The 55,124-nt window shown below is 73.2% G+C and carries 55 protein-coding genes and 3 pseudogenes (2 of these 58 only partly in view); 28 read left to right on the top strand and 30 right to left on the bottom strand.

Annotated features, from left to right (window positions below; all coding sequences use genetic code 11):
* Positions 1–315, top strand: partial view of a tellurite resistance TerB family protein gene (locus tag AMK11_RS24475; protein ID WP_073730164.1) — the 3' portion only. 282 nt of this gene lie to the left of the window's left edge; 315 of the gene's 597 nt are visible here — the last part of the coding sequence; the start codon falls outside the window, past its left edge; its stop codon occupies positions 313–315.
* Between the two features lie 18 nt (positions 316–333).
* A pseudogene (locus AMK11_RS24480) lies at positions 334–926 on the top strand (hypothetical protein).
* A gap of 21 nt (positions 927–947) precedes the next feature.
* Here AMK11_RS24480 and AMK11_RS24485 read toward each other — a convergent pair.
* The 6 genes from AMK11_RS24485 to paaA form a co-directional block, all read right to left on the bottom strand.
* Entirely contained in the window at positions 948–2,420 is a 1,473-nt protein-coding gene (locus tag AMK11_RS24485; protein WP_073730165.1) for a DUF6351 family protein, read from the bottom strand.
* Between the two features lie 134 nt (positions 2,421–2,554).
* Positions 2,555–3,673 (bottom strand): 1,2-phenylacetyl-CoA epoxidase subunit PaaE, encoded by a 1,119-nt coding sequence (gene paaE / locus AMK11_RS24490; protein WP_073730166.1) that lies wholly within the window; start codon positions 3,671–3,673, stop codon positions 2,555–2,557.
* Positions 3,673–4,179: a 1,2-phenylacetyl-CoA epoxidase subunit PaaD gene (paaD, locus tag AMK11_RS24495; protein ID WP_073730167.1), complete on the bottom strand. Its 507-nt coding sequence runs from the start codon at positions 4,177–4,179 to the stop codon at positions 3,673–3,675. The genes paaE and paaD overlap by 1 nt, the downstream gene beginning before the upstream one ends.
* Positions 4,173–5,000 carry a 1,2-phenylacetyl-CoA epoxidase subunit PaaC gene (gene paaC / locus AMK11_RS24500; RefSeq protein ID WP_073730168.1) on the bottom strand — a complete coding sequence of 276 codons (828 nt, stop codon included), beginning with the start codon at positions 4,998–5,000 and terminating at the stop codon, positions 4,173–4,175. Before paaC ends, paaD begins: the two co-directional genes overlap by 7 nt.
* A 9-nt stretch (positions 5,001–5,009) precedes the next feature.
* Entirely contained in the window at positions 5,010–5,312 is a 303-nt protein-coding gene (gene paaB, locus AMK11_RS24505; RefSeq protein ID WP_073730169.1) for a 1,2-phenylacetyl-CoA epoxidase subunit PaaB, read from the bottom strand.
* The gene (paaA, locus tag AMK11_RS24510; protein ID WP_073730170.1) at positions 5,309–6,286 is read right to left on the bottom strand and encodes a 1,2-phenylacetyl-CoA epoxidase subunit PaaA; all 978 of its coding nucleotides are present in this window, start codon (positions 6,284–6,286) and stop codon (positions 5,309–5,311) included. The genes paaB and paaA overlap by 4 nt, the downstream gene beginning before the upstream one ends.
* A 187-nt stretch (positions 6,287–6,473) precedes the next feature.
* On the opposite strand from paaA, the gene paaI reads away from it, so the two are divergent.
* The 3 genes from paaI (at position 6,474) to AMK11_RS24525 (ending at position 9,695) form a co-directional block, all read left to right on the top strand.
* Positions 6,474–6,923 carry a hydroxyphenylacetyl-CoA thioesterase PaaI gene (gene paaI / locus AMK11_RS24515; protein WP_073730171.1) on the top strand — a complete coding sequence of 150 codons (450 nt, stop codon included), beginning with the start codon at positions 6,474–6,476 and terminating at the stop codon, positions 6,921–6,923.
* Positions 6,920–8,269, top strand: a complete 1,350-nt coding sequence (gene paaK, locus AMK11_RS24520; RefSeq protein WP_073730172.1) for a phenylacetate--CoA ligase PaaK — start codon at positions 6,920–6,922, stop codon at positions 8,267–8,269. The genes paaI and paaK overlap by 4 nt, the downstream gene beginning before the upstream one ends.
* A gap of 127 nt (positions 8,270–8,396) precedes the next feature.
* Positions 8,397–9,695, top strand: a complete 1,299-nt coding sequence (locus tag AMK11_RS24525; RefSeq protein ID WP_073730173.1) for a flavin-containing monooxygenase — start codon at positions 8,397–8,399, stop codon at positions 9,693–9,695.
* Between the two features lie 100 nt (positions 9,696–9,795).
* Here the strand turns inward: AMK11_RS24525 and AMK11_RS24530 are convergent, their stop codons facing one another.
* From AMK11_RS24530 to AMK11_RS24555, 6 genes are all read right to left on the bottom strand, one after another.
* Complete coding sequence (locus tag AMK11_RS24530; RefSeq protein WP_073730174.1) at positions 9,796–10,923, bottom strand: tryptophan dimethylallyltransferase family protein; 1,128 nt, start codon at positions 10,921–10,923, stop codon at positions 9,796–9,798.
* A gap of 207 nt (positions 10,924–11,130) precedes the next feature.
* Positions 11,131–12,480: a cytochrome P450 gene (locus tag AMK11_RS24535; RefSeq protein ID WP_073730175.1), complete on the bottom strand. Its 1,350-nt coding sequence runs from the start codon at positions 12,478–12,480 to the stop codon at positions 11,131–11,133.
* Positions 12,481–12,495: 15 nt separating this feature from the next.
* The gene (locus tag AMK11_RS24540; RefSeq protein WP_073730176.1) at positions 12,496–13,089 is read right to left on the bottom strand and encodes a GTP-binding protein; all 594 of its coding nucleotides are present in this window, start codon (positions 13,087–13,089) and stop codon (positions 12,496–12,498) included.
* Positions 13,064–13,441: a DUF742 domain-containing protein gene (locus AMK11_RS24545; RefSeq protein ID WP_073730177.1), complete on the bottom strand. Its 378-nt coding sequence runs from the start codon at positions 13,439–13,441 to the stop codon at positions 13,064–13,066. The genes AMK11_RS24540 and AMK11_RS24545 overlap by 26 nt, the downstream gene beginning before the upstream one ends.
* Positions 13,438–13,839, bottom strand: coding sequence for a roadblock/LC7 domain-containing protein (locus AMK11_RS24550; protein ID WP_073730178.1), 402 nt, complete (start codon positions 13,837–13,839; stop codon positions 13,438–13,440). The genes AMK11_RS24545 and AMK11_RS24550 overlap by 4 nt, the downstream gene beginning before the upstream one ends.
* A complete protein-coding gene (locus tag AMK11_RS24555; RefSeq protein WP_073730179.1) occupies positions 13,836–15,011 on the bottom strand; it encodes an ATP-binding protein in 1,176 nt (391 codons plus the stop codon). The genes AMK11_RS24550 and AMK11_RS24555 overlap by 4 nt, the downstream gene beginning before the upstream one ends.
* A gap of 332 nt (positions 15,012–15,343) precedes the next feature.
* On the opposite strand from AMK11_RS24555, the gene AMK11_RS24560 reads away from it, so the two are divergent.
* The 5 genes from AMK11_RS24560 to AMK11_RS24580 all read left to right on the top strand — a co-directional run bounded on the left by AMK11_RS24560 (position 15,344) and on the right by AMK11_RS24580 (position 20,727).
* Positions 15,344–16,096 (top strand): sulfite exporter TauE/SafE family protein, encoded by a 753-nt coding sequence (locus AMK11_RS24560; RefSeq protein ID WP_198941458.1) that lies wholly within the window; start codon positions 15,344–15,346, stop codon positions 16,094–16,096.
* A 137-nt stretch (positions 16,097–16,233) separates the two neighbouring features.
* The gene (locus AMK11_RS24565) at positions 16,234–17,640 is read left to right on the top strand and encodes a cytochrome P450 (protein ID WP_274535684.1); all 1,407 of its coding nucleotides are present in this window, start codon (positions 16,234–16,236) and stop codon (positions 17,638–17,640) included.
* A gap of 158 nt (positions 17,641–17,798) precedes the next feature.
* Positions 17,799–18,527 (top strand): S1 family peptidase, encoded by a 729-nt coding sequence (locus AMK11_RS24570; RefSeq protein ID WP_073730182.1) that lies wholly within the window; start codon positions 17,799–17,801, stop codon positions 18,525–18,527.
* Positions 18,528–18,643: 116 nt separating this feature from the next.
* Entirely contained in the window at positions 18,644–19,474 is an 831-nt protein-coding gene (locus AMK11_RS24575) for an ABC transporter ATP-binding protein (RefSeq protein ID WP_073730183.1), read from the top strand.
* Positions 19,475–19,761: 287 nt separating this feature from the next.
* Complete coding sequence (locus AMK11_RS24580) at positions 19,762–20,727, top strand: YihY/virulence factor BrkB family protein (protein WP_073730184.1); 966 nt, start codon at positions 19,762–19,764, stop codon at positions 20,725–20,727.
* 24 nt (positions 20,728–20,751) lie between these two features.
* On the opposite strand, the gene AMK11_RS24585 is transcribed toward AMK11_RS24580, so the two are convergent.
* Positions 20,752–21,108, bottom strand: a complete 357-nt coding sequence (locus AMK11_RS24585) for a transglycosylase family protein (protein WP_073730185.1) — start codon at positions 21,106–21,108, stop codon at positions 20,752–20,754.
* A 230-nt stretch (positions 21,109–21,338) separates the two neighbouring features.
* Between AMK11_RS24585 and AMK11_RS24590 the strand changes: the two genes are divergently transcribed.
* On the top strand, positions 21,339–21,827 hold the full coding sequence (locus tag AMK11_RS24590) for a DUF5949 family protein (RefSeq protein ID WP_073730186.1): 489 nt from the start codon (positions 21,339–21,341) through the stop codon (positions 21,825–21,827).
* Between the two features lie 16 nt (positions 21,828–21,843).
* Here the strand turns inward: AMK11_RS24590 and AMK11_RS24595 are convergent, their stop codons facing one another.
* A complete protein-coding gene (locus AMK11_RS24595; RefSeq protein WP_073730187.1) occupies positions 21,844–22,380 on the bottom strand; it encodes an isochorismatase family cysteine hydrolase in 537 nt (178 codons plus the stop codon).
* Positions 22,334–23,179, bottom strand: a complete 846-nt coding sequence (locus tag AMK11_RS24600) for a restriction endonuclease (RefSeq protein ID WP_079187666.1) — start codon at positions 23,177–23,179, stop codon at positions 22,334–22,336. The genes AMK11_RS24595 and AMK11_RS24600 overlap by 47 nt, the downstream gene beginning before the upstream one ends.
* A 144-nt stretch (positions 23,180–23,323) precedes the next feature.
* Between AMK11_RS24600 and AMK11_RS24605 the strand changes: the two genes are divergently transcribed.
* Both AMK11_RS24605 and AMK11_RS24610 read left to right on the top strand, forming a co-directional pair.
* Positions 23,324–24,397 (top strand): right-handed parallel beta-helix repeat-containing protein, encoded by a 1,074-nt coding sequence (locus AMK11_RS24605; RefSeq protein ID WP_073730188.1) that lies wholly within the window; start codon positions 23,324–23,326, stop codon positions 24,395–24,397.
* 59 nt (positions 24,398–24,456) lie between these two features.
* Positions 24,457–25,482, top strand: coding sequence for a methyltransferase (locus AMK11_RS24610; protein ID WP_079187667.1), 1,026 nt, complete (start codon positions 24,457–24,459; stop codon positions 25,480–25,482).
* A gap of 76 nt (positions 25,483–25,558) precedes the next feature.
* Here the strand turns inward: AMK11_RS24610 and AMK11_RS24615 are convergent, their stop codons facing one another.
* The 4 genes from AMK11_RS24615 to AMK11_RS24630 all read right to left on the bottom strand — a co-directional run bounded on the left by AMK11_RS24615 (position 25,559) and on the right by AMK11_RS24630 (position 30,194).
* A complete protein-coding gene (locus tag AMK11_RS24615; protein WP_073730189.1) occupies positions 25,559–26,701 on the bottom strand; it encodes a SchA/CurD-like domain-containing protein in 1,143 nt (380 codons plus the stop codon).
* Positions 26,702–26,869: 168 nt separating this feature from the next.
* Positions 26,870–27,556 carry a class F sortase gene (locus AMK11_RS24620; RefSeq protein ID WP_073730190.1) on the bottom strand — a complete coding sequence of 229 codons (687 nt, stop codon included), beginning with the start codon at positions 27,554–27,556 and terminating at the stop codon, positions 26,870–26,872.
* 136 nt (positions 27,557–27,692) lie between these two features.
* Positions 27,693–28,127: a hypothetical protein gene (locus AMK11_RS24625; protein ID WP_073730191.1), complete on the bottom strand. Its 435-nt coding sequence runs from the start codon at positions 28,125–28,127 to the stop codon at positions 27,693–27,695.
* A 171-nt stretch (positions 28,128–28,298) separates the two neighbouring features.
* Positions 28,299–30,194 (bottom strand): SpoIIE family protein phosphatase, encoded by a 1,896-nt coding sequence (locus tag AMK11_RS24630; protein ID WP_198941448.1) that lies wholly within the window; start codon positions 30,192–30,194, stop codon positions 28,299–28,301.
* Positions 30,195–30,324: 130 nt separating this feature from the next.
* Between AMK11_RS24630 and AMK11_RS24635 the strand changes: the two genes are divergently transcribed.
* The gene (locus tag AMK11_RS24635) at positions 30,325–31,032 is read left to right on the top strand and encodes a hypothetical protein (protein ID WP_073730192.1); all 708 of its coding nucleotides are present in this window, start codon (positions 30,325–30,327) and stop codon (positions 31,030–31,032) included.
* Between the two features lie 36 nt (positions 31,033–31,068).
* Here the strand turns inward: AMK11_RS24635 and AMK11_RS24640 are convergent, their stop codons facing one another.
* The gene (locus AMK11_RS24640) at positions 31,069–31,539 is read right to left on the bottom strand and encodes an ATP-binding protein (RefSeq protein ID WP_073730193.1); all 471 of its coding nucleotides are present in this window, start codon (positions 31,537–31,539) and stop codon (positions 31,069–31,071) included.
* 102 nt (positions 31,540–31,641) lie between these two features.
* Here AMK11_RS24640 and AMK11_RS24645 point away from each other — a divergent pair.
* Together AMK11_RS24645 and AMK11_RS24650 are read left to right on the top strand one after the other, a co-directional pair.
* Positions 31,642–32,592 (top strand): annotated as a pseudogene (locus tag AMK11_RS24645) (LysR family transcriptional regulator); the annotation flags it as partial.
* Between the two features lie 132 nt (positions 32,593–32,724).
* A complete protein-coding gene (locus AMK11_RS24650) occupies positions 32,725–33,930 on the top strand; it encodes a cytochrome P450 (RefSeq protein WP_073730345.1) in 1,206 nt (401 codons plus the stop codon).
* A 23-nt stretch (positions 33,931–33,953) separates the two neighbouring features.
* Here AMK11_RS24650 and pgm read toward each other — a convergent pair whose 3' ends face one another.
* Complete coding sequence (gene pgm / locus AMK11_RS24655; protein ID WP_073730194.1) at positions 33,954–35,594, bottom strand: phosphoglucomutase (alpha-D-glucose-1,6-bisphosphate-dependent); 1,641 nt, start codon at positions 35,592–35,594, stop codon at positions 33,954–33,956.
* 420 nt (positions 35,595–36,014) lie between these two features.
* Positions 36,015–36,398, bottom strand: coding sequence for a hypothetical protein (locus tag AMK11_RS24660; protein WP_198941449.1), 384 nt, complete (start codon positions 36,396–36,398; stop codon positions 36,015–36,017).
* Positions 36,399–36,520: 122 nt separating this feature from the next.
* On the opposite strand from AMK11_RS24660, the gene AMK11_RS24665 reads away from it, so the two are divergent.
* Positions 36,521–37,345 carry an SAM-dependent methyltransferase gene (locus tag AMK11_RS24665; RefSeq protein ID WP_073730196.1) on the top strand — a complete coding sequence of 275 codons (825 nt, stop codon included), beginning with the start codon at positions 36,521–36,523 and terminating at the stop codon, positions 37,343–37,345.
* A 17-nt stretch (positions 37,346–37,362) separates the two neighbouring features.
* On the opposite strand, the gene AMK11_RS24670 is transcribed toward AMK11_RS24665, so the two are convergent.
* Complete coding sequence (locus tag AMK11_RS24670) at positions 37,363–38,301, bottom strand: LysR family transcriptional regulator (RefSeq protein ID WP_073730197.1); 939 nt, start codon at positions 38,299–38,301, stop codon at positions 37,363–37,365.
* A gap of 94 nt (positions 38,302–38,395) precedes the next feature.
* Between AMK11_RS24670 and mdlC the strand changes: the two genes are divergently transcribed.
* The 3 genes from mdlC to AMK11_RS24685 all read left to right on the top strand — a co-directional run bounded on the left by mdlC (position 38,396) and on the right by AMK11_RS24685 (position 42,820).
* Positions 38,396–39,976 (top strand): benzoylformate decarboxylase, encoded by a 1,581-nt coding sequence (gene mdlC / locus AMK11_RS24675; protein WP_073730198.1) that lies wholly within the window; start codon positions 38,396–38,398, stop codon positions 39,974–39,976.
* 43 nt (positions 39,977–40,019) lie between these two features.
* Positions 40,020–41,474, top strand: coding sequence for a benzaldehyde dehydrogenase (locus AMK11_RS24680; RefSeq protein ID WP_073730199.1), 1,455 nt, complete (start codon positions 40,020–40,022; stop codon positions 41,472–41,474).
* 95 nt (positions 41,475–41,569) lie between these two features.
* Positions 41,570–42,820 (top strand): MFS transporter, encoded by a 1,251-nt coding sequence (locus AMK11_RS24685; protein WP_073730200.1) that lies wholly within the window; start codon positions 41,570–41,572, stop codon positions 42,818–42,820.
* A gap of 92 nt (positions 42,821–42,912) precedes the next feature.
* On the opposite strand, the gene AMK11_RS24690 is transcribed toward AMK11_RS24685, so the two are convergent.
* Both AMK11_RS24690 and AMK11_RS24695 read right to left on the bottom strand, forming a co-directional pair.
* Positions 42,913–43,674, bottom strand: coding sequence for a PepSY domain-containing protein (locus tag AMK11_RS24690; RefSeq protein ID WP_073730201.1), 762 nt, complete (start codon positions 43,672–43,674; stop codon positions 42,913–42,915).
* Between the two features lie 74 nt (positions 43,675–43,748).
* On the bottom strand, positions 43,749–44,738 hold the full coding sequence (locus AMK11_RS24695) for a LysR family transcriptional regulator (RefSeq protein WP_073730202.1): 990 nt from the start codon (positions 44,736–44,738) through the stop codon (positions 43,749–43,751).
* 230 nt (positions 44,739–44,968) lie between these two features.
* Here AMK11_RS24695 and snpA point away from each other — a divergent pair, with 230 nt between their 5' ends.
* Together snpA and AMK11_RS24705 are read left to right on the top strand one after the other, a co-directional pair.
* On the top strand, positions 44,969–45,649 hold the full coding sequence (gene snpA / locus AMK11_RS24700; protein WP_073730203.1) for a snapalysin: 681 nt from the start codon (positions 44,969–44,971) through the stop codon (positions 45,647–45,649).
* Between the two features lie 53 nt (positions 45,650–45,702).
* Positions 45,703–45,966 (top strand): hypothetical protein, encoded by a 264-nt coding sequence (locus AMK11_RS24705; protein ID WP_241847070.1) that lies wholly within the window; start codon positions 45,703–45,705, stop codon positions 45,964–45,966.
* Between the two features lie 9 nt (positions 45,967–45,975).
* On the opposite strand, the gene AMK11_RS24710 is transcribed toward AMK11_RS24705, so the two are convergent.
* A complete protein-coding gene (locus AMK11_RS24710; protein ID WP_073730204.1) occupies positions 45,976–46,659 on the bottom strand; it encodes an adenosylcobinamide amidohydrolase in 684 nt (227 codons plus the stop codon).
* Between the two features lie 157 nt (positions 46,660–46,816).
* Between AMK11_RS24710 and AMK11_RS24715 the strand changes: the two genes are divergently transcribed.
* Entirely contained in the window at positions 46,817–47,167 is a 351-nt protein-coding gene (locus AMK11_RS24715; protein ID WP_073730205.1) for a hypothetical protein, read from the top strand.
* Between the two features lie 25 nt (positions 47,168–47,192).
* Here the strand turns inward: AMK11_RS24715 and AMK11_RS24720 are convergent, their stop codons facing one another.
* Together AMK11_RS24720 and nsrR are read right to left on the bottom strand one after the other, a co-directional pair.
* A complete protein-coding gene (locus AMK11_RS24720) occupies positions 47,193–48,389 on the bottom strand; it encodes a globin domain-containing protein (protein ID WP_073730206.1) in 1,197 nt (398 codons plus the stop codon).
* A gap of 89 nt (positions 48,390–48,478) precedes the next feature.
* Positions 48,479–48,925 carry a nitric oxide-sensing transcriptional repressor NsrR gene (gene nsrR / locus AMK11_RS24725; RefSeq protein ID WP_073730207.1) on the bottom strand — a complete coding sequence of 149 codons (447 nt, stop codon included), beginning with the start codon at positions 48,923–48,925 and terminating at the stop codon, positions 48,479–48,481.
* A 98-nt stretch (positions 48,926–49,023) separates the two neighbouring features.
* On the opposite strand from nsrR, the gene AMK11_RS24730 reads away from it, so the two are divergent.
* Positions 49,024–49,449, top strand: coding sequence for a hypothetical protein (locus AMK11_RS24730; protein ID WP_073730208.1), 426 nt, complete (start codon positions 49,024–49,026; stop codon positions 49,447–49,449).
* Positions 49,450–49,459: 10 nt separating this feature from the next.
* On the opposite strand, the gene AMK11_RS24735 is transcribed toward AMK11_RS24730, so the two are convergent.
* Both AMK11_RS24735 and AMK11_RS24740 read right to left on the bottom strand, forming a co-directional pair.
* Positions 49,460–50,140, bottom strand: a complete 681-nt coding sequence (locus tag AMK11_RS24735; RefSeq protein WP_073730209.1) for an ABC transporter ATP-binding protein — start codon at positions 50,138–50,140, stop codon at positions 49,460–49,462.
* Complete coding sequence (locus AMK11_RS24740; protein ID WP_073730210.1) at positions 50,137–51,225, bottom strand: ABC transporter permease; 1,089 nt, start codon at positions 51,223–51,225, stop codon at positions 50,137–50,139. The genes AMK11_RS24735 and AMK11_RS24740 overlap by 4 nt, the downstream gene beginning before the upstream one ends.
* 195 nt (positions 51,226–51,420) lie before the next feature.
* On the opposite strand from AMK11_RS24740, the pseudogene AMK11_RS24745 reads away from it, so the two are divergent.
* From AMK11_RS24745 to AMK11_RS24760, 4 genes and pseudogenes are all read left to right on the top strand, one after another.
* Positions 51,421–52,632 (top strand): annotated as a pseudogene (locus AMK11_RS24745) (sensor histidine kinase); the annotation flags it as partial.
* A 398-nt stretch (positions 52,633–53,030) separates the two neighbouring features.
* On the top strand, positions 53,031–53,675 hold the full coding sequence (locus tag AMK11_RS24750) for a response regulator (RefSeq protein WP_073730211.1): 645 nt from the start codon (positions 53,031–53,033) through the stop codon (positions 53,673–53,675).
* 82 nt (positions 53,676–53,757) lie between these two features.
* Entirely contained in the window at positions 53,758–54,450 is a 693-nt protein-coding gene (locus tag AMK11_RS24755) for a GAF and ANTAR domain-containing protein (RefSeq protein ID WP_073730212.1), read from the top strand.
* 49 nt (positions 54,451–54,499) lie between these two features.
* Positions 54,500–55,124 carry the beginning of a cation:proton antiporter gene (locus AMK11_RS24760; RefSeq protein WP_073730213.1) on the top strand. It continues 689 nt past the right edge of the window, so 625 of the gene's 1,314 nt are visible here — the first part of the coding sequence; its start codon is at positions 54,500–54,502; its stop codon lies beyond the right edge, outside the window.

Here is a 55,124-nt window from a genome sequence, read left to right on the forward strand (position 1 = left end):
GTGGAGCCGGCGGAGCGCCAGCGCGTGGAGGAGCTGATCGTCTCCAACGAGGTGCTGCAGAACTTCCCGGCCGACCAGCTCCGCCAGCGTTTCAACCAGCACGTGGACAAGCTCCTCGCCAACTTCGAGCTCGGCAGGAGCGAGGCCCTTCAGGTGATCGCCAAGGCCGCCAAGAAGCCCGCGGAGGCCCGGGCCGTCATCCAGACCGGCATGGTCATCGCCGGTGCCGACGGGGTCTTCGAGCCGTCCGAGCAGTACGCGATCCGCGAGGCCTGCACCGCCCTCGGCGTGCCGCCGTCGGAGTTCGGGGTCTGATCCCTCGACGCCGGCCTCGTGCGGCAGTCGGTCGCCGGGCAGTTCCCTCGGTGGAGGGGACTGCCCGGCGAGCGCTTCCCCTCCGGCGGCACGGTCAACGCGATGGACCGGCTGGGCGACGACATGGCCGTACGGCTGCCGCTGGTGGCGGGCGGGGCCGGGGACGTGACGGCGGAGCGCGAGTGGCTGCCCCGCCTCGCGCCCCTGCTGCCCACCACGATCCCCGAGGCCGGGGCACTGACCGCACCCGAGCCGCTGGCCGGGGACCTGGCCCGCTTCGTCGCCGCCATGCGCGACGTCACCCTGCCGGGCGCACCGGTCGCTCGTCGCGGCGGCCCGCTCGACGCGGGGACCCGGGCCGCCCTCGACGCGTTGCGCGCCCTTCCCGAGGAGGGCGTCGGCTGCGAGGCCCTGGCCGCCGTCTGCTTCCGGCCACCGCCCGTAAGGTCTTCCGCGAGACGCTGGGCGTGGACGACGCGACCTGGCGCCGCGGCCGGGCGCGGACACTCACCCAGGCACTGATCGCGCTCCCGTACGACCGCGGGACCAACCCCGCGATGGCGGGCAACGCCCGCCATGTCATCCGGGCGGTACTGGCGGAGACCTGCTGAACCTCCGCCCCGACCGCTCCGCTACGGCGCGATCCCGACCCCGTCGATCCTGCTCCACGCCCGCTCCTGTGCGGCCGTCATGGCGGGCCAGTCCAGCCCGCCGGGCCGGGGCCGCACCCGGGAGGCGTAGGACGCCGGGTGGTACCCGGGTTCGTAGTGGCAGCCGCCGCCGTGCTCCGCGTCGAAGGCGGCGCAGGAGGCCGCGATCGAGCGCGGCGTCGGTTTGCGGCCGGAGCGCGCCCAGTCGTCCAGCGCCGCGAGGGAGTTGGCGTACTCGGCGTCGCTCAGGGAGCTGTGCTCGCGCTCGTCGGTGAACGTCTGGACCAGGTTCCCGCCCCGGCCCGCGCCCCGGAGGGTGGCGCGGAAGGCGGCCTCGTGCTCCACGAAGGCCGTGGGGTCGTCGATCGCGTGCAGGGTGAGGACCGGCAGGGAGACCTCGCCGGTGAGGTCGCTGTCGTAGGAGAGGTCCCGGCGGGCGGTGGGGTCGGCCGAGAAGCGTTCGACGCCCGCGTTGAGCGCCTTGTCGTCGTGCGAACCCGAGTAGCGCACGCCCCGGTTGGAGAACGGGTTGCGGCCGCCGAGCCGGTTCGCGACGATGTCCCGGAACGTGAAGGTCGCGAAGCGCAGGTGGGACTCCAGGGTGCGCTCCGGGACGCCGGTCACCGCGAGGATGTCGTCGAGGTTGCGCTGCTGGCGGGTGGTGCGCTCCGCCGGGTCGGAGGCGTAGCCGGTGCACTCCTGGAGACGGGCGCGCAGCCCCGCGGTGGTCATGGTGGAGTCCGGGCGCAGCCCCTGCCACAGCGGGTACCGCGGCTCGCTCGGGCGCGGGTGGTTGCGGCAGTAGTACTGGTAGACGACCCGCAGGTCGACCCGGTAGTCGTAGCCGCGCGAACCGCCGCCGAGGACGCCGTTGGTCAGCAGCACCCCGTCGTAGGCGCCCGGCCGGCCGCCGTAGGTCTCGGCGGCCTTGGCGGCGACGTTGCCGCCCCAGGACTGTCCGTGCAGGTACGTCCGCTCCGGCCGGCCGAAGTGCTCGGTGAACAGCCGGCGTACGTTCTCGGTGTCGGCGGCCGCCATCCTGGCTCCGTAGCCGCCCCGCCGGTAGGCGGAGCCGGCCCACGCGTACCCCTCCTCGACCATCACCGCCCACCGCTGGAGGTCTTCGGTGCCGCGGGCCGGGTCGGAGGCCTCGCCGAGGTCGGGGCCGCCGTGGGCGTGCACGACGAGGGAGCCGTTCCAGCGGCTCGGCACGGCCATCGCGTAGTGGGCGCCGTTCGCGTCCCGGCCGGTGTAGCAGCGTGCCTTGCCCGCCAGTTCCGCCGGACAGTCGGCGGCGGCCGGGCTCGTGCCCGGCCGGGCGGCCCGCTCGGGGGCGGCGGACACGTTGCCGAGGGTGCCGAGGAGGACGGCGGCCAGGACGGCGGCCAGGATTGCCGGACGGCGTCGGCGGGGCGCGGCCCAGGGGACACGGGTGGGCGCATGCGGTGTGGTCACGGGCGGCTCCTGTACGTGCTGCGCGCGCGAAGTTGCGCCGCGAGCCGCGATGTTGGGAACGCGCGGGAACCGGAGCCACCCCTTCGATCATTGCGTTCATAGTGTTCCCGCGTCCGTCGGACCCCACGGATGACTCAGCTGTCGTAGTCCACGGTCAGCTTCTCGGAGACCGGGTACGACTGGCAGGTCAGGACGTACCCGGCGGCCACCTCCGCGTCCTCCAGGGCGAAGTTGCGGCGCATGTCGGCCCGGCCGTCGGTGACCAGGGCGCGGCAGGTGCCGCAGACGCCGCCCTTGCAGGCGAAGGGCAGGTCGGGGCGGGTCTGCTGGGCGCCGTCGAGGATGGTCCGCTCCCGGGACAGGGAGGAGGTGGTGGAGCGGCCGTCGAGGGTGATGACGACCTCGCTGACGGGTCCCTGGGGGCCGGCCTCCTCGTGCCGGACCTCCCGGACGGGCTCGTCCTCGGCGAAGAACAGCTCCCGGTGGACGCGGTCCGGCGGGACGCCGAGGCCGGCCAGGACCCGCTGGGCGTCGGCGACCATGCCCTGCGGGCCGCACAGCCACCAGTGGTCCGCCCGCTCCACGTCGACCAGGTTGTCGACGAGCGCCGCCAGCCGCTCGGCGTCCAGGCGGCCGGAGAGCACCTCGGCCTCGCGGGGTTCGCGGGACAGCACGTGGGCGAGGTGGAAGCGGGTGGGGTACAGGTCCTTCAGGTCCGCCAGTTCGTCGGCGAACATCACCGTGCCGGTGCGGCGGTTGCCGTAGAAGAGGGTGACCGTCGAGCGGTCGTCGGCGGCCAGCACCGACTCGGCGATGGACATCATGGGCGTGACGCCCGAGCCGGCCGCGACCAGCACGTGGTGGCCGGGGGTGGACAGGTCGGGCGTGAAGATGCCGGTGGGGGCCATCACCTCCACGGTGTCGCCTGGCCGCACCTCGTTCACCAGCCACGACGAGAACAGGCCGCCGGGGACCACCCGGACCCCGATGCGCGGGACGGAACCGGCCGGCGAGCAGATCGAGTACGAGCGGCGCTCGTCCCGGCCGTCGACCTCGCGCCGCAGGGTGAGCGACTGGCCGGGCGTGAAGGCGAACTCCCCGGCCAGCGCGTCGGGGACCTCGAAGCTCACGGCCGCCGCGTCCGCGCACAGCCGCTCGACGGCGGCGACGCGCAGACGGTGGAAGGCCGGGCGGCGGCGCGTGCGTACCGCCGGTGCGGCGGCGGACGCCGAGGCGGGGGCGGTCGGGGCCATCAGATCTCCTTGACGTGCTCGAACGGCTCGCGGCAGGCCCGGCAGCGCCACAGCGCCTTGCAGGACGTGGCGGCGAAGCGGGAGGTCTCCTCGGTGTCCCGCGAGCCGCACCGGGGGCAGGGCACCGCGGGCCGGGTGGGCGACAGGACGAGGGGGACGGGGCCGCGCGGGGCGGCGCCGGGCGGGGCGATGCCGTGCTCGGCGAGCTTGCGGCGGCCGGGCTCGGTGATCCAGTCGCTGGTCCAGGGCGGGTCGAGGACCGTGCGGATCTCCACCCGGTCGTATCCCGCCGCCCGCAGCCGGGCGGCGACGTCGGCCCGCATCTCGGCCATCGCCGGGCAGCCCGAGTAGGTGGGGGTGAGGCTCGCGACGACCGCGCCCTCCCCGGTGACCTCGACGTCCCTCAGTACGCCGAGGTCGGCCAGGGTCAGCATGGGCAGCTCGGGGTCGGGGACCTGCTCGGCGATGTGCCGGGCGCGACGGGCGTCGAGGAGCGCGGTCACCATGTCGCCTCCGGGTGGGCGCGGGCGATACCTTGCAGCTCGGTGAGGAGCGGCACCAGGTGCTCGGTGTGCTCGCCGGCGCGGCCGGAACCGGGCAGCGGGCGGTACACGGGCAGGGGCAGCCCGGCCGCCTCGGTGACCTGCCGGAGCACGTCGGCGACCTCCTCGCGCACGTCGTGGGTGGCGTGCAGCTCGTCGACGTACGGGGCGACCTGCTCCAGCGCCGCGCGCGTCCTGCGGTGCGACTCGTCGGTGCCGTCGCCCAGCCGCACGGTCCACTCGGCGGCGTACTGCCGGTGGTAGGTCAGCTCCTTGACGCCCTTGGCGGCGACGGCGGCGAGGACCGGGTCGGGGTGGGCCGCCAGCCGCTGGAAGTGGGCCAGGCGCCAGCTGGAGAGCACCAGCAGCCGCACGATCGCGAAGGCGAAGTCGCCCCCTGGCAGTTCGGCCAGGCGCACGTTGCGGAAGTCGCCGGCGTCCCGGAAGTAGGCGTAGGCGTCCTCGTCCCGGCCGCTGCCGTCCACCTGGCCGGCGCGGGAGTAGAGCAGGCGAGCCTGGCCGAGGAGGTCGAGGCCGATGTTGGCCAGCGCCACCTCCTCCTCCAGCTCGGGCGCGCGTGTGACCCACTCGGCGAGCCGCTGCGCGCTCACCAGGGCGTCGTCGGCGAGCGCCACGCACTCGGCGGCCAGTTCACCTGCGTCGACGCCCTCCGGCACGGTGGTGTCCACCCCGTGCAGCGGGTCCTCGAAGCCGGTGCCGTAGGCCCAGCGGGTGTCGTCCTCGTGCCCCTCGGCCAGGGTCAGGTAGACGTGGTCGTCACTCATGCCCTGCTCCTAGATGTGCGGGACGTCGTCGGGGATGTCGTAGAAGGTCGGGTGGCGGTAGACCTTGTCTGCGCTGGGGGCGAAGAACGGGTCCTTCTCGTCGCGGGTGGAGGCGGCGATGTGCCCGGAGAGCACGACCCAGATGCTCACGCCCTCGTTGCGCCGGGTGTAGAGGTCGCGGGCGTGGGTGAGGGCCATCGCGTCGTCGGCGGCGTGCAGCGAGCCGACGTGGACGTGGTTGAGGCCGCGCTTGCCGCGCACGAACACCTCGTACAGCGGCCAGCCCTGCTGGTCCGGCTTCTCGGCGCTCATGTCGCCGCTCCCTTCTCCGCGCGGGCGGCCCGCTTGGCGGCGTGGGCGGTGGCCGCCTCGCGCACCCAGGCGCCCTCCTCGTGGGCGGTCCGGCGCCGCTCCATCCGCTGTGCGTTGCACGGGCCGTCGCCCTTGATGACGCGCATCAGCTCGTCCCAGTCGGGGGTGCCGAAGTCGTGGTGCCCGCGCTCCTCGTTCCACCGCAGCTGAGGGTCGGGCAGGGTGACGCCGAGCTTCTCGGCCTGCGGGACGGTCATGTCGACGAAGCGCTGCCGCAGTTCGTCGTTGCTGTGCCGCTTGATCTTCCAGGCCATCGAACGCGCCGAGTTGGGCGAGGCGTCGTCGGGCGGGCCGAACATCATCAGGGACGGCCACCACCAGCGGTCCACGGCGTCCTGGACCATCGCGCGCTGGGCGTCGGTGCCGCGCATCATCGTCATCAGCAGCTCGTAGCCCTGGCGCTGGTGGAAGGACTCCTCCTTGCAGATGCGCACCATCGCGCGCGCGTACGGCCCGTAGGAGCTGCGGCACAGCGGCACCTGGTTGCAGATCGCGGCGCCGTCCACGAACCAGCCGATGACACCGACGTCGGCGAAGCTGAGCGTCGGGTAGTTAAAGATCGACGAGTACTTCTGGCGTCCGTCGATCAGCCGCTCGGTGAGGTCCGCGCGGTCGGCGCCCAGCGTCTCGGCCGCCGAGTACAGGTAGAGCCCGTGGCCGGCCTCGTCCTGGACCTTGGCGAACAGGATCGCCTTGCGGCGCAGCGAGGGCGCGCGGGTGATCCACTCGCCCTCCGGCTGCATGCCGATGATCTCCGAGTGCGCGTGCTGGGCGATCTGGCGGATCAGCGTCTTGCGGTAGCCCTCGGGCATCCAGTCGCGCGGCTCGACGCGCTGGTCGCGCGCGATCGTCGCGTCGAAGTGCTCCTGCAAGGGCTGCGGGGGCGGCGCCTCGGCGGCGTCTGTCGTGGTCATCGTCACCAGCTTCCCAACCGACCATTCGTTCGGTATCAGTGTGACGTCTTTCCGTGCGCCGGGCAAGACCCCGAGGCCCCGCCGGTCGCACTCTTGACAGGGCGACCCCACGGCTGGATTACTGAGCCGAGCCGCGCGCTAACCGAATGGTCGGTCGGGAGACTCGGGAGACAAGGTGGTGGGACAGGTGTCGCAGGCCACGGATCAGACGCCCACGGAGGTGATGTTCTCCGCGGACGAGGCGTCCCGGCGGCTGGGCATAGAGCTGGTCGAACACGGCGAGGGCAGCGCGGTCCTCCGCATGGCCGTGACCCCGTCGATGGTGAACGGGCACCGCATCGCCCACGGCGGCTATCTGTTCCTGCTCGCCGACACGGCCTTCGCCTGCGCCTGCAACAGCCACGGCCCGGTGACCGTCGCCGCGGGTGCCGACATCGTGTTCGTGACGCCCGCCCGCGAGGGCGACGTACTCGTGGCGAGGGCCGAGGAACGCGCCCGGTTCGGCCGCAGCGGCGTCTACGACGTGACCGTGCGGCGCGGCGAAGAGGTGATCGCCGAGTTCCGCGGACGCAGCCGCAGCGTGCGGGACACCACGGCGCGCGGGACGCAGGGTACGACGACGAAGGAGTCGCGATGAGCAGCGAGCCGACGACCGGGCCGGCGGCCCCGGCACCGCGCCGGGGTGAGCCCCTCCCCCACGACCTCCTGGACGACGCGGAGCGGCTGTCCCGGGAGCAGCTCGCCGAGCTCCAGCTCGACCGGCTGCGCGCCACCCTGCGGCACGCCTACGACAACGTCGAGCTGTACCGCAAGAAGTTCGACGCGGCCGGCGTCACGCCCGACGACTGCCGCAGCCTGGCGGACCTGTCCCGGTTCCCCTTCACCACCAAGGCCGACCTGCGGGACACCTATCCCTTCGGCATGTTCGCCGTCCCGATGTCCGAGGTGCGGCGCGTGCACGCCTCCAGCGGCACCACCGGCCGGGCCACCGTCGTCGGTTACACGGACGACGACCTGTCCATGTGGGCGGACGTGATCGCCCGCTCCATCCGCGCCGCGGGCGGCCGGCCCGGCCACAAGGTGCACATCTCCTACGGCTACGGCCTGTTCACCGGCGGCCTGGGCGCGCACTACGGCGCCGAACGCGCCGGGTGCACGGTGATCCCGGCCTCCGGCGGCATGACGGCCCGGCAGGTCCAGATCATCCAGGACTTCCGCCCCGAGATCATCATGGTCACGCCGTCCTACATGCTCACCCTGCTCGACGAGTTCGAACGCCAGGGCGTCGATCCGCGCGGCACCTCCCTGAAGGTCGGCATCTTCGGCGCCGAGCCGTGGACCGAGGAGATGCGCCGCGAGATCGAGGAGCGGATGGACATCCACGCGGTCGACATATACGGGCTGTCCGAGGTGATCGGTCCCGGTGTGGCCCAGGAGTGCGTGGAGACCAAGGACGGGCTGCACGTGTGGGAGGACCACTTCTACCCGGAGGTGGTGGACCCGCTCACGGACGCGGTCCTGACCGAGGGCGAGGAGGGCGAGATCGTCTTCACCTCCCTCACCAAGCAGGCGCTGCCGGTCATCCGCTACCGCACCCGCGACCTGTCCCGGCTGCTGCCGGGCACCGCGCGGCCCGCCTTCCGCCGGATGAGCAAGGTCACCGGCCGCTGCGACGACATGATCATCCTGCGCGGGGTGAACGTCTTCCCCACCCAGATCGAGGAGATCGTGCTGCGCACGCCCGGCGTCGCGCCGCACTTCCAGATCCGGCTCACCGAACGGGGCCGCATGGACCACATGACCGTGCGGGTGGAGGCCCGCCCCGGCGCCGGCCCCGAGCAGCGCGCGGCCGCCGCGCGGGCGATCGGACAGGGCGTCAAGGACGGCGTGGGCGTGACCGTGGAGGTGGAGATCGTCGAGCCGGAGACCCTGGAGCGCTCGCTCGGCAAGATCCGCCGGGTGAGCGACCAGCGCGGGGCCTGAGCGGCCGACGGGGAGAAACGTGAGGACGGACACGTCCGTTCCTCTCCCGTACTGGTGTGCAGCGAGGTGCGGGTGGGCAGTGAGTGCATGATCGGGGGAGGTCGAGTCCGTCCTGGGGGGAAATCCCGTGCGTGTGTGTGTGATCGGTGCAGGTCTGTCGGGGCTGGCGGTGGCCCATGCCCTGAGGGAGCGGGGCATCGGCTTCGTCTGCCTGGAGAAGGCGGACGACGTGGGTGGGATCTGGCGCCAGCCGGAGGCCGGCGAGCGGGGCCCCGGATACCAGTCCCTGCACCTCAACACCGCCAAGCAGCTGACGGGTTACGCGGACTTCCCGATGCCCGAGGAGTACCCGCTCTACCCCCGGCACAGCCAGTTCGCCGCGTATCTGCGGTCCTTCGCCGAGTGGTCCGGCGTACGGGAGCACGTCGAGCTGCGGACCGAGGTGACGTCCGTGAGCCAGGACGCGGACGGCATGTGGACCGTGGTCAGCCGGGACGCCGAGGGTGTGGTGGCGTCGCGCCGGTTCGAGCAGGTCGTCGTGGCGTCGGGCCATCACACGGACCCCGCGCTGCCCGATCCGCTCCCCGCGGGGGCCGAGTCCTTCACCGGAAGGATCCTCCACTCCCTCGACTACCGCACCGGCGCCGACTTCGCCGGGCGGCGCGTGGTGGTGGTCGGGCTCGGCGCCTCAGCGGTCGACATCGCGGCGGACCTCTCCCGGCACGCCGCCGAGACCCTCCTCTCGGTGCGCCGGGGGCTGCACATCGTGCCGAAGCAGCTCTACGGCATGTCGGTCGACGTGATCGCCGAAGCGCCCTGGTTCAACGAGATGTCCTTCGCCGAGCGGATCCAGTGGGCGGAACAGGCGCTGCAGGTCGCGCGCGGCAAGCTGTCGGACTACGGCCTGCCCGAGCCCGACCACCCGGTCTTCTCCTCGGCCACGACCCTCTCGGACGAGATCCTCAGCCGCATCCGGCACGGCGCGGTCACGCCCAGGCCCGCCATCGACTCCTTCGACGGCGACCGGGTCGTCTTCACCGACGGCACGTCCGCGGCCGCGGACGCGGTCGTCTACTGCACCGGCTTCCACATGACCTGGCCCTTCCTGCCCGCCGGGTGCCCGGTGGCGGCGGACGGGTCGGTCGAACTGTACCGACGGGTCGTGCCGGCCGGCCGTCCGGGACTGTTCTTCGTGGGCCTGGTCCGGCCCGTGGGCGCCATCACGCGGCTGGTGGAGGCCCAGGCGCGGTGGGTGGGCCAGATCATCGACGGGGACGCCACGCTGCCCCCGGCCCAGGAGATGCGGGAGGAGATCGACATCTACCTCACCTCCATCGTGCAGCGGTACGGGCGGACGCAAGGCGCCTCGATCCAGGTGGACGTGGGCCCGTACCTGGCGGAGTTCAAGGAGTCGCTGCCCGTGTGACCGGCCCCCGGATGCCGTCGTCGGCGTCCGGTCGCCGTGTCCGTCCGCGGGGCTCCCGGTGGGTCGCACCGGGAGCCCCGAGGTGTGTCCGGACGTCCGCTCAGCGCACCGCCACCGGCTCGCGCGGGGTGTCCACGGCCGGCGGCCTGACCGCGTACGCCTCCGAGGAGAGGTACGCCGTCACCCTCGGCGGGCGGCCCTGCTGGTGGGCGAGGGCGAGGTAGGCGATCAGGCCCACTCCATCCTCGGGGCGGCGCTCGGTGAGCGCCTCCAGGGCGCGGACGAGTACGGCGTCGTCCATGCCGTGGTGGCGCAGCACCCTCGACGCCCGTGCCAGTGCCTCACCGTCGTGCCGGGCGTAGTCCCTGACCGGGATGTGCAGGGTGAACCCGCTCGGCCGCGCGGAGGCGGTGTGGGTGAAGGCGTGACAGGACAGGCCGGGGCGCCGGCCGAGTCCCGTCACGTCCAGGCCGATCCCCGCGGCCGTGCGGAAGAAGCCCTCGACGGCCGCCGGGCCGGGCCCCGGCGTCATGCGGGACAGCCGCCCGGCCCGCCCGGCCGTGAGGCTCTCGTGGCGGACGTAGACCTTCGCCCGGGGTTCCGCCCAGTCGCCCAGGTCGAGGGCGAGGAACGGATAGCCGCTGCCGGCGGGCAGACTCGCGAAGGCCCGCCGGTGGCCCAGCCGGTCCAGCGCCTCGCGCACCGTCGCGGCGGAACGTTCCGCCCCGCGCGCTGCCGGGTTCAGGTAGACCTTGACCTTCGGTACGCCGCCGGGCTCCAGCTCCAGGGCGATCCACAGGGCGAGGGGCCCGTGCGGGGACGGTGGCAGGAACAGGTCGCGGAGCCCGTCGAGCGCGGCGGTGGAGAAGTTCCAGCGCCGCGCCATGGCCCGGACCGCCTCCAGCCCGGCGCGGCCCTCCTGAGCCAGGCTGTCTGCGCCGCAGCCCGGCTCCAGGAGCACCCGCAGGGAGGGTGCCGCGTCCGGCTGGAACGACAGGGAGAACTCCACCGGGGTGTGGTCGTCGGACAGGAAGGTGCGGTTGGGCGGCGGCAGGCTCAGGGGCCGCTCGGCCACCGGGCCCAGGACGTCGGTCAGCACGCCGGCGTAGGCCTCGGCGTCGGACGCGGAGAGCCCGGCGACCGCGCCGAGTCTTCGCAGCTGGCCGCCGGTGAGGGCGCCGAGGGTCGGTGCGCCCGCGACGTCCGCGGCCGTCGGTGCGGCGCTCATCGGCCCGTCCCCCGCCGGGGCCGCACAGAGAGATACCCGCCTGGCGAGGCGGGTATCGGGGGGTTCTGCGGCGGGAAAGCGGCGTTCGTGGATATGTGCTCCACGACACCTCCTTTTACTCGTAAGCAACTTGAATGCCGCGTTGCTCACTACCCGTGCCGTCGAACCTTCATGCGGAAGGGGCTGGTTGGGCGGGTGTTGCGCATGTCACCTGGTGAGCCAGTTGAGGAACTGGCTCCACATGCCTCCGCGTTCGGCCGGACGGGCGGAGCTCTCCGCCGTCTGCCGCTCGGCGGTCCCGGCGCCCGGCTGCGCGTCCGCGGCCCGCCCCGAGCGCACCGGGGTGAAGCGGGCGGGCAGGGTGGCGAGGGCCCGGTTGAAGGGGCCCGGACGCCACGTCAGGCTGTCCTCGGGAACGGCGAGTCGGACGTCCGGCAACTCGTTGAACAGGTGCTCGATGGCGGTGACCGTGATGTGCCGGGCCGGTTCCTTGGACGGGCAGGCGTGCGGGCCCGCGCTCCAGGCCAGGTGGGCCCGGTTGCTGCCGGCCTGACGCGCGGCCTTGAGGGCCGGTCCGGTGTTGGCGGCCGCGAAGCTGACCAGGACCAGGTCGCCCGCCTGCAGCTGCTGCCCGGCGAGTTCCGTGTCGGCGGCCGGGTAGTGCGGCGCGTAGTTCGACATCGGTGGGTTCTCCCACAGGGTGTCGTCGAGGGCCTCGTCGATCAGGCCGCCCTCGCGCGCGTAGCGCTCGTGGGTGAGGAGCCGGTGCAGGGTGTTGCCGATGAGGTTGCGCAGCGGTTCGGCGCCCGCGCCCAGCAGCAGCGCGAGCTGATGGACCATCTCCTCGTCGCCGAGCTGCGCCTCGTGCCGCATCAGCCAGGAGGTGACGTCCTCGCCGGGCTTGTTCCGCTTGAGCGCGACGAGCTCCTCCACCGCCTGGAACAGCACGGCGGTGGCCTTCTCGGCGTTGACGCCGTCGAACATGCCCGAGATGCCGAACAGCACCCGGTCACCGATGTCGGCGGGGCAGCCGAAGAGTTCGTTGAACACGAACAGCGGGAGCTGCTTGGCGTAGTCGCCGAGCAGGTCGGCGGAACCGCGGGAGCCGAACTGCGAGATGAGGTAGCGGGAGATCTGCTCGGTGCTGCGGCTGAGCCGCCGGGTGTCCACCCGCGCCATGCTGTCGGTGACCGCCTGCCGCAGCCGGATGTGGTCGGCTCCGTCGGCGAACATGCAGTTGGACCGGTAGGCGAGCAGCGGGGCGACCGGGCTGTCCGGGCCGACCTTGCCCTCGTTGAAGGCCCGCCAGCGGCGCGCGTCCTTGCGGAAGGAGCCGGAGTCCTGCAGCAGCTGGAGCGCCGCCGCGTAGTCGGTGACCAGCGTCGCCTCGACGCCCGGGGCCAGTTCGACGGGCGCGGCGGCCCCGTAGTGACGCAGGTACTCGTAGTACGCCTGGGGGTGGGCGGCGAACTCCGGCCCGTGCAGGGGCACTCGGGCGCCGGAGCCGTGCGCCGGGCACCCCGGGGGCGGCACCGGGGCGGTGTCGTGGGCGTTCATGTCTGCTCCCAGCTCCTAGCGGGTGCGGTCCAGCAAGTAGCGGACGAGGGTGGTCAGTGCGGCGGCCGAGGACTTCTCGTCGCGGGCGTCGCAGGTGACGACGGGGGTGTCGTCGAGCAGGTCCAGCGCCTCGCGCAGGGCCCGCTCGTCGCGCAGGGGGACGCCGTCGAAGTGGTTGACGGCGATGGCGTAGTCGAGGCCGTACTGCTCGATGAGGTCGATCACCGGGAAGGAGTCGGCCAGCCGCTCGGGGTCGACGAGCACCAGGGCACCGAGCGCGCCGCGCGCCATGTCCTCCCACATCTGCACGAAGCGCTGCTGCCCGGGGGTGCCGAACAGATACAGCACGACGCGGTCGCTGATGGTCAGCCGACCGAAGTCCATGGCGACCGTGGTGGTGGTCTTGCCCTGGACCCCCTTGAGGTCGTCGACCGACTCGGCGGCCTGCGTCATCGTCTCCTCGGTGGACAGCGGCTCGATCTCGGAGATGGAGCCGATGAGGGTGGTCTTGCCCACCGCGAAGTGACCGACGACGAGGATCTTCACCGCGGTCTGGGTCGCCCCGCCGCGCACGTAGTCCCGCTCATCCAAACTTGGCGCGGAGCCCATTGAGCACCTCCTCCAGGATCTCCTTGTCGGCCAGGCGGGCGCGGGCCACCGGCGGACGGGTCATGAGGTGGCCGCCCTCCATCAGGGAGGCCAGCAGGATGCGCACCACGCCCAGCGGGAAGTGGGTGTGCCCGGCGATCTCGGCGACCGACAGGTAGCCGGCGGAGCACAGGTCCAGCAGGCTCTGCTCCTCGGGGGAGAGCCGCAGTGGCCTCCGTGCGTGCCCGTCGGCGGCCGTGACGAGGGTGATGAGGGAGAGGTGGTCCTCGTCGGGCAGGCCGCGGCCCTTGGTGATGACGTACGGCCGCACTAATTCGGGCGCCTCGGGCTCCCAGCCGTCGTGGCCGGTCATGAGCGGGAACCGAGGTTCTCGCGCGGCGGCGTCGTCAGCCGCTTGCCGAGCTGGGCGACGAGCTGCTGCATCCGGAAGGTGATGTCGGCCATGTCGACGTCCGGGGAGGCGGAGACGCCGAGGTAGGCGCCCTCGCCGGCGGAGATCAGGAACACCCAGCCGCCGTCGAACTCGACCAGGGTCTGCCGCCAGGACTGGCTCGGGTCCTCACAGAAGAAGGCGAGGGTCCGGCTGAGCGACTGCACGCCGCTCATCGCGGCCGCGACCCGGTCGGCGTCGTCCTTGTCGAAGTCCTGCGTCCGGGCCATCAGCAGCCCGTCGGCCGAGATCAGGACCGCGTGCAGGGCCCCGGGAATCTCCAGGGCGCTGTCGAGCATCCATGACAGATCGTCGTTCACGAGTCCTCATGTCCTTCTCTGCTTGCACCAGATGTTCTGCGTGTCCGGTCGGCGTCCTGGGGTCCGGTGCCGCGGCCGGTCTGCGTGCCCCGTTGGAAAGCGGCCATGACCTGTGCCTGCTCGGCGTCGGAACGGCCGGCGGTACGCGGGGCGGCCGCGCTGCCGGGCACGATGGCCATCGGGCGCTTGCGGCGCCGCCGGGGCAGGCCGTCGCTGGTCTCGGAGGGGGCGAGCGCCGCCTCCGGTCCGCCGTCCGCCTCGGGCCGGGCGGCGTTGCGGACGGCCGGGGCGGCGGGTGCCTTCCTCTCCGGCATGGCGGTGAGCAGGTCGTGCGGGAGCAGGACCACGGCGCGCACACCTCCGTAGGGGGACGAGGAGTCCACCGAGACCTCGAAGCCGAAGCGCTCGCAGAGCAGGCCGATGACCGCGAAGCCGAACTGCGGCGGGTTGCCGAGCCCCGCCACGCCCGAGGCGCGCTCGGTGGCGAGGAGCTTGTCGGCGCGGACGCGCTCCTCGTCGCTCATGCCGACGCCCGCGTCGTCGACGACGACGCAGATGCCCTTGGGCACGGTACGGATGTTGATCTCGACGACGGTGTCCGGGCTGGAGTAGCTGGTGGCGTTGTCGAGCAGCTCGGCGAGGGCCAGGGCGACGGGCTCGACGGCACGGCTGGTGATGCCGAAGTCGACCTGGGAGAGGATCTCCACCCGGCGGAAGTGCCGGATGCGGCCCTGGGCGCTGCGCACCACGTCGTACACCGAGGCGGTGTCGCGGCGGCCGCCGAGCCAGCCGTCGCACAGCACCGCGATGGACTGGGCGCGCCGGCCGAACTGCGAGTTGGTGTGGTCGATCTCCAGCAGGTCCTGGAGCAGCGCCGAGTCCCCGTACTTGGTCTGCAGCCGGGAGAGCACCAGCTGCTGTTCGGCGGCGAGGCCCTGCAGGGTCCGCATGGCCGATTTCAGCACGGTCTTGGTCTCGTCCTCGGCCCGCTCCTGGGCCGCCCGCACGGAGTTGCCGTAGTCGTTCTCCAGCTCCGTGTAGTGCTGCTTGAGCCCCTGGACCTCCTGCCGCAGAGCTCGTGCCGCCCCGCGCTGCCGGCCGATGAGCACGGCGGCGGCGACGAGGGCGACGAGAAGGGCCCAGAGCAATGGGTTCCCTGTGTATTCCGTCATAAGACTCTCTTCAGGCGACTGAAGGCCGGTTCGCTGAGTTCCCGTGCACGCGGGCGGCCCGGTGGACCGCCCGGCACCGGGGGTGCTGCCCGGGCTGTCCCTGAAGTCGGGGATGCCGTCTTTCACCCATCCGCCCGCTCCGCAAACGCGGTGATCGTATCACCGCATGATCAGGTGAATTTACGTCAAGAAGTGTTCATCCAGGACTGGTTGGAACCGCCGCTTCCTGTCACTTCGGCGGTGGGTACAGTCAGCCCCGTGAAAGATGCACTAGACACCTTCCGGCCGCGCGCTCGGCCGGCCCCGGACGGCCTGCCGTGACGCCCGAGGCGATGGCCGCGGTGTTCGCGGCGGGCGTGGGAGCCGGCGCCATCAACAGCGTCGTCGGCTCCGGGACGTTGATCACCTTCCCGGTGCTGCTGGCCACGGGACTGCCCCCCGTCACCGCGACGGTGTCCAACGCGCTCGGACTCATCCCGGGCTCCATCAGCGGCGCCATCGGGTACCGGAAGGAACTGAGCGGCCAGCGCCGGCGGGTGCTGAGGCTCAGCGCCGGTGCGCTGGCCGGCGGCCTGGCCGGTGCCACGCTGCTGCTCGCCCTGCCCGCGGACGCGTTCGAGACGATCGTGCCGGTACTGGTGGGTCTCGCCCTGGTGCTGGTGGCGCTCCAGCCCCAGATCGGCAGGTGGGTGCAGCGCCGCCGCGAGCGCACCGGCGCCTCGCCGCGCCGGGACGGCGGCCCGCTGCTGTTCTCCGGGCTGACGCTGGCGAGCGTCTACGGCGGCTACTTCACCGCCGCGCAGGGGATCATCTACCTGTCCCTGATGGGCATGCTGCTCGACGAGCCGCTGCAGCGCCTCAACGGCGTCAAGAACGTCCTCTCCGCCGTCGTGAACACCGTCGCCGCGCTCTTCTTCCTCTTCGCCGCGGACTTCGACTGGACGGCCGTGGCGCTGCTGGCGGTCGGCTCGGCCCTCGGCGGGTACGCCGGGGCCAAGGTGGGCCGCCGCTTCAGCCCCCTGGCGCTGCGGATCATCGTCGTGGCGGTCGGCACCGTGGCCCTGGTGCAGCTGCTGCTGCGCTGAGCCGTCCTGTGGCGGGGAAGCGGCCAAAAGTGGAACCTTCCCCGCCACTTGTCGCCGCACTCACGTCCGGGCGGACCGGGCACGTGGGATGGACCACGTGCCCGCACGGATTGATCCCGCGAGCGATCAGGGAAGCCATGGAGCGCCCGAGATCGAATCGAAGGGACACCCCCGTGACGCTCGTAGCGCCTCCCCCCATACCCAGGGCAGCGGGTTCGCTGCCGTTCCTGGGTCACGCGATACAGCTCATGCGCGACAACCTCGGCTTCATCGCCGCACTGCGCACCTCCTACGGACCGGTCGTCGAGATCACCCTCCAGCCCGGCACCCGCACCCTCGTCGTCCAGGACCCCGGCCTCATCCGCACCATGCTGACCGACCTCGGCCCGAGCCTCGACAAGGGCCGCTTCTTCGAGAAGATGGGCCAGCTGCTGGGCGACTCCGTCGTCACCGCCGCCGGACAGACCCACGTCCGCAAACGGCGCCAGCTCCAGCCCGCCTTCGCCCGCGAACGGATCGACCGCTACGTCGACACCATGCGCGGGGAGACCGAGGCGGCCGTCGACGACTGGGCCGTCGGCCGGGCCCTGGACGTGCGGGAGGCGATGGTGGGGCTCAGCCTGAACATGCTGGCCAAGACGGTGTTCTCGGGCAGCCTGGACGAGACCGCCTTCCGCCGCCTGCGCGCGGACCTGTCCGTCGTGATGAACGGCGTCGGCGCCCGCGTCATGCTCCCCGACTGGGTGGAGCGGCTGCCGCTGCCCGCCAACCGCCGCTTCACCAGGGCACGGGACGCCGTACGGGCCACCATCGACCGGGCCGTCACCGGCCTGCGGGCCTCCGGCCACGACACCGGCGACATGCTGTCCCTGCTGCTGCGCACCACGGACGAGGAGACCGGCCGGCCGCTGACCGGGCACCAGATCTCCTCCGAGATCCTCACCCTGGCCGTGGCCGGCACCGAGACCACCGCCTCGGTGCTCTCCTGGACGCTGTACGAACTCGCCCGCAACCCGGACGTCGAGGCCAAGGTCCTCGCGGAACTCGACGACGTGCTCGGCGGCCGGCCGGTGGCCTTCGACGACCTGGGCCGGCTCCCCTACCTGAGACGGGTCGTCGACGAGACGCTGCGACTGCACCACACCGGCTGGCTCGTCACCCGGCGCACCGTCACCGAGACCCGCCTCGGCCCCTGGACCGTGCCCGCCGGGACCGAACTCGCCTACTGCCAGCACGCCCTCCACCGCGATCCCGCGCTCTTCCCGGACCCGCTGCGGTTCGACCCCGACCGCCGGCCGGACGGTGACGGTCCCAGGCCCTCGCACGCGTTCCTGCCCTTCGGCGCGGGCAAGCACAAGTGCATCGGCGACCGGTTCGCCCTCACCGAGCTCCTCACCGCCGTCGCCACCATCGTCCGGCGGGTACGCCTGGAACTCGCGCCGGGACAGACCGTGCGGCCCGTCGCCGCGGCCACCGTGCGGCCCCGGACCCTGTCGATGACCGTGCGGGACCGACGGAACCCCGCGGCCCACGCGGCCGGTTGAGTCGACGCGCAGCGCCCGGGGCCCAACGGGCTCCGGGCCCTTTCCATAACGGCGCGTTATGGGAAACCGGGATTGGTGACCCCCGTTCCCCGCCGGAGATGCTGAGCGCCCCCACCCACCACACGCGACCCCACGCGTGTCGTCGGAATCGAGGAGCCTTGCGCATCACCAGACTCGTCCCCACCCTGCTGGCCGCGCTCATGGCCGCACTGCTGTCCGCCCTCGCGCTCGCGCCGAACGCCTCCGCGGCCGAGCCCAGGCCCGGTGAGGGCGGCCCCCAGCCGATCATCGGCGGCGGCTACGCCCAGAACGCCCCCTGGGCGGCCCGGCTGTTCTCCAACGGCACCCAGACCTGCAGCGCCACCATCATCTCCCCCACCTGGATACTCACCGCCAAGCACTGCGTGAGCGGCGGCGGGCTCTCCTTCCGCATCGGCAGCCTCGACCAGAGCTCCGGCGGCACCGTGGCGAACGGCGTGCAGACCGTCACCCACTCCTCGTCGGACCTCGCACTGGTGCGCCTCGACCGCTCCGTCTCCGCCTCCTACGCGCGGCTCGGCCAGCCCGGCACGGTGCGCGTCGGCCAGAACGTACAGGTCTACGGCTGGGGCGCCACCTCCCGGTGCGGTTCGGAGATCAACTGCCAGTCCCGGTACTTGAAGGTCGCCAACCTGACCGTCACCCGCGGCTGCTACGACGCCTACTACGGCCAGGCCATCTGCGCCCGCCCCGGTGACGGCATCACCGCGGGCGGCGACTCCGGCGGTCCGATGATGGCCGGCGGCGTCCAGGTCGGCGTCGCCTCGACCAGCGACCGCCAGACCACCACGGCGTACACGAACGTGACGGCGTACCGCTCCTGGATCCAGTCGGTCGCCGGCGTCTGATCCGCCCTCCCCGGCAGCGGGCCGGGCCGTCCAGCAACCGGACGGCCCGGCAGACGCATGGCACATGCATCTATCCTTCGGCGCGAACCACCGGCCTCCCGCGCGAAGGAGACGCAATGGCAGGGCAGACAGCCGACTCCCCCGTGACCGAGTACGACGCGGCCGTCCTCCGGCTCCAGGACGTCGGTGTCCGCCGCCACACCACCGACCAGCTCATCCTCGACGGCGTCGACTGGACGGTCCGGCCGGGAGAGCACTGGGCCCTGCTGGGAGCCAACGGCGCCGGCAAGACCACCCTGCTGCGGCTGCTGGGCGCGCTGATGCACCCGACGACCGGGACGGTGGAGGTCCTCGGCAGCCGGCTCGGCCGGGTGGACGTCCGTGAGCTGCGGGCCCGCATCGGCCACGTCAACTCCGCCCAGCGAGTGCCGCAGGACCTCACCGCCCACACGGTCGTCCTCACCGGGCACAGCGGCACCGTGCAGCCCCTGTGGCGGACGTACGACGACGAGGTCCGCCTCCGCGCCCGCGACCTGCTCACCGAACTCGGTGTCAAGGAGCTGGCCGACCGGCCGTACGGCGTGTGCTCGGGCGGCCAGCGGGCGCGGGTCCTCATCGCCAGGGCACTGATGGCCGACCCGGCCCTGCTCCTCCTGGACGAGCCCTTCAACGCGCTGGACCTGCCCTCCCGGGAGGACCTCGTCGAGGCCATGCACCGGCTGGCCGGGGGGCGACCGCGGCTGGCCACCGTGACGGTGACCCACCATCTGGAGGAGCTGTTCCCCGCCGTCAGCCACGCCCTGCTCCTGCGCGAGGGCCGGATCCTGACCCGCGGGCCCGTGGACGACGTCCTCACCGACTCCCTGCTGACCGCGTGCTTCGGCCGGGACATCACGGTGGCCAGGCGGGACGGCCGCTGGTCGGCCTACTCGGGAAGCCGTTCCTGAGAGCGGAGTGAGCGAGGGCGGCCCCGGAGGTATCGGCGTACGGAACGTCCGGGACCGCCCCTCGGCTCCCCCGCCAGGGGACTGCCCAGCCGCCGCCCGGGGGAAACAGGCGACGGCGGCGGTCCGGTCACATGCACACCCACGGGTTACCCCGGTCAACTCCGGGCACCGCCACCCGATCGGCCGCCGCCGGTCGTCCGGTGGGTGCTGCCCGGCTCGTTCAGGGGCATGCGCATGGGTGGAGGTCCGCGCCTTCGCCCACCCCGACCCCGAGGAGCAGCCGCACCGTGGGAACCGCCGTGCACGTCCCGCAGACCCGCGACATGCTCGGAGAGGAACTCTCCGGCGACGAAGCCCTGACCGCGCTGCGCCGTTACGGAGGTCTGCGGCTCCTGACCGACTCCTTCGCCCGGTTCCGCTACGCGGACGGCTTCACCAACGCACGGGCCCTCGCCTTCCAGGTGGTCCTCGGACTGGTCCCGTTCACCATCGTGCTCGTCGGCCTCGCCACGTCGGTCCACACCGAGGGCGTGGGCCGGGTCGTCGAGCTCACGCTCGGGCGGATCGTGCCGGGGGCCAGCGCCGACGTCGTGGAGAAGGCGTTCGAGGGCACCCGGCGCAGCGCCGGCAGCGACGCGTGGAGCGCGCTGGCGCTCTGGCTCGGGCTGGCGTTCGCCCTGCTGAACCTCGCCTCGGCCATGGGCCAGATCGAGCGGGGCGCCAACCGCATCTACGGCATCGAGCGCGACCGCCCCTCCCTCCGCAAGTACGGCAGGGCGCTGGTGCTCGCGCTCACCGCGGGCCTGCCGATGGTGCTGGGGTTCCTGGTGCTCGTCGCGGGCGAGGCCGTCGGGGACGCCGTGGCCCGCTCCGCCGGCGACCGGGCCGGCGCTCCCGGCTGGTGGACCGCGCTGGAGGTACCGGCGGGGCTGCTGCTGGCCTGGGTCGCCTCGGCGGTGATCCTGCGCTGGTCGCCCCGCCGCGACCAGCCCGGCTACACCTGGCTGGCCTTCGGTTCCGCGGTCCACCTGGTGCTGTGGGTGTCGGCGACCTGGCTGCTGGCGCTGTACGTCGGTCACAGCGGAGCCTTCGGCGCGGTGTACGGACCGCTCACCGCCTTCATCGCGCTGCTGCTGTGGGCGAACCTCACGGCGGTGGCGCTCTTCCTCGGCATCGCCTTCGCGGCCCAGCTGGAGGCGGCCCGGGCCGGCATCCGCACTCCGGTACGGCCGGACCCGGGTCCGGGTGACTGACACCCGGTCCGCGCCGCTCGCGCCTCAGGCGCAGCCCCAGGCCGACATGCCCTGGATGCGGGCGAGGCTCTTGGCGACGGCGATCTGCTCCCCGCGGGTGGCGAGGTCGGCGCGCGGCGCGTACGCGAGGCCGCCCGCGGCGGCCCAGCTCGACGGAGCGAACTGCAGACCGCCGTAGTAGCCGTTGCCGGTGTTCGCGTTCCAGTCGCCGCCGGACTCACAGGCGGCGATGGCGTCCCAGTCGGTGCGCACGGGGACGGTGGCCGCGGCCGCCGCCTCGGTGGTCGCGCCCAGGGCTGCCGCGGCGAGGAGGGCCACCGCCGCGGTCCTGGCCGTGCGGACGCGCGAGGCGCTCTGATGAACATCTCGTCTACAGATCATACCGAGACTGTTACACCGGGTGACGGTGCGACGCCTCGCCGGCCACCGTCCCGTTGCGCCGGTCGGGGCACGCGGACCACCCGACGGCACCCCCGAGCCAGGCGTGGGCGCGGAGCCGCCTCGCGAAGCGCCGGGTGCGCGCCCCTCGTTCGTGTGAAGGACCGCGCAGGGCTCGGCCAGTCGGGTGAGCGGCGAGCGAGTGCGGCACGGCGCGCCCTTACGGTTTCGCGGTGACCTCGATCTCAACTGACACACGCCCCCTGCGAACCGCCGACCTCGGCACGCTCGTCATCATGTCCTGGAGCCGGGAGACCCCCGACGGCGACGTCCCCTTCCTCCTCGCCTGTTCCCTGGGCGACGGCGAGGGCGGCCCGGAGGCGACCGGGGCCGCCGTGGAGCGGCTGCTGGGCCACGCCGGGCTGTCCGTCGGCGACGGTGTCGTGGACGCCGCGCGGCTGCCGAACCTGCCGGTGACGCTGCTGGTGGTGCCGGGCGCGGCGGCCCTCACGATGCCGGGGGTCAACGCCCAGTTCGCCCCCACGGCGCAGTGGCGCCGCGCGGTCGACGAGCGCGGGTACGCCTGCCTGATCTTCACCGCCCGCCCGTGGGGCGACGGGGAGCCAGGCGACGGCGAGGCGGTCGCCGCCTTCGCTAACGACGAGCGGACACTGGCGTCGGCGGCCCAGATGATCCTGCCCGTGCGCACCCTGCGCAGCTGACGCGCGGCGGTTCGTCTCACGTCCACAACTCGCCGCTGTCGCACACCCGGGCGCCCATGTTGCGCTCCATCATGCGCAGCGCGGCGTCCGCGAGGTCGGAGTGGATGTGGGCGACCGCGTCGCGCGCCACGATGACCTCCAGATGGCGGATGTGGGCGTCGAGCGCCGAGTAGAGCACACACTGCTCGGTCACCTGCCCGCACAGCACCAGCCGGTCGATGCCCTGCTCGTACAGCAGGTACGTCAACGGGGTCTCGAAGAAGATGGAATGGCGTGCCTTGACCACGAAGAGGGACGAGCCGTCGGGCCGCAGCGGCTCGACGAGGCGGGCGTGCGGTCCGGCGAGGGCCTGGTCGAGGATCTCGCCGTGGTGCGAGCGCCACTCGCCGAAGTTGTCGTTGACGTAGATCACGGGAACGCCCTGCCGTCGCGCCCGCTCCAGCAGACCGGTCACGGCGGGGAGTACGGATTCCACCGAGGGAATCAGCGAGTCGGCGTCCTTGTGGTCATAGGTGTTGATCATGTCGATGACGATCAGCGCTGTTTTGCCCATGCGGCACAGGTTGCCACTGCGCGGCCGGGAAACCGCTCGGCCGCGCGGGGGCGAGCGCCCAGGGCGCCGGTCCGGCGCCCTCGCTCCAGTCCCGCAGCCGACCCTCGTCCACGCAGACTATTCCGCTCTGTTCGGCGTACTCGACGGCCGGGCGGGTGAAGTCGCTGGTGGTGACGACGACCGCGACGTCGGCGTCGTGGACGGTGAAACAGGTGCCGCCGAAGCGCTGCAGGTCCTCGGAGCCGACCTTGTTGCCGTCGGCGTAGCACTTGCACTGGATGACCAGGCGCCGGCCGTCGGGGGCCACCGCCGTCACGTCGGCGCCCAGGTCGCCCGCGCCGCCGACGACCTCCACCTCGGCGCAGCCGTCGCGCAGGCAGAGGTCGGCTATCGCCTGCTCGAACTCGTCGGCGGTCAGCGGCTGGTCGTCGTCGGCCGTCGTGGTCGCGGGCTGAGGGATGTGGGACGCCTCCCGCGGCGCCTCGGTCGTCCGTGTCTCCTCCAGTGCCTCCAGGGCCGTCGCCGTGCCCGCCGCCAGTGCGCGCGTGGTGCGCCGCGCCAGGCCGGAGGCCGAGAGTCCGGAGCGCCTGCGCCGGCCGACGAGACAGGCCAGTACTCCGCCCAGCACCAGGACGAGCGCCCAGGCCGGGCGCCGCTCGGCGACGTCGAGCGCCATCCGCACGGCCCATCCCGCGACACACAGGCCGACGGCGGCGAGTCCGAAGAACAGGGCCGTCGCACGGAGGTCGAAGCGGCGCCCGGAGCGACTTCGGCGGGGGCGTCGTGCGGGAGCGGTCACGAGGGTGTTTCCTTCCTGGCCGACGACATGAAGATCACCTACGCCCGTCTTCCCAAGAACCGGGCGTTCACCGTCCGTTCATGACACGCCGTCGGATGGCGCATCCGACCGGTGTGGGAATCTTTCGGGCATAGCGTGCGGAATATGAAGAAATGCCATGTCGTGTACCTGGTGTGCACCGCAGCGATGATCGGAACGGGGCTCGGTGCGGCTCCGGCGTCCGCCGGCCACATGACCCACGTGGTCCACCCCGGCGAATCGATCCAGAAGACGGTCGACGCCGCCGGCCCGGGCGACACCGTCCTCCTCACCCCCGGCACGTACCACGAGAGCGTCAAGGTGAGCACGCCCGGACTCACCCTGCGCGGCATGGGCCGCAGCACCGTCATCAAGCCGGGCACGGAGAAGGCCGCCGAGGACAACACCTGCGCCGAGGGCGGCAACGGCATCTGCGTGATCGGGACGAAGGACGAGAACGTCAAGGGCATCACCGTCGCCAACCTGACGGTGACCGGCTTCAAGCGCACCGGCCTGTTCTCCATGGCCACCGACGGCCTGACCGTGCGCAACGTCACGGCCGTGAAGAACGGGGTCTGGGGCATCGCCCAGGAGCGGTCGATCCACGGCATCTTCCGGGACAACACCGCCCGCGACAACGGCGACGCGGGCATCTTCCTCGCCAACACCATCAAGGCCGAGGAAGGCGCCGTGGACACCCAGGGCACCGAGGTCGCGCACAACCGGCTCGAGGGCAACCGGATCGGCATCACCGTCCGGCGGCTGCGCAATCTGGCCGTCGCGGACAACCTCATCACCGGAAACTGCGCGGGCGTGTTCGTCGTCGGCGACGAGAACAAGCCCATGGCCGGCGACCTGGTCGTGCGCGACAACTACGTCGTGCGCAACAACAAGTCCTGCCCGAAGACCGACCGGCTGGAGGCCCTCCAGGGTTCCGGCATCGTCCTGACCGGCGTCGAGAAGGTCCTGGTCGCCGACAACACGGTCGAGGGCAACTCCGGCAAGTCGTCGATGTCCGGCGGCATCGTCCTGGCCAAGAGCATGGTGGGCGCCGCCAACTCGAAGAACGAGATCAACGGCAACCGGCTGCGCGACAACTCCCCCGCCGACCTCGTCAACGCGACGACCGGCGACACCGCCAAGAGCAACACCTTCACCGGCAACACCTGCGGCGCCTCCGAGCCCGCGGGTCTGTGCTGACGGCCGGCCGTAGTCACCGGGGAACCCGGAAGAACGCAGAAGAAAGAAGGACGCGGCACATGACCGCACAGACCGCCCCGCCCCCGCCCATGCGGCTGCGGGAGCTCGTGTTCGGGGCGGCATGTGCCGCCGCCCTCCGCGCGGCCGCCCGGCTCGGCGTCGCCGACGCGCTCGGCGACTCACCGATGGCCGTGGAGGACCTCGCGGCCGCGGTGAAGACCGAGCCGAGGCCGCTGCGCCGGCTGCTGCGCGCCCTGACCTGCCACGGCGTCTTCGCCGAGCACAAGGACGGGACGTTCACGCACACCGACATGTCCCTGCTGCTGCGCGAGGACGACCCGCACAGCCTGCGCTACATCACCCTGTGGTGCACCGAACCGTGGACCTGGGACGCCTGGCCCCTGCTCGACGAGGCGGTCCGCACCGGCTCCAACGTCGTCGAGGGCCTGTACGGCAAGGAGTTCTTCACCTACCTCAACGAGGACGCCCCCGAGTCGGCCGAGGTCTTCAACCGCGCCATGACCACGTCCAGCCGGCAGTCGGCCCAGGACGTCGCAGCGCTCCTCGACCTGTCCGCGAGCACGTCGGTGGCCGACATCGGCGGCGGCCAGGGGCACGTGGTGGCCAGCCTGCTGGAGAAGTACCCGTCGATGCACGGCACCCTCCTCGACCTGCCCCGCGTGGTGGAGAACGCCGACCCCCGGCTGCGCGAGGGCGGTTCGCTCGCGGACCGGGTGCGGATCGTGCCGGGCGACTGCCGGGAGGCCATCCCGGTCCGGGCCGACGTCTACGTCATCAAGAACATCCTGGAGTGGGACGACGACAGCACCGCCCGCGCCCTGCGCAACGTCATGGCGGCGGGCGGCCCCGGGGCACGGGTCGTGGTCATCGAGAACCTCGTCGACGACTCGCCCTCCATGCGGTTCAGCACCGCGATGGACCTGCTGCTGCTCCTCAACGTCGGCGGCGCCAAGCACACCACCGACAGCATGGTCGGCCGGCTGACCGACGCGGGCCTCGTCATCGACGACATCCGCCCGGTCAACCCCTACCTGCACGCGTTCGACTGCACGGTGCCCGAGTGAGCTGACGGGCGGGCCGCACTTCGGCCGCCGGTCCGCGACGTGCGCGGGCCGGCGGCCGAGGTGCGTGCGGGCCAGGTCAGACGCCGGGCGCGCGGCGGTCGGTGACGAGGTCCATGCGGGCTCCGCCGAGCGCCCGGGCGAGCTCGCCGCCCGCGGGCGCGGGGCCGTCCAGAAGGGTCGTCAGTTCGGCCACCCGGGCGGGGTCCGCGAGGCCGAGGGCGACCGCGGGGTCTCCGTCGCCGAGCTCACCCCGTACGTCGACCAGCCGCACGACGACGTCGTCGCGCTGGAAGATGGTGCTGCACAGGACGGGGCGGCGCGGGTCGTCCGCCGCCGCCTCGTCGGCCTCGGCCAGCAACTGGGCCAGCCGCATGCCGCAGCCCGGCCGGGCCGGGTAGGACAGCGCGTGCCGGCGTGCCGCCGGGTCCTCCTCGCCCGCCGTCACGTGGTGCACGGCGGGCAGGGCCGCCCGGGTGTAGAAGACCCGGGCGGACTCCGGGTCACCGAGGTCCCGGTCCTGCTCCAGATACGGGTTGAGCGCCTCCTCGACGGCGCGCACCTCGGGCTGTTCCGCCACGTGCCGCAGAGCCGCGAGCAGGTCGCCGCGGACCTCGATGGCCCGTACCACCCGGTTGCCGTGCAGGAACAGGGAGGTGCGGCACAGGCGCGTGGTGTCGTCGACCCGCGGCTCGGGCGAGGCGTAGTCGGCGAGGAGCCCGGCGACCGTGTCCTCGCTGCCCGGCTTCACGGTGAAGGTGAGGGCGTGCCGGATGACTCCGTCGCCGATCCGCGGCGACGTCTGGAGCCCGCCCCGGGCGCCGGACTCGGCGCCCGCCGCGGGGTGCCCCGTCTCGCGGACCACGTGGAAGCGGAGCGACCGGGTGTCCCGGACGCAGCTGTGCAGCGGCTTCACCATCCGTACGTGCTCCTCGCTGCTCACCCAGTTCAGGAACGGCGGGGCGCTCTCCCACTCGCTGGTGATGAGCCACTGCGAGGGGTTCTCGATGGACTGGCACAGCTGCTCGCCGAGGTGCCCGGGCACGGACTCGACGTGGCTGCGCAGACTTTCGTACGTCTCGAGGAACTGCTGCTGGGCTCCGTCGTAGACCTCGACCAGCAGGACGACCCGGAGTCTGGAGCCGTCGAACACGGACTGGGAGACGTGGTGCGACACCTGTCGCGTCAGCGGTTCGGAAGCAGGGGTGGGCGTGGTGGTCATCCTGCGCACATCTCCTTCGCGGGTCCTGCACGGGTCCTTCGCCGGGGGGTGGAGCGTGACGTCGGCCGCGGTGGTGCGACGCCGGCGTGCCTCGATCCTGTGCCCGCCCCTGGTGGCGCGCGACCCGTGTGCACTGCGCGGGTGACCGGGGGCTCGGACGAGGCGGTCTCAGGTGAGGTGGGCGAAGACCACGAGGTTGTCCGTGTAGTCCTTGGCCTTGCGGTCGTAGTCGCCCGCGCAGGTGATGAGCCGTACCTCGGCCCGGTCGGTGTCGCCGTACACGCGCTTGCTGGGGAAGTCGTCCTTGTCGAACGTCTCCAGACTGTCGACCTCGAAGGAGGCCGTGCGTCCGTCGGCCCGCTCCACGCGGAAGACGTCGCCCTCGTCGAGTTCGGAGAGCCGGGCGAAGACGGCCGCGGACGTCTTGGTGTCCACGTGCCCGGCGATGATCGAGGTGCCCGTCTCCCCCGGGGAGGCGCCCTTGGCGTACCAGCCCACGAGGTTGGTGTCGTCCGGCGGGGGTGCTTCGAGCTGTCCGTTCTTGCCGATGGCGAGGCCGGTGAAGGGGGCGTCGACGGAGATCTCCGGGATCAGCAGGCGCACCGGCTTCGACCGGGGCAGGTCCCTCTCACTGTCGTCCGCGCTGGACGGGGCCGACGGCGCCGACGCCGCCGACGCGCCGGGCTGCGGGGTGAGGGGCGGCCGCGAGGAGTCGGCCGACGTGTCGTTGCCGCCGACCAGGCTCACCGCCAGGACCAGGAGGGCCACGGCGCACAGCACCATCGTGCCCGGGCGGGATCCCTGTCCGGCGGGCACCTGTGTGTCGTCGGCGGGCGGAGTAGGGGGGACTGCCATCGAGGACCACCTCACTTGGGCACGGCAGCAGGGCGGGCGGTGGAAGGGCGAGGGGCGGGCGGGCGAGGAGGGAAGCGAGCCGGGCCGCCACGCGCTTGGCTGGTGGCGGCCCGGCCGCTATCGCGCCCGGCACGGCTCACGCCACTCCGTCGGCCGACTTCCTGCGTCGGACCGCGTACAGACCGGTCGCGGCGACGCCCAGGACGGCCAGCCCGCCCGCGGTCGTGGCCGGCGTGTCCAGCCCGCCGCCTCCGGTGTGCATGCCGCCGCGCGGCTTCTCCCGCTCGCCGCCGCCCCAGGACTTCTCGCCCTCGTCCTGCTTGTGGGTCTCCGAGCCCTCCTTGGAGCCGCCGCCCTCCCAGTCGCCCTCGTTCACCACGGCCAGGGCGCCGCCGCCCGTGTGCATTCCGCCGCGCGGTTCGTCGTGCTTGCCTCCGTTGTCGTGCTCCTTGCTGTAGGAAGAATCGTCGTGCTCCCAGTCGCCGGCGGCCGCCGCGTAGGCGCCGGGCGCGCCGAGGACGAGGACGGCCGAGGCCGCCGCAATGGTCAGGAGCATGCGAGCAGAACGCATCTGAGGTTCCTTCCGTCACGACCGGGCAGCTGGTGCTTCGTCAGCTGAATTGACCCGGCCCCGACGTGAATTACCGTCAGCCCGCGGTCCCGGTAGCACCACTCAAGGCGCTCAGGCGGGTGACGGCACGGGTGCATCCGTGGGCGGACCTCGCCCCGTCGGCCGAACCCGCTACTCGTCCGGGTCGGCGTGGGTCGGGTCCATGACCTCGGGCTCCTGCCGGCGCGAGCCCGGCGCGGCCCGGTCGGGGGTGGCCTCGCTGTGCGGGGACTGGGGCGGGGGCGGCGGTGACGTGTCGCCGGGGGCACCGACACCCTCGGCGGGCAGGCGCAGGGCCAGCAGGGCGACGTCGTCGCCGCGGGGCTCGATCCGGGCGAGCAGTTCGTCGCAGAACGCGTCGATGCTCTCCTCCTCCAGCCGCCGCGCCAGGACGCCGGCGTGGTGGCGGAGCTTGGCCATGCCGGCGTCGATCGGACGGTCGCGGCTCTCCACCAGACCGTCGGTGTAGAGCAGCAGGATGCTCTCCGGCGGGAGCTCCTCGGTCGCGTCGGGCCAGTTCAGGCCGAGGCGCAGGGTGGCGCTCATGCCGATGAGCGGGCCGTGCCCCGCCTCCAGGAAGCGGGTCGCGCCGTCCGCGGTGATCAGCAGGGGCGGCGGGTGGCCGGCGGTGACCCAGTGGAACTGCCAGGGGCCGCCCTCGGGGCCCTCGATGCGGGCGAAGACGAGCGTCGCCATGGGGGCGTCGCTGGTGTTGGTCACCGCCTCGTCCAGGCGCCGCATGATGACGCTGGGCGGCTCCCGGTGGTCCCAGGCCAGGGCGCGCAGCATGTTGCGGACCTCGGCCATGTGGGCGGCGGCCTGCAGATCGTGGCCGACCACGTCCCCGATGACCAGGGCCATCACTCCGTCGGAGAGCAGGAAGGCGTCGTACCAGTCGCCGCCGACCTCCATCGCGCTCTCGGCGGGCCGGTAGCGGGCCGCCATGCGCACGTGGTCGACCTGCGGGAGGGGGGTCAGCAGCTGGCGCTGCATGGTCACGGCGACGTTCTGCTGCTCCTGGTAGAGCCGGGCGTTGTCCAGTACCAGTCCGACGCGTCGGCCGATGTCGGCCAGCAGGGCGATCTCGGCCTCGGAGTGGGCCGGGTGGTCCCCCGCGCGTGCCACGGTCAGTGTCCCGTACGACCGCTGCCGGGTGCGGAGCGGGACGACGACGGCGGAGTGTCCGCCGAGGCGTTCGAACAGGACGCGGTGCGTGGCGGCGAGGGGGTGGCGCGGGTCGTCTCGCACCTCGTCGGCGCTCAGCGGGACGGGGCGGTCGCCGTTGACCAGCCGGTTCAGCGCGGCGCGGGCCGTGTCCGGCAGCGAGGTGACGGGCCCTCTCAGCCGTCCCGCCCGGTGCGGGTGCGTGCTGCTGCGGACGGCGACCCGTTCCAGCACTTCCGACCGGTCCTGGTGGACGTCGGCCGCGGCCCACTGTCCCAGTTCGGGCACCAGCAGCCGCAGGAGACGGCGGAGGGTGACGGAGGTGCGCTCGGTGGGGACGAGGACCGTCGAGATCTCGGCCACCAGGTGCAGCTGAGTGGTGAAGGCTTCCAGGGCTGCGGTGCGCGCCTCGATCTCCTCGGTGGCACTGCGGTGCAGGCTGAAGTCGTGGAAGACGAGCACCAGTCCGTCGTGTCGGCCGTCCCGGACCAGCGGGGTGGTCGCCCAGATGATCGGCACAGTGGTGCCGTCCGCCCGCTGGAAGTACTCCTCGCTGCCCTCCTCGGCCGACGTCCCGGACAGCGGGTTGCGCAGGGTGCACAGCTCTCGCGGTACGGGGCTGCCGTCGGCGTGCCTGTGCAGCAGGTCGTGCGCGTCGCCTCCGATCATGTCCCGCTCCGGCCGTCCCAGCAGTTGCTCGGCCCACGGGTTCGCGGACGTGATCCGGCCCGATGCGTCGAGGGTGAGGACGCCGGCGCCCAGGGCCCGCAGCACGGCGAGGGCGAGGGCGGGCTCCGGAACGTCGTCCGCGTTCTCCTGCCCCGGTCCGTCGCCCTCCCGGTGGCCCGCCCAGCGTGACGCCACGACCCTCACAGCCTTCCGATGCCGTCCGTCCCGCCAGGTTCCCCCACCGGGCACGGGTGAACCGCTCCGGAGGGCCGAAGGAGGGAGATCGGGTAGGCTCCGGTGCCGATCTTGTACCTCGGAGGGGTGTGTGCGGACCAGGACCACGACCGCGGCGACGGCCGTGCTGAGCTGTCTGCTGGCGGGGGCTCTCACGGCGGGGTGCGGCGCCGGCGACGCCGGGGAGACGAAGTCCGCCGACGAGCTGCTCGAGGACGCCAACGCCACGATGCGGGCACTGGAGTCCGTACGGATCGACTCCACGAGCGCCGCCGCGAAGGGCGGTACGGTGACCAGCCGGCTCGTGACCGACCTCGACAGCCGGTGCTCCGGCAGGACCGCCTTCTCCGAGGGCGGCAGCCTGGAGCAGATCCGGATGGGCGAGACCGACTACGTCCGTCCCGACCGCGCCTATCTGGAGAAGTGGAAGCCCGGCGGTGTCACCGGCGAGCAGCGGATGTGGATCAAGGTGCCCGCCGACTCGGCACAGCCCGGCGACGGACTCTCTTCCTGCACGCGGCCCTTCACGTCGTTCGGTGAGGTGAAGAAGGGGAAGAGCGGCCCCGTCTCGGGCCGGGCGGCCGTCGAGCTGACCGTGACCGACGACGGAGGCGACGGGGGCACCGGCGGGATCTACACCTTCCACGTCGCCACGGAGGGCGAGCCCCACCTGCTCAAGGTGGTCTACAAGGGCGCCGACTACAAAACGACCACGTCCTTCACCGCCTTCGACGAGCCGCTGGACATCAAGGCGCCGGACCCGGCCGAGGTCATCGACGCGCGGAAGGCGACCGGGTGAGGCGCCGGGCCGTCGGGTAGTACGGGACCGGGGTGGTCAGGACGCGTGGCCGAGGGCCGTGCCGTTCCGGTCGTCGGCGAGCCGCACCGCGGCCCTCATGCGCTTGCCGACGGGCTCGCGACGCACCTCGAAGCTCTGGCAGACGGCCATGACGATCTCCAGTCCGTGCCGCCCGACCCGGTCGGGGTCGGCGCCCTCGGCCACCGGCAGCACCGGATCGCTGTCCCACACCGTGACCTCCACCCGGTCCTCGGCCAGCTCCAGGTCGACGAGCGACGGGCCGGGCGCGTACTTGCAGGCGTTCGTCAGCAGCTCGCTGACCACGAGCTGCACCAGGTCCACCGCGCGGTCGGGCACCGGACGGTCCCGCGTGGCCCGCACGCGGGTCAGGAAGGCGCGGGCCAGCTCCCGGCCCCGGGCGATGTCGCCGGGCGTGCCCTCGTACTCCGCCGAAACCCTGACCGGCGCTTCTCTCGGCCGGTTCCCGTTCTGGACAGCCCCGTTCATTCGATCCGCCCTCTTCCTGAGCCTTGACCGTCACGCCAGCCCGTCTACCCCCGGATCCGGGAAACATCGGCCCGCGGCCACCAGCCGTGCGGGCCTCTTAGGATGGCGGGCGTGGATCTCCTCGCCGTGCGCACGTTCGTCACCGCCGCGGAGGCGGGGCAGCTGCAGATCGCCGCCGACCGGCTGGCGGTGACCCAGCAGGCGGTGTCCAAGCGTGTCGCCGCCCTGGAGAAGAGCCTGGGCGTGCCGTTGTTCACCCGCACCGCACGAGGGGTGCGGCTCACCGTGGACGGACAGGCGTTCCTCCCGCACGCGCGTGCGCTGCTCGACGCCGAGGAACAGGCCCTGTCCTCCGTACGGCCCGGCGGCCGCCCGCTGCGGGTCGACGTGATCGGCAGACGGGCCGCCACGGCCGGCGTGCTGCGCGACTTCCACCGGGCCCGTCCCGGTGTCGCCCTCGACGTCGTCACCCTCCCCGACGTGCGGGCGGCGGTCACCGCCATCCGGTCGGGGGCGGTCGACGCGTCCTTCCGCTGCGTCACCATGCCGAGGTTCGAGCTGCCGGACGGCATCGAGGCCACGCCCCTGTTCGACGAGCCGCTCCATCTGGTCACCGGGCCCGCCCACGCGTTGGCGGCCGCACGGGAGATCAGCCCCGCCCAGCTCGCCGGTCATCGCGTCTGGATGCCGGGGAACGTGCCCGGCGCCGAGTGGACGGCCTACTACGACGCCCTCGCCGCCGCGTTCGGGTTCACCATCGACGCCGTGGGGCCGAACTTCGGCGTCGAGGACATGCTCGACACGATCGCCGGGTCCCCGGCGGTGGCGACCTTCCTCAGCGACCGGACACCGCTCGTCCGGCCCGCCGTGCACGGTCTGCGGCGCATCCCGCTGCGCGACCCGACGCCCGTGTACCCGCACTCCCTGCTCCGGCACGCCGACAACCCGCACCCCGCACTGGCGGCGCTGCGGGCCCACCTCGCCTCCCGGCCGACCGGCCCCCCGGACGGGGAGGTCTGGGCGCCGGCGTGGGCGCTGCGCTCCCGCCCGCCGGATTCGAGACCCGCCGCCGGCTCGGCGGGTTCCGGGGGGTGTTCAGGGGCCGGGTGTCTGACTGATCCTGTCAGGACGCCGGCCGGCCGCGCGGTCGAAGGGACCGTACGGGGCCGGGACGGGGAGGGGATCCTGGTGCACGGCGGACACGAAGCGGCGCGGTCCTCGCGGAAGGCCGACCGGGGACGGCCCCGGCCCGCCTGCCCGGTCAGCCGCGCGGCGGACGGGACATGGCAGGTGCACGATTACGAGGTCGCGCGTGCGCTGCTGCGCGGACCCGGCACCGTACAGGCCGGTCTCGGCGTCGAGACGGTGGAGAAGCTGCCGCCGCGCGTGCGCCGGCCGGTGCTCTACCGGGACGGCCCCGAACACCGGGAGCACCGTCGGCAGACCGCGCGCTTCTTCACTCCCCGGCGGGTCGACGAGCACTACCGCGACCTGATGGTCCGCATCGCCGGGGAGCAGCTGGACGTGCTCCGCGCGGCGGGCGAGTCCCCGCTCGCCGACCTGGCCTTCGAGCTGGCCATCGGCGTGGTGAGCGAGGTCGTCGGGCTGCGGTACGGCCGGCCCGGCATCCGCCGCAGGCTGGAGCGGTTCTTCCCCGAGGAGTTCGGCGAGCCCGGCCTGACCAGCGCGCGGGGCCTGTACTGGCTGCTGCGGCAGAACGCCAACTGGCTCCGCATCCACCTGGCCGACGTCCGGCCCGCCATCCGCGCGCACCGTCGCCGCGAGCACGACGACCTGATCTCCCACCTGATCGCGGAGGGCTGCTCGGACGCGGAGATCCTCGGTGAGTGCCTGACGTTCGCCGCGGCCGGCATGGTCACCACGCGCGAGTTCGTCTGTCTGGCCGCCTGGCACCTGTTCTCCGACGCCGAACTGCTCGCCCACTACCGAGCGGCGGACGAGGCGGGGCGCCTGGCCGTCCTGCGGGAGCTGCTGCGGCTGGAGCCCGTGATCGGGCGGTTGCGCCGGCGGGCGATCGAGCCGGTCGAGCTGCCCTGTCCGGGCGGGGCGGTGACCGTGCGCCCCGGCGAGCACGTCGCCCTCCTGCTGGACGACGCCAACACCGACCCGGCGGCGGTGGGCGAGGAGCCGCTGCGGGTCCGGCCCGGCCGCGCCGGGGAGGTCGGCGCGGGGCTCGCCTTCGGCGACGGCCCGCACCGGTGCCCCGGGGCGCACATCGCCCTGCTGGAGACGGACGTCTTCCTCAGCCGCCTGTTCGCCCTGGACGGGGTCCGCATGAGCGGGGAACCGCGCGTCGCCTTCCAGGAGGCGATCGGCGGCTATGAGATCCGCGGGCTGACCGTGGCGCTCCCCCGGGCCGGTCACGGCTGACCGGCCCGGGCCGGGGCACGGCGTCAGTCGCCCAGCGCGCCCAGGACGACGAGCTTGGCCTCGTCCTGCACCTGCCGGAGGTGGTCCGCGCCGAGGAACGACTCCCCGTAGATCTTGTAGACGTCCTCGGTGCCGGAGGGCCGGGCCGCGAACCAGGCGTTCTCGGTGGTCACCTTGATGCCGCCGATGGCCGCCCCGTTGCCCGGGGCCTCGGTGAGCACCGCCGTGACGGGCTCCCCGGCGAGGGTGTCGGCGGTGACCTGGGCCGGGGACAGCTTGGCCAGGCGGGCCTTCTCCTCGCGGGTGGCCGGGGCGTCGATGCGGGCGTAGGCGGGTTCGCCGAAGCGGGCGGTGAGGGCCGCGTAGTGCTCGGACGGCGTCTTCCCGGTGACGGCGGTGACCTCGGAGGCGAGGAGGGCCAGGATGATGCCGTCCTTGTCCGTCGTCCAGACCGAACCGTCCCGGCGCAGGAAGGAGGCGCCGGCGGACTCCTCGCCGCCGAAGCCGAGCGTGCCGCCGACCAGTCCGTCCACGAACCACTTGAAGCCGACGGGTACCTCCACGAGCGGGCGTCCGAGGTCGGCGGCGACCCGGTCGATCATGCCGGAGGAGACCAGCGTCTTGCCCACGCCGGCGTCGGCGGGCCACTCGGTGCGGTGGGCGTAGAGGTAGGCGATGGCCGTGGCGAGGTAGTGGTTCGGGTTCATCAGCCCGGCGTCGGGGGTGACGATGCCGTGCCGGTCGGCGTCCGCGTCGTTGCCGGTGGCGATGGTGAAGCGGTCGCGCTGTTCGATGAGCGAGGCCATCGCGTGCGGCGACGAGCAGTCCATCCGGATCTTGCCGTCCCAGTCCAGCGTCATGAACCGCCAGGTGGGGTCGGTGAGCGGGTTGACCACCGTCAGGTCGAGGCGGTGCTGCTCGGCGATGCGGTCCCAGTACGCGACGGAGGCTCCGCCGAGCGGGTCGGCACCGATCCGCACGCCCGCCGACCGGATCGCGTCGAGGTCGAGGACGCTCGGCAGGTCACCGACGTAGGCGCCGAGGAAGTCGTGGCGGCCGGTGCCGGGCGCGGCGAGGGCCCGGGCGTACGGGACGCGTCGTACGTCCTTGAGCCCGGCGGCGATGATCTCGTTGGCGCGGTCCTGGATCCAGGAGGTGGCGTCGGAGCCGGCCGGGCCGCCGTTCGGCGGGTTGTACTTGAACCCGCCGTCGGAGGGCGGGTTGTGCGAGGGGGTGACGACCACGCCGTCGGCGAGGCCCGAGGTGCGGCCCCGGTTGTGGGTGAGGATGGCGTGGGAGACCGCGGGGGTGGGGGTGTAGCCGTCCGCGGTGTCGATCAGGACGGCCACGTCGTTGGCCGCGAACACCTCCAGCGCGGTGATCCTGGCCGGCTCGGACAGGGCGTGGGTGTCGGCGCCCAGGAAGAGCGGGCCGTCGGTGCCCTGTGCGGCGCGGTACTCGCAGATGGCCTGGCTGGTGGCCGCGATGTGGGCCTCGTTGAACGCGGCCGCCAGGGACGACCCCCGGTGGCCGGAGGTGCCGAAGGCCACGCGCTGGCCGGGCTCCGCCGGGTCCGGGTGCACGGTGTAGTACGCCGTCACCAGCCTGGCGACGTCGATCAGGTCCTCGGGGCCGGCCGGCTTCCCGGCTCGGTCGTGCTGCATGCGCCCACTCCTCCGCTCGTCGGGCAATCGCTCGCGGACCCATCTTCCCCTGTCCGGGGAGCGGCACCCGAGGTGAGGGCCGGGGTTGCGGTGAACGCGTGACCGGGGCGGAGGCGCGGCAGCCGTCGGCCGAGGTGCGGAAGGGCCGGTTCCGGGCGGCGGTGTCGGCGCGACCGTCGACGACGGGGACGTCCGGCAGACGTCAGATCCGGTCGCCGGTGAGCCGCGTGAGGGGCCCGTGGCTGTGACGCCCCACGCGATGGCCCACCGCGTACGAGGCGGCGCCGAGCGCGGTGACGCCCACGCCCGCGCGGGGGGCGCGACGGCCGCCGGCCGGAGTGCGGAAGGGGGGTCCGGGCGGCGACACCGGCGCGCGCCCGGACCGCCGCGACCGTCGACGACGGGGACGTCCGGCAGGCGTCAGATCCTGCCGCCGGTGAGCCGCGTGAGGGGCCCGTGGCTGTGACGTCCCGCGCGACGGCCCACCGCGTACGAGGCGGCGCTGAGCGCGGTGACGCCGGCGCCCACGCCCGCGGCGACCAGCTTGCGGTGGGCGATGACCGTCCACGCCGTCTTCGCCTTGGTCGCCATCTGGCCCGAGGTGGTGACGACCGCCTGCCGGCCGGCCGCGACGCCCTTGGCCGCCGTCTGCACGGCACCGTTCGCGGCCTCGGCCGAACGCCGGGCGCCCGCCCTGGCCGCTGACGCCGTGTCACCGGCCTTGTCCGCGACGCCGGATGCCTTGACCTCGGCGGTCCGGGTGGTGGTGCGTTTCTGGCTCGTGTCCTTGTTCGGATCGCTCATGGACTCCGCTTTGCCTCTCGCCGCCGCGGCAAACACGTACGTGTTCCGGCGGGCGCCAACTCGGCGGGCTACGTTGGTCCTTGAGTGATCACCCAGCCAGCACCAGCACCGGAGGACCTTCCATGCCCGAGTCGCCCGCCGTGAACGCCGTGAACGAAGCGCGCAGCCGGATCAGGACGGACCAGCCGCACACGGCCCGCATCTGGAACTACTGGCTGGGCGGGAAGGACAACTACCCGGTCGACCAGCAGGCGGGCGACCAGATACGCCGGCTGCACCCCGGGATCGGGGACTACGCCCTCGCCGACCGCCTCTTCCTGGGGCGCGCGGTGGGTCATCTCGCGGGTGAGTGCGGCATCCGGCAGTTCCTCGACATCGGTACGGGGCTGCCCTCGGCGGACAACACCCACGAGGTCGCCCAGCGCATCGCGCCCGAGTCCCGCATCGTCTACGTCGACAACGACCCGATCGTCCTGGCCCACGCCGAGGCGCTGCTCACCAGCGCGCCCGAGGGCCGCACCGACTACCTCGACGAGGACCTGCGCAACGTCGACCGGATTCTCGAGCACGCCTCGCGCACGCTGGACCTGAGCGAGCCCGTGGCGCTGGTGCTGCTGGGCGTGGTCATCTTCGTCGAGGAGGACGAGGAGGCCTACGGGATCGTGCGGCGGCTGGTCGACGCGCTGCCCAGGGGCAGTCACCTGGTGCTGTCGCACACCGTCACCCGGCCGGACATGCCCGACGTCGACGCGGCCGTGGCCTTCTGGAACGAGAACGGCACGCCGAGGCTGACGCAGCGCGCCCCTGACGCCGTGGCCCGTTTCTTCGACGGGCTGGAGCTGCTGGAGCCCGGCGTGGTCTCCTGCAACCGCTGGCGCCCGGAGTCCGGTGACGGCGAACTCCCCGCGGAGGTCGCCATGTTCGGCGGAGTGGGCCGCAAGGCGTGACGTCCGGACGGTGACCGCTACGTCACCGCCGCGGTCGGCGGGAGCTGGGCCGGGCTCACCTGCTCGCCCAGCACCTGGGCCATGAACTGCACCAGCCACCGCTGCGCCGGGCTGCGCGAGGACTCGTGCCGTGCGTACAGGGCGATCTCGATCGGCTCGGTCTCGAAGGGCAGCCGCACCAGGCGCACCCGGTGGGAGGCGGTGAAGACCTCCCCGACGTACTCGGGGACGATCGCGATCAGGTCGGTCTGCTCCAGCAGGTACGGCAGCATCGAGAAGCGGGTGGCGTCCACGGCCACCCGCTCCAGGAGTCCGTGGGCCGCCAGCACCGCCCGGGGCGCGACGTGTCCGCTCGGCCCGAAGACCGTCGCGTGGTGCTCGGCCGCGAGGTCCGGCAGCGTGACCTCGTCGCCCCGGATCCGGGGATGGTCGGCGGCGACCATGAGGACGTAGCGCTCGCGGAAGAGCGGGACGCGCACGGTCAGGTGCGAGGTGATCACCGGGGTCGCCACGAACACGTCGAGGTCGCCGCGGCGCAGCTGGCCCTCGGCGTCCTCCACGTCGAACGGGCGGACCGTGAACGAGGCCCCCGGCGCCCGCTCGCGCGCGGCGGCCAGCAGCCTCGGCAGCAGGGTCGCCTCCCCGAGGTCGGAGAGGGCGATGGTGAAGCGGCCCGACATGGTGGCGGGGTCGAAGGCGTCGCCCTGGCGGACCGTTCCGTCGATCTCCGCGAGGGCGCGCTGGAGGGGCTCGTACAGCCGCCGGGCACCGGCCGTGGGCGTCAGTCCGCGCCCGTTGCGGCGGAAGAGTTCGTCGTCGAAGTGCCGCCGGAGCTTGCCCAGGCTGTAGCTGACGGTGGGCTGGGTGACGTGGAGCGTCTCCGCGGTGGCCGTGACGCTGCCGGTCTCGTACAGCAGGACGAAGACGCGGGCCAGGTTGAGGTCGAAGGTGCCCATATAGAGCGACTCTATATCGGGTTGCCGAAACATCTATTGGTGCCCATGTCGCGGGGTCCTTAGCGTGTCGGACATCACTGCGAAAGGAACGTCCGTGCCATCCGTGCGTCGTGTCTCCCACGATTTCCTGGAGCGTCAGGGCCTCACCACCGTCTTCGGCAACCCGGGCTCCAACGAGCTGCCCTTCCTCGCCGACCTGCCCGACACCTTCCGCTACGTCCTCGGTCTGCACGAGGGCGCGGTCGTCGGCATGGCGGACGGCTACGCCCAGGCGTCCGGGTGTCCGGTCCTGGTCAACCTGCACGCCGCCTCCGGATCGGGCAACGCCATGGGGGCGCTGACGAACGCCGTGGCCTCCCGCACGCCGCTCGTGGTGCTGGCCGGCCAGCAGGTGCGGCCCGCCATCGGGCCGGAGGCCAACCTGGCCAGCGTCGACGCGCAGTCCCTGATGAAGCCGCTGGTCGGCTGGGCGGCGGAACCGGCGTGCGCCCAGGACGTGCCGCGGGCGCTCGCGCAGGCCGTCTTCGAGGCACGGCTCCAGCGGCGCCCGACGTACCTGTCCGTGCCGTACGACGACTGGTCGGCCGAGGTCGACGACAACGCCCTGGCGGTGCTCGGCCGCCGGGTCGAGCGCGCCTCGGTACCCGGCGGCGAGCAGGGCCGCCGGCTGGCCGAGCAGGTCGCCGCCGCCAGGCGCCCGGCGCTCGTGCTCGGCGGGGACATCGACTCGGCCGGCCTGTTCGACGACGCGGTCCGGCTGGCGGAGCGGCTGGGCGGTCCGGTGTGGGCGGCGCCGTCGCAGTTCCGGCTGCCCTTCCCGAACCGGCACCCGCAGTTCCGGGGCGTGCTGCCCGCCGGGATCGCGCCCGTCTCCGAGGCCTTCGAGGGGCACGACCTCGTCCTGGTGCTGGGCGCGCCGGTGTTCCGCTACCACGAGTACCTGCCCGGCCGTTACCTGCCCGAGGGCACGCGGCTGATCCAGGTGACCGAGGACGCGTCGGCCGCCGCGCGGGCACCGATGGGCGAGGCGCTGGTCGCCGACCCCGGTGCCGTCATCGACCTGCTGCTGGAGTCCCTCGACGCGCCCGGCGAGCCCTCGGGCCCCTACCGGCCGGCGCCCGAGCCGCTCATCACCGACGAAGCGGCGCTCCACCCCGAGCAGGTCTTCGCCGCGCTCCGCGACGAACTGCCCGGGGACACCGCGTACGTGGTCGAGTCCACGTCGACCAACTCCGCGTGGTGGCGCCAGATGGACCTGCGCCGCCAGGGCTCGTACTACTTCCCGGCGGCCGGCGGGCTCGGCTTCGGCCTGCCCGGCGCCGTCGGCGTCGCCATGGCCCAGCCGGGCCGGCCGGTCGCCGGTGTCATCGGGGACGGCTCGGCCAACTACGGCATCACCGCCCTGTGGACGGCCGCGCAGCACCGGGTGCCGCTGACGATCGTGCTGCTGCGCAACGGCACCTACGGGGCGCTGCGCTGGTTCGGCGGACTGCTCGGGGTGCCGGACGCGCCCGGACTGGACATCCCCGGGCTGGACTTCACCCGCGTCGCGGAGGGGTACGGGGTGCGCGCCCAGCACGTCGGCGGGGCCGAGGAGTTGCGCGCCGTACTCGCCGAGCGGCCCGACCACCCTCGCCTGATCCAGGTGGACACCGCCCTCACCACGCCCTCCTGACACACGACTGGTTCCGCAGAAGTCCCGAGAGAAGGGGAAGACGATGACATTCCTGGACAGCGACGTCTGGGGCCGGAAGTTCTTCAGCGACGGCTGGCAGGACTCCCCCGCCGAGCACCCGGTGACCGAGCCGGCGACCGGTGAACGGCTCGGTTCGGTGGGGCTCGCCACTGCCGGGGACGCGGGCCGTGCCGCCGCGCGGGCCGCCGAGGCCCAGCGGGAGTGGGCGGCGACCCCGCCCCAGCGGCGGGCCGCCGTGCTGCGCCGCGCGGGCGAACTGTTCACCGAGCACGCCGCCGAGATCGAGGACTGGCTGGTGCGCGAGGCCGGCTCGGTGCGCTCCAAGGCCGGCTTCGAGGTGGGGCTGGCGATCGGCGAGTGCTTCGAGTGCGCGGGCCTGCCGACGCACCCGCAGGGCGAGGTGCTCACCTCCGAGGAAGCTCGCTGGTCGCTCGCCCGCCGCCGCCCGGCCGGTGTGGTGAGCGTGATCGCCCCCTTCAACTTCCCGCTCATCCTCGGCCTGCGCTCGGTGGCCCCGGCGCTCGCCCTGGGCAACGCCGTGCTGCTCAAGCCGGACCCGCGCACCGCGGTCAGCGGCGGCGTCGTCATCGCCCGGATCTTCGAGGAGGCCGGGCTCCCCGCCGGTGTCCTGCACCTGCTGCCGGGCGACGGCGCGGTCGGCCGGGCGGTCGTCGAGGCCCCGGAGGTCCGGGTGATCTCCTTCACCGGGTCCACGCCGGTCGGGCGGGTCATCGGCGAGCAGGCCGGGCGGCTGCTCAAGCGGGCCCACCTGGAGCTGGGCGGGAACAACGCGCTGGTGGTGCTGCCGGGCGCGGACGTGCCGAAGGCGGCCTCCGCGGGGGCGTTCGGCTCGTACCTGCACCAGGGGCAGATCTGCATGACGACCGGCCGGCACATCGTGCACGAGTCGCTGGTGGAGGAGTACACCGCCGCGCTCGCCGCGAAGGCCGAGGCACTGCCGGTCGGCGACCCGGCCCGCGAGGACGTGGCGCTCGGCCCGATCATCGACCGCCGCCAGCTGGAGCGGGTGCACGGCATCGTCACCGACAGCGTCGCGGCGGGCGCGAAGATCGCCGCCGGCGGCGAGATCGCGGGCGCGGGTTACCGGGCGACGGTGCTCACCGGCCTGACGACCGAGATGCCGGCCTGGCGCGAGGAGATCTTCGGTCCCGTCGCCCCCGTCATCTCCTTCTCGACGCTGGAGGAGGCCGCGCGGATCGTCAACGACTGCGAGTACGGGCTGTCGGTCGGCATCCTCGGGGACGTCGGGCCGGCGATGAAGCTCGCCGACCGGATCGACTCGGGCAAGGTCCACATCAACGAGCAGACGGTGAGCGACGAGCCGGGCGCCCCGTTCGGCGGGGTCAAGGCCTCCGGCACCGGCTCCCGTTTCGGCGGCGCCACGGCCAACATCGAGGCGTTCACCGAGACCCAGTGGGTCACGGTCCGCCCGGACATCGCCGACTACCCGTTCTGATCCGTCCGGCCCCTAGTTTCCGGCCGGGACGGCCGCCCCGGCCGTCCCGGCTCCGGCTCCGCTCACTCACACCCGTCCCCGGGGGGAGACTCATCATGGCTTCCGCCACCACGTCCGGCGCGCCCGCGCGAACAGGCCGCACCGGCAGCGCGTGGACGGTGATCCTGTGCTGGATCACCGTCCTGCTGGAGGGCTACGACCTCGTCGTCCTCGGCGCCATCATCCCCACCCTGCTCAAGACCCACCACCTCGGCATGACCGCGGGTGACGCCACCACCATCGCGACGCTCTCGCTCGTGGGCGTCGCCATCGGCGCGGTCTGCGTCGGGCCGCTCGCCGACCGGCTGGGCCGCCGCCGGCTGCTCATCGGCTCGGTGGTGCTGTTCTCGGTCTTCACCATCGTGGTGCCGCTCGCGACCTCCGTCTGGATGTTCGCCGCGCTGCGCCTCGTCGCCGGACTCGGGCTCGGCGCCTGCATGCCCGTGTCGCTCACGATGATGGCCGAGCACATGCCCGCCGGCCGCCGGGCGCGGGCGAGCACACTGACCATGACCGGCTACCACACCGGTGCGGTGATCACCTCGCTGCTCGCGCTCCAGGTGACCGACAACTGGGAGATCCTCTTCTACCTGCTCGGCGTCGTGGGCCTCTTGGTCGCCGCCGTCCAGTGGTTCAGGCTGCCGGAGTCGGAGGCCTTCGTCCGGGCCAAGCGGGACGGGGAGCAGCGGGTGCCGTTCACCGAGCTGCTCAAGCCCGCGTACCTGCGGGCGGGCATCGGCATCTGGGTCGCGTCGTTCATGGGGCTGCTGCTGGTCTACGGTCTCAACACCTGGCTGCCGAAGCTGATGAACGACGCCGGCTACCCCGTGCCCACGGCCGTCACCCAGCTCCTCGTGCTCAACATCGGCGGTGTCGTCGGGCTGGTGCTCGGCGGGTTCGTCGCCGACCGGCGGGGCATCAAGGGCACCACCATGGTCTGGTTCGCGGTCTCGGTGCTCATGCTGGCCTGCCTGAGCATCAAGATGGAGAGCGACCTGATGCTCAACGTCGTCGTCTTCTTCACCGGCGTGTTCGTCTTCTCGGCCATGGTGCTCGTCTACGCCTACGTGACGGCGTACTACCCGGCCTCCGTGCGGAGCACGGCGCTCGGTTCGGCGTCCGGGATCGGCCGGATCGGCTCGATCGTGGGCCCGTCGATCACCGGGGCGCTCGTCTCGTCCGGGGTCGGGCACCCGTGGGGCTTCTACTTCTTCGCCGCGGTGGCGGTCCTCGGGTTCCTGGCCGTGCTCACCCTGCCGCGCACGGCGGCGGACGCGGGGGTGAAGGCCGTCGAACCGGCCGCCTGAGGTCCGCGGACACGCACGAGGGGAGCAGCCGGGTGAGTCACCCGGCTGCTCCCCTCGTCGTCAGGTACTTCTCGCGGTGACGTGCGCGGCGCTCAGTCGCGGTCCACGTGCTCGCGCAGGATCTTGCCGTTCGTCGCGTCGACGTCCAGGGTCGTCTTGTTCCAGTTGTCGGTCGAGACCACGTCGACGGACCAGACGGCCTTCTGGTCGTCGTTCTCGTCGAGCTCGACGTGGGTCACGGTGCCCTTGACCTTGTCGGTGGCCGCCTTCACCGCCTGCTCGGGCGTCTGGGTGGCCTTCTTCAGCAGGTCGGCCAGCTGCTGCTTGTCGTCCGCGTCCTGGTCCTCGGCCTGGGTGCGGAAGACCTTGCCGGAGACGGCGTCGATGTCGATCCGGTGCACGGTGCCGTCGGCGGTGGCGACCTTGGCCTCCCATTCGGGAGCGCCCTGGCTGGGGGCCGGGTTGGGCATGCTCGGGCTGGGCGAACCGGTGGACGCGGTGGCCTCGGCGGAGGTGCGTTTGAGTTCGAGGTCGACGAGCTTGCTGTCGGGGACCTCCTTGACGGCCGTGTCGGCCGCCTTGTCCCAGGTGACCTCGGCCATCGGGACGAGGGCCTTGCGCTCGGCCTGGTCATCGGTCATGGACTCGGAAGGAGAGGGGGAGGGAGAGGTCGTGCCGGTACTGGTACCGGTCGGGGAGGCGGTGTCGGTGGCAGGGGTGGTCTGGGCCGCCTCGGCGACACTGGAGCGTGTCGTGTCGGCGTTCGTGCAGCCGGTCATCAGCAGCACCGAGCTGCCCAGCGCGCAGATGACGGCCATCGAACGAAGAGGCGGGAGACGTCGCACAGAGCTCATACACCTCTCCGTAGCCTTATGACCGTCTTGTCATACCGGTTTCGAATGGAAACCACCGCAATGGCCGATATGACTCAGCGAGCCGGTACGAACACCGCCCGGTCCGTTGCGGTACGGGCTCCGGGCGTGAACGGGGCGCCGGGGCGGGAGCCGGAGCCTTCCAGCCACTCCCGGTAGGCGGTGGACTGGCGGGCCACCTCCCAGTACGCCTCCTCCAGCGCCGGATAGACGGCCTCCAGTTCGGCCCGGGTGCGGGCGGCCAGCAGCAGGCGTACGCCGAGGGGGTCGCCGTGCAGGCGCCGTACCGCCATGTCGGGGCGGGACTGGGAGCTGGGCTGGCAGACGGTGACGACCTCGCCGGTGGCGACGAGGGACGCGGCCGTGTGGTAATCGCCGTGCAGGACACGGGGGTTGAGCCCGACGGCGCGCAGCATGCGGTGCACTCCGTCCCACTCGCCGTCGACGGTCGGGTCGACCATCCAGCGGTCCTCGGCGAGATCGGCGAGGCGGACGACGGGCCGGCCGGCCGCCGGGTGATCGGCGGGCAGCATGACGAACTGCGGTTCACGCTCCACGAGGACCCGCAGCCGCAGGCCCTCGGGGACGCGCAGCGGGCTGCCCTCGACCTCGTGCACGAAGGCGACGTCGAGCTGCCCCTCGGTGACCCGGCGCAGCAGGGCGTTGGCGGAGACGTCCATCTGGAGGGTGGGTTCCAGGCCGGGGCGTCTGAGCCGGCGCAGCCAGCCGGCCAGCGCGCGGCTGGCGGTGGAGCCGACGCGCAGCCGGCTGTCGCCGCCGGCCGCGGCGGCGCGGGCCTCGCGGACCAGGGTGCTCATGTCGGTGAGGAGCGGGCGGGCCCGCCCGAGCACCGACCGGCCGAGCGGGGTGGGGCGGCAGCCGGTTCGCTCGCGGACGAACAGCGGCCCGCCCAGGGCCTGTTCGATCCGGGCCAGCTGCGTGCTCAAAGTGGGCTGGGCGACGCCCAGTTGGCGTGCCGCCCGGTGCAGGCTGCCGGCGTCGGCGATGGCGCACAGTGCGCGTAGGTGCCTCACCTCGAGCTCCATGCAGGGAGCGTAAAGCGGAACAGTTGGTTGCGCCAGGTGAACAAAACGCGGCGGACCAGGGCGAGTTCTGCACTCCGGTCGAAGCTGGTTCCGGGACGCCGTTCGGTGGTGGCGTCCGGTGGTGATAGCCCCGCCCTATCACCGGTTGCCATCATCACAGCGGGTCCATGGGCGCTCCACACTCACCGGTGACGACTTCTCTCCCCACTCCCCCACACAAGGAGTCATCGATGCGCATCAGCATGCCCCTGCTCGCCACCACCGTCGGGCTCGGTCTGACGGCGGCCGTGCTCGGCGCCCCGGCCGCGACCGTCGCCGCTCCCCAGGCGCCGGCCAAGGCCGCCCAGCTCGGCTACCAGCCCGCCGCCGGATCGGGCGAGGACGCCGCCGCGAACCGGGCGTTCTTCGAGGCGGTCATCAAGTCCGTCGCCGAGAAGCGCGCCGCCAACCCGTCCTCGACGGCGGCCGTGACCGTCTACTACAGCGCCTCCAACGCGCCCAGCTTCCGCACCCAGATAGCCCGCTCCACCCAGATATGGAACAGCTCGGTGTCCAACGTGCGGCTCGCGGAGAGAAGCTCGGGCGCGGACTTCGCGTACTACGAGGGCAACGACTCGCGCGGCTCGTACGCGTCCACGGACGGACACGGCAACGGCTACATCTTCCTCGACTACCGGCAGAACCAGGTGTACGACTCGACCCGCGTGACCGCCCACGAGACCGGGCACGTGCTCGGTCTGCCCGACCACTACTCCGGCCCGTGCAGCGAGCTGATGTCGGGCGGCGGCCCCGGCCCGTCCTGCACCAACGCCTACCCGAACTCGGCCGAGCGCGGCCGGGTCAACCAGCTGTGGGCCTACGGCTTCAAGGCCGCGCTCGACAAGGCGCTGCAGAAGACCTCGCAGCGCTGAGCGTCCGCACGGACGGTCGAAGGGGGCGGCCCGGCCGGGCCGCCCCCGTTCGCGTGCGCCTGCCTCCGCCCGGGCAGCCGCCCGGGCAACGGGCCCCGGGGTACCCGGGCACCCGCCAGCGCGCCCAACTGCGCACCCGGGTCGCCGACATCGCCTGGACGGCGCCGTGCGTGGTGCTCGCGCTGTGGGCCGTGTGGAGTGCCGTGGGTGTCGCGCGGGGCGGGACCGCGTGGGCCTACTGCGCGGTGGCCTGGGTGCTGCTCGCCGGGGCGCCGGCCCTGCGGACGCTCGCGGTGCGGCGCCGGACGTCGTGGTAGCGGGTCCCGTCAGGGGCGGTCGGGCAGCGCGCCGAGCACGGCCCGGTGGACGGCGCGGGCGAGCCTGGCTCCCCACTCGGAGCGGGGGCCGGCGAAGGAGTGGAGCTCGGCATCGTCCCGAGGGGTGCGGGCGGCGACGCACACGGCGTCCGTGGGAGTGCCGGAGCAGTCGAGGCCCGCGTCCAGCAGCGCCTGCACCTTGGCCTCCGTGGCCGTCATCACCGCGTTGACCAGGGCGGCGTCGGTCAGCGCGACCGGGAGCGCGGCGACGATGTTGATCGTCCCCGGCGCGGCGACCCCGGGGGCGCCCGCCTCGGGCGAGGCCGCCCACCCGCGCACCGAGATGCCCGCGGTCACCACGGCCCGCGCACCGCCGTCCCGCGCACCGGCGTGGGCCGACACGTCGGCGGCCGTCATCAGGCCCACCCCCGGCCCCCGGACGCCGGCGTCACGCGCCAGGCCGGCCAGGTGCCGGGCGGGGTCGGTACGCCGGTAGCCGTGCGCCACCTGGGCGTTGAGCACCCACTCGCTCTCGGTGATCCCGCCGCCCAGGACGGCGCTGCTGACCGTGCGCCAGCCCGGTCCCAGGCGCCAGAGCAGGGCGTGCAGCCGTTCGCCGTCCTCCACTCGCGTCAGGCACTCCGGGGCCGGCAGACGGACTCCGGTACGGGGCTGGGGCAGCAGGGCGGGCACCGGTCGGGACTCCTCGGGACGGTCGGGGTGAACCGGACGATCGTACTCGGCTCCGGTCGCCCGGACGGGGCGGTGCCGGGCGGGCGCATTGCGGACCCCGTCCTGGGCACTTTCACTGGACACAACTTCGCCACGAGGCGTCGGATCGGAGGCCACGATGCTGTCCCACACCCTGGAGCATGGGGTCCTGGTCATCACGCTGGACCAGGACCCGGGAATCGACGGGCGCGCCGCGCTGACCACGCACATCACCAACCTGGTCGACGCGCACAAGCCGACGCCCGTCGTCATCGTCCTCACCGACCGGGCCGGCGGTCCCGCCGCGGTCAGTGCGGTGCTCCGGGCCCATCAGTGGTGCGGCCGCCTCGGTGTGCTGATGAGCGTCGTCACGCACAGCGCGCCCGTCCGGCGGCTGCTGGACGACAACGCCGACGCCTCCGGCCCGCGACTGGTGGTGCACGCACGGGTCGACACCGCCATCTCCACCGCGTTCACCGCGGCGGCCTGAGGCCCCGGCGCGGGTCCTCGGCCTCCTACGGCTGCCCGAGCCAGAGGTCGGGGCCGAAGACCTCGTAGTGGACGGCCTCGGCCGGCACCCCGCGGCGCAGCAGGTCGCCCCGGACGGCGCGCATGAAGGGCACCGGTCCGCACAGGTAGGCGGTGAGGCCCGGGGGCAGTTCGAGGCCCGTGACGTCGGCGCGGCCGGCCGCCGCCTCCGGTGCCGCGTCGCCGGGCTCCTCGTACCACAGGTGGAGCCGGGCGCCGGGCAGTGCCCGTACGAGGTCGAGGTGTTCCTGCCGGTGGGGGTGGTCGGCGGGGCTCCGGTCGGCGTGGACGACGGTCACCGGGCGGGTGGAGCCGGTGGCCGCCAGGTGGTCCAGCATGGCCAGTACGGGGGTGACGCCGATTCCGGCCGAGGCGAGCAGCAGGGGGCCGTCGTCCTCCGCGAGCGCCAGGTCGCCGAAGGGCGCGGAGACGGTGAGGACGTCGCCCGGACGGGCGTGCGTGTGGAGCCAGGAGGAGACCTCACCCTCGGGCCGTCCGTCGCCCTGGACGCGTTTGACGGTGATCCGCCAGTCGGTCCGGCCCGGTGCCGCGGACAGGCTGTACTGGCGGATCTGCCGGGAGCCGTCGGGCAGCGAGGACCGCACGCTGACGTACTGGCCGGGAAGGAACGGCCGCGTCGGGCGGCCGTCGGCGGGCCGCAGTACCAGGGAGACCGCGTCGGGGGTCTCCTCGCGCCGTCCGGTGATCTCCATGGGGCGCCAGACCTCACCCTCGGCGACGCCCGCCTCCTGGTAGAGACGGCTCTCGACGGCCACGAGCGCGTTGGCCATCAGCCAGTACACCTCGTCCCAGGCCGCGGCGACCTCCGGGGTGACGGCGTCGCCGAGCACCTCCGCGATCGCGGCGAACAGATGGCGGTGGACGATCTTGTACTGGTCGGAGGTGATACCGAGGGAGGCGTGCTTGTGCGCGATCCGGGAGAGCAGCGCGTCCGGGCGGGCGTCGGGGCTCTCCAGCAGCATGCCGGCGAACGCGGCGATGGAGCCGGCCAGGGCCCGCTGCTGCTCCCCGCTGGCCTGGTTCCCGCGGTTGAACAAGTCCCGCAGCAGCTCGGGGTGGGCGTCGAACAGCTTCCGGTAGAACAGCGTGGTGATGTCACCTATGGCCGCTCCCACCGCCGGGAGGGACGCACGGACCACGGGGACCGACTGTTCGGAGAGCACAGCGACTCCTTAATTGGTAGATGATATTCGTGTTTTGAAGCAGGCCTACGTCGAGACGGGCCGACCGGCCTGCGACGACAGACCGGCGCTCACCCCGAGGGGCGGTCCGTCAGGCCGATCAGGACCGGGCCGGTGGGCGAGGCCACCAGGTCGGCGACGGTCAACGGGTCGAGCGAGGCGTAGAAGGCCTCCTGGGCGTCCCGCAGCGCCCTGCGCAGCCGGCAGGCCGCGCGCAGCGGGCAGGGCGGGTCGTCCTCGCAGGCGACCACCTCGCCGTCCCCTTCGAGTTCGCGCACCAGCCGGCCCACGGAGGCCTGCCGCCCCGGGCCGGTCAGAGTCAGACCGCCGCCCCGGCCGCGTCGCGCCTCCACGACACCGAGGTGCTGGAGACGGGTGACGGCCTTGGCCACGTGCGTGTACGGCACGCCCATGACCTCGGCCACCTCACGGGTGGTCAGCGGGTCATCGCCGTCTTTCACGACCGCCAGGCGCATGACCGAACGCAGCGCCAGGTCGGTGAACTTCGTCAGCCGCACAGCCCGGACGCTATCAAATGCGCATGTTAGATTCGCATTCACTGGGGGCCATGATCTTGTGGAACGCGTCACGGGACGCGCGAGGAGGGTGACTTCGGATGGCAGCGGACGACGACGGCTCCCCGGCGGACGGCACTCCCCTCCCCCGGGTCCTGTGCGACACGGCGGAGCTCCTGTCGCTCGGCGACGACGCGGCGGCCGGCGCCCTGTGGAGGCTCGCCGAGCCGGGGCGGCAGCTCGACGCCAACGTCGTCCGCGTCCCGGCGGGCGGACGGGTCGGCACGCACACCGAGCCGGACCTCGACGTCCTGCTGCTGGTCCTGGACGGAACGGCGGACCTCGTCCGCGCCGACGGCGAGCGCCCGCTGCGGGCGGGCGCCCTCACCTGGCTGCCCCACGGCTCGGCACGGGGCGTCGCCGCGGGCCCGGACGGCGTGACGTACCTGACCGTGCACCGGCGGCGCCCCGGCATGCGGATCCAGCCGCCGGACGCCGCCGGGCGGCTGCGTCCCGGCGGCGCCTGAGCCCGCGTCATCAAGCCGCGGTGGGCAGGCCGAGGCGGCCGTCGTGCACCTCGGTGACCCGGTCGGCCGCGGCCAGATGGGCGTGGTCGTGGGTGACCAGCACGGTGGCCGTGCCGCGCTCCCGGGTGAGGCGGGTGATCAGGCCGAGGACGGCGGCGCCCCGCTCGTGGTCGAGGGCGCTGGTGGGTTCGTCGACGAGCAGCACACCGGGGTCGTTCATCAGGGCGCGGGCGATGTTGACGCGCTGGCGCTGGCCGCCGGAGAGCTGGTGGGGGCGGCGGTCGGCCCGGTCCGCCAGGCCGACCGCGTCGAGGAGGTCCAGCGCCCGGCCCCGGGCGGCGCGCGCCCGGCGCCCGTCGATGTGGGCCATCACCTGGAGTTGCTCGGCCGCGGTCAGGGACGGCAGCAGGTTGGGCTGCTGGAAGACGATGCCGATCCGGTGCCGGCGCAGGTCGGTCAGTTCCGCGCGGCTCATCCCGGTGGTGTCGGCGCCGTCCACGGTGACCGTGCCGGAGTCGGGCGTGATGAGGGTCGCGGCCACGGCCAGCAGGCTGGACTTGCCGGAGCCGGAGGGCCCGATGACGGCGGTCAGGCGGCCACTCGGGACCTCCAGGGTGACGCGGTCGAGGGCGGTCAGCCGGCTGTCGCCGTCGGGGTAGGTGAGGGTGATGTCGGTCAGGCGCAGGCTCATCGGGCGCTCCCCAGGGCGGTCAGCGGGTCGACGGAGGTGATACGGCGGACGGCGAGGCCCGCCCCGAGGCCGCCGAGCAGGATCATCACGGCGGCGGGGACGAGGACGGTGGCGGGGGTGAGGACGAAGGGGACGGCCGAGCCGGACACCGCGGCGCCGATCGCGACCGCGGCGGCGGTACCCACGAGGGTGCCGCCGGCCAGCAGCACGACGGCCTGGCCGAGCGCGTCGCGCAGCAGGGCGCCGGTGGTGGCGCCCAGTGCCTTCAGCACCGCGATGTCAGCGCCGCGCTGGATCGTCCACACGGTGAAGAAGGCACCGATCACCAGGGCCGAGATGGCGAAGAGGAAGCCGCGCATCAGCTGCAGCGAGCCGTTCTCGGAGGTGTACGAGCCGATCGCGGAGAGCGACTCGTCCTTGGTCACGGTCTCGGTGCCCGCCGCGCGGTCCGTCGCCGCGAGGTCGGCACCGGAGGCGGTGTCGAGGGCGATCACCGTCGCGGCGGGCCCGTCGGCGCCGCCGGTGGGCGGGGCGACGGACTGCCATGTGCTGAGGCTCGTCCACACCACGGGCGTATGGCTGAAGGAGACGTCGTGGCCGGTGACGGCGACGGTCAGCCGCCGGCCGGCGAGCGCCACGGTGCCGCCCTCGCGCACCCCGAGTTCCTCGGCCACCGAGTCCGGCATCAGTACCGTACGGTCGTCGACGCGGCCGCCGCCGGGCACCAGGCCCGAGCCGGGCTCGACGCCGAAGACGGACACGCCGGTGCTGCGGTCGCCCGCGGTGGCCCGGGTGGTGGTGATGCCCAGCGGCTCGGCGCTGCGGACGCCGGGCGCCTGGGCCCACCGGCGCCACTGGTCCTCGGTCACGGAGGAGTTCGCGTACGACAGGTCCTGGCCGTCGCTCGGTGCGGCGAAGGCGATCCGGCCGGCGGGCAGGGACGTGACGGCGGAGATGTTCTCCCGGGCCAGGCCGGCGGTGAGGCCGGACAGCAGTCCGACCAGCAGGGTGATCAGTACGACGACGCCGCCCATCAGGGCGAAGCGCCCCTTGGCGAACGTCAGGTCTCTCAAGGCGACAAACACGTCTTCGCCCGGCCTTTCGACAACGGTGGGAGGGTGGAACAACCGCCGGAGTACCGGCGAGGAGTCCACCGTCGCCGTTCGGCGGCCCTGAGGGCATCGCTCCTGGGCGGGCACTTCCGGAGCCGAAGGGTGCGGTGGGACTTGCAACTTTCGGCAGATGCCCGGCCCCGGCACGGTCCGTACGCTGGAACGATCGTGAACGCGCTGACTCCCACCTCCCGGGCCCTGACCTGGAGCCTGCACCTGCTCGTGGCCGGCCTGCTCGCCCTTCCGGCGGTGCGGGCGGTGGCGGACGACCGGCCGCACGCACCCGCCGTCGTCCTGGTGGCCGCGGTGGTGGGCGTGGTGTACGCCCTGGGCCCCGCGCTCGAATCCGTCCGTTCGTCGCGCCGTGCGGCCGCGCTGTGGCTGGGCGCGGTCGGCGCGGTGTGGCTCGCGCTGCTGGCGCTGTCCGCGGAGGGGGTGTGGCTGGCGTTCCCGCTGTACTTCCTCCAGCTCCATCTGCTCTCCCGCCGGGCCGGGCTGACCGCGGTCGTCGCCACGGCGGCCGCGGCGATCGCGGCGTTCGCCGCCCACCAGGGCACGTTCTCGGCGGCCACCGTGATCGGCCCGGGGCTCGGGGCCGCCGTGGCCGTGGCGGTGGTGTGGGGCTACCAGGCGCTGTACCGCGAGAGCGAGGAGCGGCGGCGGCTCATCGAGGAGCTCACGGTCACCCGCGCCGACCTGGCCGAGGCCCAGCGGGCCGCGGGGGTGCTGGAGGAACGCGAACGCCTGGCCCGGGAGATCCACGACACCCTCGCCCAGGGCCTGTCCAGCATCCAGTTGCTGCTGCGCGCCGCCGAGCGGACCCTGCCCGAGGGGCCGGGGCCCGCCACCACCTACGTGGGCCAGGCCCGCCAGGCCGCGCTGGACAATCTCGCCGAGGCCCGCCGGCTCGTCGCCGCGCTCGCCCCGCCCGCCCTGGACGACACCACGCTCGCCGACGCGCTGGAGCGCCTGTGCGCCACCGCGACCGACCGGCACCGTCTCGACGTCCGTTTCCGCCTCACCGGCCGGCCGCACCCGCTGTCCACCGCGCAGGAGGTCGCCCTGCTGCGCGTCGCGCAGTCGGCGCTGGCCAACACGGTCGGGCACGCCCGGGCCGGAAAGGCCGAGGTGACCCTGGCCTACCTCGACGACTGCGTCACCCTGGGCGTCACCGACAACGGGGTGGGTTTCGATCCCGGCGCCGTCTCCGCGCCCGGCCCGGACGGCGGCGGCTTCGGTCTGCCGGCGATGCGGGCCCGCGTGCACGCCCTGCACGGCACGCTCACCGTCGAGTCCGCCCACGGGTACGGCACCGCACTCTCCGCGCGCGTCCCGCTCGAAGCCGCGCCCGGTCCCACGTCCGATCCCGAACCGGCACCCGCGCCCGGCCCCGAGACCGCAGCCAAGCCCAAGCAGACACCCGAGCCCGGCCCCGCGCCTGCACCCGCACCCGAAACCGCACCGGCACCCGCACCCGGCCCCGAGACCGCAGCCCAACCCAGGCAGACACCCGGGCCCGCCTCCACACCCGAGCCCGCACCCGATCCCGAACCTGCACCCGCACCCGGCCCCGAGACCGCAGCCAAACCCAGGCAGACACCCGGGCCCGCCTCCACACCCGAGCCCGCACCCGATCCCGAACCTGCACCCGGCCCCGACACCGCAGCCAAACCCAAGCAGACACCCGAGCCCGGCCCCGCGCCTGCCCTCGCACCCGAAACCGCACCCGAGCCCGCGCCTGCACCCGCACCCGCACCCGACGACCCCGAGGCACACCCGTGACCGAGACCGCCCCGACGCCGATCCGTCTGTTGCTCGCCGACGACCACCCCGTCGTCCGCGCGGGGCTGCGCGCGGTGCTGGAGACCGAGGACGGCATCACCGTGGCCGCCGAGGCGGCGACCGCCGAGGAGGCCGTCGCCCGGGCGGGCCGGGGCGACATCGACGTGGTGCTGATGGACCTGCGGTTCGGCGGGGGCATGGGCGGCGCGGAGGCCACGGCCGCGATCACCGCGCGGGCGGGCGCGCCGCGCGTCCTGATCGTCACGACGTACGACACCGACGCCGACACCCTGCCCGCCATCGAGGCCGGCGCCACCGGCTACCTGCTCAAGGACGCGCCGCCCGAGGACCTCGCGGCGGCGGTGCGCACCGCGGCCGCGGGCCGCACCGCGCTCGCGCCGACGGTCGCGGACCGGCTGATGACGCGCCTGCGGGAGCCGCACACCTCGCTGACCCGCCGTGAGACCGAGGTCCTGTCCCTGGTAGCCGAGGGCCTGTCCAACCAGCACATCGCCGCCCGGCTCCAGCTGACCGAGGGCACCGTCAAGTCACACCTCGCCCGCGTCTACACCAAGCTGGACGTCGACTCGCGCACCGCCGCGGTCGCCGCCGCCACGGCCCTCGGCCTGATCCGGCGCTGAGCCGGACCGGGAGTCCTCGCCGGCCCGCGGTTGTCTTCCGGCGCTTCGTGGGAACCCTTGCACGGAGCGAGGAGGAGGCGGCATGGACGACTGGCGCGGGTTCGCCGAGCAGATGGCGTCGCTGGCGCGCGATCTCCTGGCGCAGGAGTCGGTGAACGACACACTGAAGCGGATCACCTTCTCCGCGACGGAACTGGTGGAGGGCTGCGACGCCGCGGGCATCCTCATCCTGCGCGGCAACCAGGTGCAGTCCCTCGCCCCGACCGACCAGGTGGTCGTCGACAGCGACGAACTCCAGGGGCGCGTCGGCGAGGGCCCGTGCTTCGACGCCGCGCGGACCGCCGAGGGGCAGCGGCAGTTCCGGATCGCCGACTTCACCGACCAGGCACGGCGCTGGCCCAAGTACGTTCCCGAGGCCCGCAAGCTGAATCTGGGCAGCATGATGGGGTTCCTGCTGTTCACCGAGGACGAGGACCTCGGGGCACTCAATCTCTACTCCTTCAGGCCCGGGGCGTTCACGGCGGCCAGTGAGACGGCGGGCTGGCTGCTCGCCTCGCACGCCGCGGTCGCCTTCTCCAGTGCCCGTACGCACGCCCAGCTGCAGCAGGCCATCGGCACCCGGCACACCATCGGTGAGGCGATGGGCATCCTGATGGGCAGGCACCGCATCACCGAGGACCAGGCCTTCGCCACACTGCGCAGGTACTCGCAGGACCACAACGTGAAGCTCCGCGAGGTCGCCCGCCGGGTGGTCGAGGAGGGCGGCCTGTCCTGAGCCGGCACCGGATGGCGTACCGCTCCGCCCCGGCGGGCACACGACAGCGGTGACCTTGGCTGACTTCCTCTTCGCCGTGCTCGGGGCGGGCGCGCTCGCGGCGGCCGTGCTGCCGCGACTGGTGGCCGGGCGGCCGCTGTCCATGCCGCTGGTGTTCCTGGCCTTCGGCGTCGCCCTGCAACTGCTGCCCACCCCGCTCCCGGAGATCGACCTGGTCCGCGACCGGGTGTGGGTGGAACACCTCACCGAGATGTGCGTCATCGTCTCCCTGATGGGCGCCGGCCTCGCGCTCAACCGCCCGTTCGGCCTACGGCGCTGGCAGGCGCCCTGGCGGCTGATCGGCATCACCATGCCGCTGACCGTCGCGGTCACGGGGCTGCTGGCCTGGTGGCTGCTGGACTGGCCGCCGGCCGCGGCGCTGCTGCTGGCGGCCGTGCTCGCGCCCACCGACCCGGTGCTCGCCTCCGAGGTACGGGTGGGCGCGCCCACCGACTCCGAGCACGACGAGGACGAGGTGCGCTTCGCGCTCACCAGCGAGGCCGGCCTCAACGACGGCCTCGCCTTCCCCGTCGTCATGGCGGCGATCGCGCTGACCGCCGCGGCGGGCACGGGCCTGTCCGGTGACTGGGTCGGCCACTGGCTGCTGGTCGACCTGCTGTACGGGTGCCTGATCG

Source organism: Streptomyces sp. CB02414 (genome assembly GCF_001905385.1).
GTDB lineage: Bacteria > Actinomycetota > Actinomycetes > Streptomycetales > Streptomycetaceae > Streptomyces.

What these genes read in the sequence shown, in the direction of transcription:
- paaE (WP_073730166.1), bottom strand. Translation starts at nt 3,673, where the DNA reads ATGGCCCCGACCGCCCCCGCCTCGGCGTCCGCCGCCGCACCGGCGGTA.
- paaD (WP_073730167.1), bottom strand. Translation starts at nt 4,179, where the DNA reads ATGGTGACCGCGCTCCTCGACGCCCGTCGCGCCCGGCACATCGCCGAG.
- paaC (WP_073730168.1), bottom strand. Translation starts at nt 5,000, where the DNA reads ATGAGTGACGACCACGTCTACCTGACCCTGGCCGAGGGGCACGAGGAC.
- paaB (WP_073730169.1), bottom strand. Translation starts at nt 5,312, where the DNA reads ATGAGCGCCGAGAAGCCGGACCAGCAGGGCTGGCCGCTGTACGAGGTG.
- paaA (WP_073730170.1), bottom strand. Translation starts at nt 6,286, where the DNA reads ATGACCACGACAGACGCCGCCGAGGCGCCGCCCCCGCAGCCCTTGCAG.
- paaK (WP_073730172.1), top strand. Translation starts at nt 6,920, where the DNA reads ATGAGCAGCGAGCCGACGACCGGGCCGGCGGCCCCGGCACCGCGCCGG.
- AMK11_RS24530 (WP_073730174.1), bottom strand. Translation starts at nt 10,923, where the DNA reads ATGAGCGCCGCACCGACGGCCGCGGACGTCGCGGGCGCACCGACCCTC.
- AMK11_RS24535 (WP_073730175.1), bottom strand. Translation starts at nt 12,480, where the DNA reads ATGAACGCCCACGACACCGCCCCGGTGCCGCCCCCGGGGTGCCCGGCG.
- AMK11_RS24540 (WP_073730176.1), bottom strand. Translation starts at nt 13,089, where the DNA reads ATGGGCTCCGCGCCAAGTTTGGATGAGCGGGACTACGTGCGCGGCGGG.
- AMK11_RS24545 (WP_073730177.1), bottom strand. Translation starts at nt 13,441, where the DNA reads ATGACCGGCCACGACGGCTGGGAGCCCGAGGCGCCCGAATTAGTGCGG.
- AMK11_RS24555 (WP_073730179.1), bottom strand. Translation starts at nt 15,011, where the DNA reads ATGACGGAATACACAGGGAACCCATTGCTCTGGGCCCTTCTCGTCGCC.
- AMK11_RS24560 (WP_198941458.1), top strand. Translation starts at nt 15,344, where the DNA reads ATGGCCGCGGTGTTCGCGGCGGGCGTGGGAGCCGGCGCCATCAACAGC.
- AMK11_RS24565 (WP_274535684.1), top strand. Translation starts at nt 16,234, where the DNA reads ATGGAGCGCCCGAGATCGAATCGAAGGGACACCCCCGTGACGCTCGTA.
- AMK11_RS24575 (WP_073730183.1), top strand. Translation starts at nt 18,644, where the DNA reads ATGGCAGGGCAGACAGCCGACTCCCCCGTGACCGAGTACGACGCGGCC.
- AMK11_RS24585 (WP_073730185.1), bottom strand. Translation starts at nt 21,108, where the DNA reads ATGATCTGTAGACGAGATGTTCATCAGAGCGCCTCGCGCGTCCGCACG.
- AMK11_RS24595 (WP_073730187.1), bottom strand. Translation starts at nt 22,380, where the DNA reads ATGGGCAAAACAGCGCTGATCGTCATCGACATGATCAACACCTATGAC.
- AMK11_RS24605 (WP_073730188.1), top strand. Translation starts at nt 23,324, where the DNA reads ATGAAGAAATGCCATGTCGTGTACCTGGTGTGCACCGCAGCGATGATC.
- AMK11_RS24610 (WP_079187667.1), top strand. Translation starts at nt 24,457, where the DNA reads ATGACCGCACAGACCGCCCCGCCCCCGCCCATGCGGCTGCGGGAGCTC.
- AMK11_RS24615 (WP_073730189.1), bottom strand. Translation starts at nt 26,701, where the DNA reads ATGACCACCACGCCCACCCCTGCTTCCGAACCGCTGACGCGACAGGTG.
- AMK11_RS24620 (WP_073730190.1), bottom strand. Translation starts at nt 27,556, where the DNA reads ATGGCAGTCCCCCCTACTCCGCCCGCCGACGACACACAGGTGCCCGCC.
- AMK11_RS24625 (WP_073730191.1), bottom strand. Translation starts at nt 28,127, where the DNA reads ATGCGTTCTGCTCGCATGCTCCTGACCATTGCGGCGGCCTCGGCCGTC.
- AMK11_RS24640 (WP_073730193.1), bottom strand. Translation starts at nt 31,539, where the DNA reads ATGAACGGGGCTGTCCAGAACGGGAACCGGCCGAGAGAAGCGCCGGTC.
- pgm (WP_073730194.1), bottom strand. Translation starts at nt 35,594, where the DNA reads ATGCAGCACGACCGAGCCGGGAAGCCGGCCGGCCCCGAGGACCTGATC.
- AMK11_RS24660 (WP_198941449.1), bottom strand. Translation starts at nt 36,398, where the DNA reads ATGAGCGATCCGAACAAGGACACGAGCCAGAAACGCACCACCACCCGG.
- AMK11_RS24665 (WP_073730196.1), top strand. Translation starts at nt 36,521, where the DNA reads ATGCCCGAGTCGCCCGCCGTGAACGCCGTGAACGAAGCGCGCAGCCGG.
- AMK11_RS24670 (WP_073730197.1), bottom strand. Translation starts at nt 38,301, where the DNA reads ATGGGCACCTTCGACCTCAACCTGGCCCGCGTCTTCGTCCTGCTGTAC.
- AMK11_RS24680 (WP_073730199.1), top strand. Translation starts at nt 40,020, where the DNA reads ATGACATTCCTGGACAGCGACGTCTGGGGCCGGAAGTTCTTCAGCGAC.
- AMK11_RS24685 (WP_073730200.1), top strand. Translation starts at nt 41,570, where the DNA reads ATGGCTTCCGCCACCACGTCCGGCGCGCCCGCGCGAACAGGCCGCACC.
- AMK11_RS24690 (WP_073730201.1), bottom strand. Translation starts at nt 43,674, where the DNA reads ATGAGCTCTGTGCGACGTCTCCCGCCTCTTCGTTCGATGGCCGTCATC.
- AMK11_RS24695 (WP_073730202.1), bottom strand. Translation starts at nt 44,738, where the DNA reads ATGGAGCTCGAGGTGAGGCACCTACGCGCACTGTGCGCCATCGCCGAC.
- snpA (WP_073730203.1), top strand. Translation starts at nt 44,969, where the DNA reads ATGCGCATCAGCATGCCCCTGCTCGCCACCACCGTCGGGCTCGGTCTG.
- AMK11_RS24715 (WP_073730205.1), top strand. Translation starts at nt 46,817, where the DNA reads ATGCTGTCCCACACCCTGGAGCATGGGGTCCTGGTCATCACGCTGGAC.
- AMK11_RS24730 (WP_073730208.1), top strand. Translation starts at nt 49,024, where the DNA reads ATGGCAGCGGACGACGACGGCTCCCCGGCGGACGGCACTCCCCTCCCC.
- AMK11_RS24735 (WP_073730209.1), bottom strand. Translation starts at nt 50,140, where the DNA reads ATGAGCCTGCGCCTGACCGACATCACCCTCACCTACCCCGACGGCGAC.
- AMK11_RS24755 (WP_073730212.1), top strand. Translation starts at nt 53,758, where the DNA reads ATGGACGACTGGCGCGGGTTCGCCGAGCAGATGGCGTCGCTGGCGCGC.